Raw genomic sequence first — 55,904 nt, 5'->3', positions numbered from 1 at the left:
ACCCGGCGCTCAAGACTTGCGATCTCCCCGTCATGCCGAGTCTGCATCTCCACCCGGTCTTCGGTGCGGGCCTTACGTTCCGCATCCAATTCGGTGCGAGCGTTGTCCAGTTTCGTTTGCAGCGAGGCGATATCGTCGAGCTTCACTTTCGAGCGTGTCGACAGAAACCCAGTCGCGACGACGCCCGTAGCTGTGATCACGCCGCCGATCGCGGCGAGAAGGTTAGGATCCATCACCGCATCCCCCGTTCGGCGCAACCTCGCGCTATCGCCAGATTGACCAAAGCTGTGAATGATGCGATCGCACCGGCCACCACAGGCACCGGTGGTTGAGTGAGGAACGCTGAGAACAGGATCGCTGCACCGTAGAACGCCCACACGAATGTCGCGCCGAGGTGTGCGGCGACGAACCCTTTTCGGCGTGAGTTCGCCAGCATCAATACGAGGCCAGTAATGATGAACATGACGGACCACAAAGGCCCGATGTTCTCGATGTAGACGACGGCGGATACCTGACCAGGCTGCAGCGGCCGGCGGACGAGTTCCTCGGGCATGGACGGGAGGTAGAGGACGCCGACTGTGACGTTCATGATCCCCATCGTCGCGGCGGTCAGCCGCGCACCGAGCATTAGCGATACTCGCCGAAAGCCTGCTCCGCCTGCCTACGGAGATCAGCAACCGTATTCGCGGCGTGCGTCTGAACTTCCCGCACGGTCACGTTCGCCCGCTCCTGCAGCGACGACACCACCTGCTCAGCGATCGCAGGGGTATCCACCACCGGTGCGGACGTCTTCACGTTCACCAGCGCCAACAGTGTTCCGAGAGCGCCGAGTCCTGATGCCAGATACCCGAGGTAGGCGGACGATTCCGCTTCGGTCACTGCGCCGAACGCGACTGCAGCCGCCAACACGGCGGTGATGATTGCGTAGATCGCGACACGGATCTGCGGGTAGAACTGTGCGATCTTCGACATCACTTGCCTCCCAGTTTCTTGACGAGGTCCGCGACCTGCTCACTGAGGGCCTCGACCTTCTGCTCTGTGCGGTACGTCGCGGCGTCGATGAACTTGATGAACGTCGGCAGGTCGAAGCTGACCTTGCCGTTCTCGTCGATCAGCGATTCGAAGGGAACGACCAGCGCGTCCCGGATGTCAGAGAGGCCGTCTACGATCGACTGGTCACCGAGCTGTTTCCAGCCGCGCTTGCCGTCCTCTTTCACTGGACCCATCAACTGGTCGAACACTTCATCGGCTTTTGCCATGTCATCCTCCTGAGGTAGAAGTGCGTCACCGAGAGCCAGTGCGCGGTAATAGAATTTGCGGCGGTCATCGATGCCGTTCAGACCGCCGTTCACGGCGCGAGTCGCGTCGACAAGCAGTTGCCGGTCACCGAGGTCGTTCAACTGCGGACGTGCGACGGTCCAGTACCAAACGGCGCCGAGGAATCCGAACTCCGGACGCGAAAGCAGGCCCGGGTCGTCGACGAACTTCGACGGGGAATCAACGATTCCTTTGCTGTGCGCCCATTCGGACAGGCGCGCGTAGTTGTTGCGGCCGGTGACTTGGATCGGGCCGCGGCCTTTAAACCGGCGCCCGTCCCCCTGCTGCGTGTTCCCGAGATCGCGTCGGCCCTCGTATGCCGAGCCGTCCGCGATCTCCTCCATCCACTTCAGCCCACCGGACTCGTGCCCGATCTGACTGCACCACATCGTCACCCGCAGCACCGTCGTACATCCTGCCTGGATAAGTGCGCGGTTGAAGTGCGGTGCGAGTTCTTCGTAGCGGGCCATCGGGACGCGGTTGTCCATCGCCGTCGCGAGTGTCTGTGCGTCCATCACCGGCGCCCCACGAACTGGTCGTAGATTGCGTCCCACGTCGCACCATCGTCAGGCTCGCCGGGAGGCGGAGGAGGCGGTGTCTCGCCAGGCCATAGGGCGCCGTTGAGCCAGGGCGCGGGGTCGAGACGGTTCGCTCCCGGCTGCGACCACACCGCGCGATGCACTTCGAAATGCAGGTGCGGTGCCACTCCCCCGTTACTGCGCGAATCAGGGTTGATGAACCCGATTCGCTGCCCGGCCTCGACGCGCTGGCCGAGGCGCACCTCCGGGATGATGTGCCCGTACACTGTGGTGCCGCTACCGTCTGCGGTCGGATGGTCCAGGACGATCCACTGCCCGAACCCGGATGCCGGGCCGACCATGACGACGGTGCCGCCTTGTGCTGCGTAGATCGGCTGTCCGCCTGATCCGCCGTCGCGGCCGTAGTCGATACCCCAATGTGTCGTTCCCCAGCGGGAACCGAATACGGACGTGACGTAGAAGCCGCGCGGGACGGGTATGAATCGTGGCGCCATCACGCCTCCTCTTGGAACACTCGGAGGATGGTTTCCGCGGTCGTGAAATCCACCGTCGTCGATGCTGTAGCACCAGGTTTCGATCGTGCAGCCATCACCGCCACCACCTCTGGAACCGTGCGCCCGCATATCTCGGCGACCTTCGTCACCGTCTGGGTCGCTTTGAACGGGGAAGCAGATTCCTTCGTGCGAATGAAACTCACGACGCCTCCGGAGTGGGCTCGATCTTCTCGTCCGGATCACCGGGTGGCGCTTCCACAACGGGTGGCGGCTCGACTGCTTCGTAGCCGATCGACGCCAACGCCTCTTCGTGCGAGCACAACTCCAACGGGATGGACAACGCCAACGTGTTGTCCACGTTGGTCTGCGCGATCACCCGTCCGTCGAACAACTGTCCGGGCAGTATTCGGGTTTCTCGCAATCCGAACGCCGCCATATCGATTCGCGACACGATCAGGTAGTCGACACCGTTGTACGGCTCGGACAGCTCGTATCCGTAGGCTTCGCCGGCCTTCCCGGGGATTCGATCGGTGATGCGTGTTGCTGTGGGCATGTGTCAGTCCTCGAGTTTCGTGTATTCGATGACGGTGACGCGGCCGTCCGCACCCAAGCCGCCTGCGCCGTCCGATGATCCGATGCCGTGGCCGCGGGCTCCGCCGCCGCCTCCTGGGCCCGATGGATAACCGCCATCGCCGCCTTTTCCGCCTACTGTTCCGGCGAGCTGCGTGCCGCCACCACCACCGCCGCCTCCGCCATTACCGCGGGCGACAGGGCTGAGTACTGCATCTTGGCCGTTGGATCCAGCGCGGGTGCCTCCCGTCGAACCACCTGCGCCCCCAGCTGCGAACGCGGAACTTCCGCCCTGGTCGCCACCCTCGGGAGGCTCTCCCGTATTGGGGTCCGAACCTTTGCCGCCATTGCCGCCCCGCTCGGTCGCAGAGTTCGACACCACCGCGCCCTCGACCGAGAGAACAGCGCCGACACCAGGTACCGACTGCACGTGATTACCGAACCGTGACACGCCACCCAACTGCGATGGAACCTCACCGCCCCCACCGATCACCACTTCCTCGGTGGCTCCGATGTCGTGTTCGATCGCCGCGAGCTCGAACCATTGGAAGCGGTAACCGCCACCCAACCCGCCGAGGCCACCGATACGAGGGGTGATCGTCGACCCCGACCTACCCGCATGCCCGCCGCCTTCGACAGCGACGCCCAATCGAATCAGTCCCGGTGGTTTCGTCCAGATACTGTTGAACGCGTACGTCCGGACAGTGACCGCGCCGCCCTCCAGTAGTTCGACACGGTTCGTGAGGTCCGTCAAATCCTCGGTGATTTCACCGGCCTGCGTGACCTGCTCGTCCAACACCGCGTTGAAGTTCGCGATCCACTCCGCGATACCGGCGAACAGTGACCCGAACCCGCCCTGCGCGACACCGAAACCGCTGATGGCTTTCGTCCGAATGCCGTCACGGATCGTCTCTTCGGACTGGGTTTGCGCATCGCGGACGGTGCCTTCGACGTAGGCGTTCGACGGCTTCGGTCCGACAGGGAACGTCATGTCAGCCCCATCCAGTCGGGATACTCGAGCACCTTCTTGCTCTTCCGCCCGCCCCGAAGTTCCGCTGCCAGAACGCGCTTCCGCTCGGCGTCATCCTGGCCAAGAAGGTACCCGATAACCACTGCGGGACCATGAGCAGCGGGATCGAATTCCTTACCCACGACGCGAGCAACTGACGGACCCGGCTCCTGTACGTCAGGGATTACCCCCGGCACACCCATGTTTCGCAGTTGCTCGACATGCTTGATGTTCTGCTCCACAGTGAACTGCGACATGTCCGCCACCGTTATCGGACCGGGGTCTGGGGTGTCCATGTCCACCCACTGTGAGGTGTTGTTGAGGGTGTGCGCCTGCCCCGCCGGGGGTGGTTGCAGCTTTTTGACCTGACGCCGTACCTCTGCGAGCGACACCATGCCCGCATCGTCCGCAAGCTCTTCTAGTTCCGAGATGTGCGAATACCCGGCCTCCTGCACTCGGGTGGACAGATACGCGAGCGTGTCACCGTCTGGCGTCCAGTACGTGTCTCGACCGAACGGCATCGAAGCCACGAACATCCACTGGTGCCGCTTCTCCGGGTCCTCTTGCTCGAAGCACCATTGTTGTGTCGGTATCTGTGGCATCAGCCGAACCCCAAATCCTTTACGAGACTCATGATTTCCTGCACTCGTTCCCACATGTCAGCCACTGGGTCTATGCCCTGCCGCTGCCCGATCGTGATAGCCCATGACGCGGGCTTGTCCCGGTCGAACGACAGCGTCAGTTCCGACACTTGCTCGACGTAGACGACACCGGTGGGCATGCCGATGATGTTGAATCCGACTCGGTCGCCGAGGAAAAAATCACCGAGGCCGCGATCGCCGATCTTCCAAGGCGCTCCGTCCGTTACTTGCAATGTCGCGGAACGCACTTCGCGGGTTTTCCACATCTGCGCCCGCTGCGCCAACAGATAGCCGAGGGTGTACGCCTTGTCGGCGCCCTCGGCAAACTGTTCGTGGTAGTGCGCGCCACCCAATTCCCGTGCGCGGGCCGAGTTCTTGATCTTGCCGAACGCCAGGAACACATTCTCGTACAGCGGCCTGAGCAACGCGTCCGCAATTCCACCCAATGGCGGGACGAACGGAATCATCGCCGTCAGATCGCCGATCATCTGCACGGTCGCCGAGATAAGCTCGTTCACACCCGGCATCGAGGAACCACCGGCCACCGACCCGACTGCGGACGCCGGCTTCCACGTGTACTCGGACGATTCGATGCCGGACATCTCCGACTCCCAGAACACGCACCCCGGCATCGACGGGATGGTCCCTTGGAACTCCGGCACCAGGTATTGACCGGGGACGTTCGGGTCGTCGACCTGCTCCACCGTCTGAGTGATGCCGTTGCCGTGAATGTTCAGGAACTCGCGAATGAATCCCGACCACACGTTGCCCCGGAAGGCCGTGCCGTCCGCGAAGGACGATTTATCCACCAAGTCCCACACCAGCGCGCCAGGGCGAACGTCCGCACCCTCCCATGGGGGCGGGTCACCCAAGTGGGGGTAGTAGCGGCGGCACGTCCACATGAGTTGCGCATCCGCGACGATCTTCTTGGAGCAATCGTGGATAGTCTTGAACCGCGAGAACGCAATACAAGGAAGGGATGTGTCCTCACCAGAATTCGGAGCGACGACATTCCACCACGTCGACTGGTTCAGGTTGTTCCACTGTGACTTGTCCAGCGGATCATCCGGCAACACCCAGAGCGACGACTCCAGGCGCATGATGTTGACGAACAGCGTCGTCTTCAGCGCCCACTGCGACCGGCCGTAGAGAACCCACACCTTGGGGAACTGGACCTCCGGCGGAAGGAACGGGTTCGCGTAGGCGAGCATGTTTTTCAACTGCTCGTAGTCGTGCTTGAACTCCATACGAACAACACGCTGGTCCGCCGACTTGACGATCTTCAGTTGGTCGAGCTTGCCGGTCCACCGAGCGCCGTCCTTCTCGATGCGGACGTGGATGTCTTTCGTGTCACGAGCATCGGCGTTCATCGCCCACTCGGACAGGTAATAATCGATCGGCATTTCGATCGTCGCCATGCCGGTCTCGTTCATCACATGCTGGGCGGAGCACGAGATGACCTGGCCGACAATGCCGACCGAGTTCTGATCCCCGTCGAACAGTTCGACTTCGGGCGGATAGATACGCCGTTCCGCCTCCTCCGCGAGCATCTTTTCGATGTCGCGGTGGAATGCGTCGTAGTCGACGAGGCTTGGCAAGGCAGCGGGCGCAGTCATGTCGTTCCCCTCACTGAAGACCCATCGGGCCCGACCAGGCGCGCTTCAAACGCAATTCCAACTTGACACCCGCTGGCGCAGACTTGATTGCGATCGGGAGAAGCGTGGGCTCGGTGTATCTCGGTATCGAATAGAGGAAGCGAATGCCGTTCATGCGCTTGCCGAAACTTTTATCCTTCGACTGGTAGCCGCCCATCATGGCGTCCGGCTGCGTGTCAATTCGCACGGGATAGCCAGGCAACGTCTCGGGCAGGACAATTCGCCGGTTTGCATCGACAGTGGCCGCGTCATAGGTGGCGCTGTTGAAACGTCGCGACCCCCAGGAGACATCGGGTAGTCGAGCGATCACAGAGTCAGGAACGATCCACATCGGCCATGCGGGCAGATCTGTGGGATTCGACACTTCGATCGTGCCTGTTTCCCATGACCCGTCCAGTGTGCTTTTAGTAGACGTCCACGACGCGATGAAATCTTCTTCCACCCAATCTGGATCGCCTGCCGTCGCGGTGACGACCAGGAGTCCGTACGACGCGAGGTTCGGGTCTCGCGTCGGTGTGAACGACGGTTGCTCCGACAGTCGAAACTTGAGGCTGCGCCTGGAGTTGTCGGTCTGCACCCACAGCGTTGCCTCATCATCGAACGAACCCAAGGCCTTACGGAACTCGGAGTGATTCTCTTCCCAGGACATGTCCGGCGTATTCTTGATGTGCACGCCGAACACGACGTCGCGTTGCAATTCGCGTTTGCCGGCATAGGTGGAACCACGCTGAAATGCGTGCGAGTTCCACAAGGTCTTTACCGGGGCGTCGAACAGTCCCGACATTTCCGGTGCCAGCCATACACCCCGGTCGCCTTTGCCTACGCCGCTGAGGGTGAACCATTCCCCGTTGACGCCTTCGAGCTCAATCAGAGTCGGCGAGGGCACGATTACCTACCTCCGAACGCCAGCGCGTTCTTCTTCTGCTCCAAAGTCCATTTACGGAAGGCCTCTTCGAGATTTGTCACGTGGAAATGCACCTCTCGCGGTTGGCCTGCACCGCCCTGATCGCTGGTTGGCGCCGTTGGAATGGCCGGCTGTTGCGACGGCGAGTTCGACCGGGCGTTATTGAAAGCAGCAGCCACGTCCTGACCTGCCTTGATGTAGCGGTTGTTCGTCAGGTCAAGCGGAGTCCCGGAGATGCCGAGGATTTCCGGCACTGCAGCCTTGGCGATCCCCGCAACATCGGAGCCGTATCTGGCCAGTCTGTTACGCAGGTATTCGTTGGGGTCGACGACACCGCCGTTCGCGAAACCCTGAATCATCGCCTGCTTGACGCCGTTGATGCCGCCCTTCTTCGCGACGGCGTTCATACCGTGGACGTAGTTGGAGCCGACGGCACGCGTCCACTCCGGTCGCATGATTGCTTCTCCGCCGCCAACGGCGATGACACCGGTATCCCGACCTGGCGTGTAGCCGGGATAGATTCCGCCGCCTGCGTAGCCATGGCCGTGGCCGATAACGTCGAGCAGGCTCGGCCCGAACTTCTGCTCGCCGTAGCGGACCATTGCGTTCGTCATCGCCCATGGATCGCGGCGATTGTCAGGCAACCGAGGATCGCGGTACGCCTGCCACGTCGTCGGAATCATCTGGCCGAGACCGACACCGGCAGCTTCACCGGTGCCGTTGACGTCGACGATCTGCTGCGCGATGTTCGGGTCGCCACCGGACTCGGTATCGATCTGTCGAACCCAGGCGTCGATCTTCGCGGGCATCGGTTCGTAGCCCTGGTTGATGTAGGCGTCGACCATCATCTGGCGCCACTGCTCAGCGCCGGCACCCGCCACGAACGACGAGGCTGGCGTCTTCGCGTCCTTCTCGTCGGCCTTGCCGCGGACGAACGCGATCGCCGAATCAGCCATGCGGTCGTAGATTCCGCGTGCAGTCTGCCCCCACGGCGCCCCACCGAAGTCGGGGATGTTGTTCCCGATCGCCCGCACTGGCTTCTCGAACAGATCCGCAACCTTGTCTCGGGCGAAGCTGACGACGCTGCTGATCGCGCCGCCGATCACGGACATGATCGACCCGCCGGACGGTTCACCGAGTGCTTGCTTGACTGCCCAGTGCACGTGGTTCCGGTGCTCGGACATCGTGCCGCCGCCGTAGAATCCCATGCCGTCGCCGACGAACCCGCCGCCGCCGATGTTGCGGTCGAACGGTGAGTGGATCAGCTCGATCGTGTCGGGTGCATAGTTGTCCGCGATGAACCCGGCGAGGGCCTTCATCTCCGGCGTGCCTGCGTCGCCGCCGTTGCTGAAGTCGGCAGCCATCCCCTTGGAGTGGTAGCCGTTGTCGGTGTAGCGCAGACCCGACGTCAGTTGCATGCCAGGGAATTTCGAGTCCACGATGCGCTTCATCGAGTCGACGATTCCGCCGTCGGCGTAGTAGCCGAGGAACTTCTTCACGCCACCGACGCCACCACTACGCGCGGCACCGTTCGCGGCATCGACGTAATTCGAACCGACCGCACGCGTCCACTCGGGACGCATGATCGCTTCCCCGCCGCCGACCGCGATCACACCGGTGTCGCGACCCGGGGTGTAACCCGGATAGATGCCGCCGGTTGCGAATCCCTCGATGGGCGAAAGCTTCTTATCGTCGAGTCCGATGAACCCGGCGATAGCGTTCCACGCGGGAACGATGCCGCTGTTGTAGATCGTGTTCACCATGAACTCGATCGGCTTGCGGACGATGTCGCGGATGCGGTCCCACGTGATCTGGATGGCGTCGACGATCTGCCCGAAGAAGTCACCGACTCCTTGCAGCCCTGACTTCAGTGCGTCGAAAGCGGGACGGATGATGTTGTCCCACACCCAGGAGATGCCGTTACCGAGCGCATCCCATGCTGGCTTGATGACGCTGTTCCATACCCAACCGAAGAAGTCACCGATGGCACCGAGGGCGGCCTTCAGTGCGTCGAAGGCGACCATGATGACGTTCTGCCAGTACCAGGCGATGCCGTCGCTGAGCGCCGTCCACGCGGGCTTGATGACCGAATTCCACACCCACGAGAAGAAGTCACCGACTGCGCCGAGAGCTGTTTTCAGAGCCTCGAAAACCGGCTTGATGATCGACTCCCACGCGAAGGAGATCGCAGTCTGGATGCCCTCCCACGCTGCCTGCACGATGTTGCGGAAGGTCTCCGAGTTCTTGTAGGCGAGGATGATTCCGCCGACGAGCAGAGCGATCAGGCCGATGATGATGCCGATCGGGTTGGCGTTGAGCGCTGCATTCAGAAGCCACTGCCCGGCCGCCCACACCTTGGTCGCGGCCGCGAGAGTGGTACCGATGATGTTGTAGGCGGTCATCTGGATCGTGGCGAGCGTCCACGCCGCAGCCTGTCCGGCGAGGGAGATGCCGAGGGTGACGAGGGTCGGAAGCAGCGTCGCGGTGATGACGCCCGCGACGACGGCAAGCACGTCCTTGTGCTCGTTGAAGAACCCGATCAGTCCGTTGATCGCGTCGCCTACGTTGGCGATGATGTCGATTCCGAAGGTGAACGCATCCCAAAGGATCGGCAGGACGACCTGTGCGACGTTCAGTACGACGTCGGCGATGTCCTTCATGACCGGGACAATGGTGCCGATGAAGATGTCGTAGAGGTTGCGGGCGTGGATGCCGACCTGCTCGAAGAAACCAGCGAGACCGGACGACGTGACGTCGTCCCCGCCGTCGCGGAATGCTGCGACGAGCGCTGTGATGCCGCCGCCGATTTCGGTGAAGACGTTGTGCGCGATGATGCCAAGGCCTTCGAGGAACCCGGCGAAGCCTGAGCTCGTGATCTCGTCGCCGCCCTCGGTGAAGGTGGAGACGAATGCACGGATGCCGCCCTGCACCTCGGACAGCACGGGCCCAGCGATGGTGCCGATGGTTCCGAATACTGATTCGAGGGCGGGCAGGATGCCGCCGCCGACGAGGTCGGTCAGTCCGGTCATGATCGAGCGCTTGAAGGTCTCGATTCGCGTGGATGCGTTGTCGGCGAGGGTCGCGCCCATTTGGTCCGCTGCACCTGCGACGTCGCCCATAGCATCCGGCGCGCCCGCGAGGGAGTTGAGGAAGGCGGGGATCTGGTCGACCGACAGGTCTTCGAGCGGGGTGCCGAACAGAGCAATCGCGGTGTTCGCGCGAGTGGCCGGATCCTCGATCCCGAGGAGACCCTGCGCGGTCTTTTGAAGCGCGGCCTGAGCGCCATCGCCACCACCGGCTACGGCTTTCGACATCTCCTCCGCACTCAGGCCGATCGAGGCGTAGGCGTCCGACGATGCTTTCGACATGTCGGAACCACGGATGGTGAATTCCTTCAGCGCGTCGCCGGTCTTGTCCAGGACGAACTTGCCCTGCCCGGCAGCGCCGATAAGGAGATTGAACGCCTCTTCGCCCTCGAATCCGAGTGCGCGGAAGTTGGTTCCGTATTCCGACAAGATCTCCGGGAGCTCGCCGCGCATCGCGGCCGGTACCTTCTGGAACGACCGCGTGAGCATGTCGAAGCCCTGATCGGCAGAGTCCGCGAGACCGTTGCCAACTAGCTGGTTGACCAGCTGCACCTGCTCTGCGACGTCCGTGCCGTACACGGTCGAGAAGTCGAGTGCCTTCTTCGTTAGACGTTCGAGCGATCCGTCGTCGAGCTGCACACCGCCGACACCCTTGAGCGTGGATGCCACCGAATCGATTGCCGTCGTGACCTCGCCGAGGTTCTCGCCGTACGCCTGGGCGTACACCTTGCCCGCGATGGACCCGTAGGCCTTCGCCTGATCCGGCGTAGCACCGAGCCCGGCCGCGAGCTTGTCCGTCGTGACCTCGTTGGCCATGGCGTCCGATAGCGACTTGCCAATCGCGGCGCCCGCAGCGAGGCCGATGCCGGCGGCGCCGAGCAGCATCTTGCTGCCCATTGACGACGACATCGATTCGCCCATGCGGGAACCGGATCGGCCGGCTTCGTCCTCCGCCTCACCCAGACCCCGGCGCGTCACGTCTCCGACGTTGCGGAGTTCCGGGATCAGGGTGAAGTACCCAACTGCGAGCTCGACGGCAGTAGCCACTCTTCACCTCCGGTGGGTCGCTGTTGAGTTGTCAGTTCCAGCCGAGCAACGCGTCCAGCTCTTCCATTTCCATGGCTTCGCCGATGACTTCCTTGGCTTCGACTCCTGGTCGCGGGATTGGTTCGGGTTGATCCCGATGATGCTGCGCTGCTGTCGTTTTCGCCCACCGCAGCCAGCGCAGTGTGTCGACAGTTTCGGCCAACAGTTGCGCGTGCAGATCCCACACGACATCAGGATTGACGAGCGTCTTCAACGGTGAATCGTCAGGCGCGAACTTGAGAATGATCTTCGCCGCGACCCACGGCAGTGCATCTGTGCCGAGTTGCTCCGGGCGCTTGTCGAACCGGAGCAACTCGTAATAGGCAGCCTCCCCGTACTCCTCCGAATCGAGGAATTCGAGAAGGGCGTTCATTCCCCCAGATCGATGCCCGAATGCTTGAACCACCCGCGCTGGAAGTCTTGAAACTCCTCGGTTTCCATGTCATCGACGATGTCCAGAGTCGGATCGTCGTCCAGTTCCTTCTCGACGTCCCGATCGCTGATCTCGACATCTTTCTCGCCGGCTGCCTCGCGGGCTGCGACGAGCTCGGATCGTTTGCTGTCCATCTCGGCCTGGCGACGGTTGTCCAGGACGGTCTCGAGGATGGTGAAGAATTGGTCGGCCTGATCGAGCTTGCGGATCTTGCGCATCACTCCAGGCTTGACCGACTTGAACGGTGGAAGAACAATCTTCGTTCCGTCCTCGGTCGTGAACTCGAAATCTCCGAGAGCTTCCGGAGGGGTGCTCGGGGTGGCCTTCTTACGGGGGGAGCTGGCAGACATTGGGGCCTCTTCCGGTGGGGGTGTTCGGCAGACATTCGTGGAGCCCGGTGAGGTGGGGGTCTGCCGGAAACCCACCCCACCGGGGATCGTGACTAGACGGTGGTGAACTTGCCGTCGTCGTAGTAGCGGTAGACCTTGATGCCTGCCGCATCCTTGTAGCAATCCAGCGTCACAGTGAAGCCTTGGAGGTCGGACGCTACGAACGGCAGTTCCTCGACGGCAGTGAGCTGCCCGTTGGGAACGACGAGGCGCTGCTTCTTCGCGCCGGTGACCATGTCGAAGCCCCACGAGTTGAACGGCAAGTCGCTGCCGTCCTCAGTGACGACGATCTTCGTGCCAGCGGTCGACGTTGCGGGGGTGACCGTGACGTTGTTGGGGCCGAACACCTGGCGAAGGACATCCGGGTCGTAGACGGCGAGCAGGGTGAAGGAGAACTTGCTCGAGTGCCCGGACTGGAGGTTGGCGATGACGTCGCCCGCCCAGTCGCGCTTCTCCTCGTTCGAGCGTTCGCCGCCGGGCTGGACACCGTCTTCGCCGACGTAACCGAGCTTGACGAACGCTGCTGCAAACGTTGCTGCGGTGTCGACCGGGAGGACCGATCCGGTGGGTGCGACGAGGATGCCTCCGGTTGCCTTCGGCTTACCGGATCCGATCGTTGCTACAGAGTTTCCGGCCATGGTCAGTCCGCCTTTCGGGTGCGTGCGGTGGGCTTGTCCGAACCGAGGGGTTCGATGGGTTGGGGTGGGTCGACCGGCGACGCGGTATCAGCGGGCGCGGGGTCGGCTGGTTGTGTGGACGTCTCGGGAGCGGGTTCGCCGGACAGTGACTTCCATCCGGCGTCGACCCACTCGGAGACCTTCTCGGCGGGTGCGTCGAACACGATGCGCTCGACTTCGGGGTGCTGAATCAGGGCCATTACTGTGCCTCGCAGACGGTGAAGAGTTGGAGGGTGAATTGGTATCGGGGTAGGCCGGTGTCGGGATCCGGGAAGTGCACGACTCCGCTGCTGTCGCCGACGTCGTCGACCCACACAGGTTTCGTCCCGATCCATGTCCCGTCGGTGGCGAGCACGATGGCTTCCACGAGACGGCCCAACTCCGATGCCGCGACGGTGTCGAGATCCCAGCATTCGAACAGCAGCACAGGGGAATCCGTGATGAGGTTGCGTCTGGGTCCGCCGACACGCTGCGTTCGTACGAAGCGTGTCGGTCGCGGGTCTTGAATAACTGTCGATGCCGTCGCGGCATCGTTTCGTGCTGCCAGTTGCGCATTCAGGTGGGAGACAATCGCTGCCTCCGCGTCAGGCGCGACGACGAGTTCGGTCATCGAGTCTTGTTCGCTTGCTTGATGATCGTGTTGTTACCGGCGTTGTCGCGGATTGCCTTGGCGTTGGTCGTGATGACCGTCGCGCGTGCGCGGGTGCGGCCCTGAGAAACGCGGGAGACGTAGCCGTCGTCGACGTCGGCGGATGCGTTGCAGTCCTTGGCGATGTCGTCGGTGAGGTGCTTCATGGCGTCGGTCACCTTCGGGGCTTTCCGCGTCGCGCGGTAGCCGGCCATCTTGTAGACGATGCGACCCATCAGGCACTCACCCTCTTCAGGTTCGCCACGAGACCGGGTCGGAATCCGAACGGTCCGTGATTGAAGTCGGCGGGATCGCCCTGCATCTCGTACTTGCGCCCGTCGACTGTGACGCGGTCGTGCGCGGTCGCGGTGAACGACTCCGGCACGAGCAGTTCGAGATCGTGCACCACGCGGTTCGTTTGGCCTGCCGCTGTCGATTCGCTCGACGCCGGCGCGGACCATCCGTAAACAGGCGCGTCGATCGGTGGCGCATAGGTGCGCGTGACGTTGTTGTGCTCGTTCCGCGGCCCGTCGACCGCTTTCTCGACCTGCACCGTGAACAGCAGTGGGATGTCGATCGAGACGTTCACAGCGTGTCCTCGGTGACGATGCCGAGAGGGATCACCACGGCGGTCGGTGCGAGATCGATGCTGTACGCGGCGCGGGTCTTCTTGCCGCACAGCTTCCGCAGCTCGGTCAGCTCCGACGGCCAGAACATGGACTTGCGCGTTTGGCGTGTGTCGTAGGTGACCGACTTGCTGTATGGTCCCGCGCCGACGGACTCCGATACCGCGGCGCCGGAACCGGATTCGTGCCATCGGAGAATCGCTCCCCTGATGATGGCTTTCGCGGCTTCGGTGTGCGGGAAATCGGCAGCTTTGATACAGGGCGCGGTGATCGCGGCCATCGCTATCGCATCGACGATCATGATCTCGGCGAGCTCGTCGCTTATGCCTGGTGCGAACAGTTGCACCTCGGTCGCGGTGAGTTCCACCGGCCCGGACATGTATCAGTCCTCGTTCGGGGCGGTGGTCGTCTTGCGGGTCCGGGTGCGCTTACGCGGGGCGGGAGACTCGTCGGACACCGGAGCGTCGGACGAGTCGGCCCATCCCTGCGCGCGGAACAGGGCCTCGACCGCACCATCGCATTCGATGATCGTCCCGAGGTCGGGGTGCGTCAGTCGTGCCATGGCGAGCCTCCTGCTACGCGGTGTTGTCGGTGTACTTGACGAAGGCCGCGGCGTCGTTGACCAGGAGGCCGTACTCGGCCTCCGCCAAGATGGCAACGAGGTTGTTCTCCCAGAGGGAGGTCAGCGCTCCATTGATGGTGACTGTCGCTTCGGTGGAGACGCGGTAGCTGATGCCGCTCGTTACGCCGTAGACAACCTGGCTCCAGTCGCCGCCGTAGCCGACAACTCCGCCGGTGTTCGGGGTGCCAGTGACGATGGGGGTAGAGAGGTTGTCGCCGATGAATGCTTGGCGGCCAATCAGTCGGCCGGCGGTCGGCGCGTTGATCGGTGCGGTCTCAGTCAGGGGTGTGTCCACGAAGAGCGGACGGCCGTTGTTGTCGACGGCGCTGAGGAACGTGGGCTCGACGACGCGGTCGAACGCGAAACCTGTGAGCTTCTTCTTGTCGGTGGCGAGGAGCTTCAGACCTGCAACGATGTCGCCGTAGACGCCGCCATTGGCCTTCGAGGTAGTGCCGAGCTCAACAGACTTCGTGGTCGCGTCGATGTTCTGTCCGGCGCCGAACGGGCTGTTGGTTCCGTGCAGCGCGGCAGTGTCGAATGCGACCGCGAACGCTTCGGCGATGTCAGCGCGCAACAGCTCCATGTAGTTGCCGGGATTGGCGCGCACGGTCTCTGCCGATACGACGGAAATGGCGGCGAGCTTCTTCGGCTGCATCGTCTTGAATGCGATGGCAGAGCTGGTGGTCGGCTTCTGGCCGCCCTCTGCCACCCACGATGCGGTTGCCTTGGTTGTCGCTACCGGAATCTCGACACCGTTGGCACCGAGCGGGACCTGGCGTGCAAGCTGCATGACGGAGCTGGTCTTGCGGGCGAGCTCGAAGTACGGCTGCGCCTGGTCGGGCTTGATGAACCCGGCAAAATCGGTGGTCTTGGTAGCACTGGTCTGTGCCATCGTTTCCTACTTTCGGTTGTGGTCTGTCACTGAATGCCGAGCTTCGCTTTCAGGGCGTCTTCGAGTGCGTTCGAGTTGAGCGGTGTTGCACCGCTTCCCGTGCCTTCGCCGGGGATGGTGAGGGCGTCTCGGGTCTGCTGGCGCTGCTCCGCCTGCACTCGTCCTGCGAGCCGTTCGGCTTGCTTGGTGAGGGTGTCCTCGTCCGTCGCGGTGAGGAACAGTTCGGCGTCTTCGTCCGAGATGCCATGCTTGCTGGCGATGCGGTAGCGCAGCGATTCTGCGATTGCCTTGTCGGCGTCCTCGCGGGCCTGCTTCGCTTCCGCTTTCGCTCGATCGACGTCCGACAGCGTTGCGTTCTTGAGGTTCTGGAGTTCGGCGTTGGCCGTCTTCAGCGCCTTCTCGGCAGCGTTGCGCGCCTTGCGTTCTGCGTCCAGTGCCTTCTTCCCGCCGTCGCCGAGTTGCTGCTCGTTCGGTGTGGTCTGGGTGGTGGTGTCGGTGTTCTGACTGGACGCGTCGGTCGACGTCGTGTCGGTGGTGCCGGCGTCTGTCGACGTGGTTGCGCTGCTGTCGGTGTCGGACATGGTTCCTCCATCGCGGTGGATAATGGACCCCTGCCGTCGCGACAGAGGTAACCCCGGGAGCCGGGGAAGAATGTGGCTACTGCTGTTCGGCAGCGCGCATCCGGGCGAGGATGGCCTTCGTGCCTCCGCCGCCGCGGGATGCTTCGATGTACTCCTCGTCCCACTGCTGGACGTAGGACGGTGGTTCGTAGTTGGTGCCGGGTCGGACGGCGACGGCGATGCATTTGCAGTTGTCGTGGAATCGATCTCCCGACTTCTGATTGCCGCGTACCCGTACACCACCAGCTTGGCCGCCGCGCTTCCTTCGGCCGTCGGCGCGCATGTTCGTCGAGACATCCTTGCCGCGCCCAGCAACCCGGGTGGCTGCCTCCTTGGACCCGTACACAGCGCCGCGCGTGGCAAGCAGTCGACAGAACTCGCATGCCGTCTTCGAGGCGTAGCGGGCGTACTGCACATCGCCCTCGCGCGCCGCGTTGTCCAGGACCGTCTGCCGAGACGCGTTGAACACTCGACGCTTCGCCATACCGGACAGCAGTGACAGCGGTGACGTGTCGTTGCCTGGCGTGAACAGTGGACTGAGAGCCCATCTCGTCGACGCTGCAACGGCTTCGGTCGCGGACACTTCGGCAGGCTTGGCGATGAACCGTGATCGTGGTGCGAGATCCTCGTACCACGATGCTGTGAGTTCACCGGCCGCCGTCTCGTACGGGATCAGAATGTCCGGTACCGCCTGCAGAAGTGCGTCTCGCAGTTCAATCGGGTCGCCTCCCGCGTCGTACAGCGATCGCCATACGAGCGCGAGATCGTTGACCGTCAGCGTCGTCAGTTCACCGAGCCCCAACTGCAGCGCGCGGGAATCGTCGAGCAACGTCAACGATTGCCCGCTCGGAACGTCGGGGCCACACCGTCACCGGTGCCGGATCGGAAAGTCGTCGGCGCGGTGTCAGTCGGTGGTGTTGCTGGCCTGCCTTGCGCCGCCAGGTCGGCCACCTCGACGTTCGTCCGTGCAGCATCGGCCGCAGACGGCAGCCGGTCGAGGAGACCCGACACCTTATTGCGTCGCTTCTCAGCGAGCAGTCGTTCGATCGTGGTGCGGTCGTATCCGAGGGACTCGAGCGCGACCTCGGTCTCACCGATCCACGGCATCGCTGCGATCTGCTTCGACATCGCATCGGCGGCCTGAGACTTCGACGGCGTGTTCGGGTCACGCCACTTCGCACGCAGTCTGCGCAACTCCGCAGGCACTTCGTCGAGTCCGTCGCGCAGCTGCACCGCGGTGCGCATCGCGCGCGCCCACCCGACGCCGAACACGTTGTCGGCGAACTCCGCTTCGAGAACGATGTCCTTCGTTGCCGCGTCCATCGCATCGGCGCTCGACGGGTTGTCCTGAATAACACCGAGAGATCCGATCGGAATGCTGGTCTCCCCCGCGAACAGTGTTGCCCACATCCGTAGTTGCTCCGAGTGGGGCTGCATGCTGATCTGCGGGAACTGGCCGACCTCAGGCTTGAAGTTCGCGTCCGCGCCTTCGTCCTCGTCCGGTGGATCCAGTGCGAGCATGCGCCCGATCAGGGCTGCCCAGCCGTTCGTGCCGAAAGCTTCCTGCGGAATGTTCAGGGCGTAACGCTGCGGGGCTGTGAAGAACTCCGCGCCGATCTCCGACCGCACGACAGTGCGCAGCGCAGAGTCTGTGTGAGACATGACTGCACGCGAGATCCGCGACGCCCCAAACGGCCTCCCGAGTCGTGGCTGATAGACCAGCGGCTCAACCGGAACTCGCCCCAGGCTGTGCTTACGCGCCTCGGCTTTCCACACTCCACCCGGACTCTTGGTCATTGTGATGACCTTGTCCGGCAGGTACATGATCATGTAGTTCGGATCGGCCGTGTTCTCGTCGACGTCGACGATCGACAAGGCGGAACTCAGTGCGCGGGCCCGCTTGCTGTAGATGCCTGTGCCAGTCATCGCGTCTCGCGCTGTCACAAGCACTTCAGGCTCGCCCGAGGCGACATCACCTAGCGTCGTCGCGATGAACACCACGGAATGGATGAGAGCTGAGGTGTGCGCCTGGTGGCTCTCGATGTCGAGGTAGTTGTCTTCCCACAGTTCGGGAATGCCGAAGTCGGCGACGTCGGACTCGGGCAGCACGAAGTCGTCGAGGTTGCATCGGCGCGCGAGCTGATCGACGGCCTTCGCTGGCCACCCGAGAACAGCCTCGAAGTTCCGCAGGTTCGGCGGTGTCGAGATGCCGAGATCCTTCAACAGGTACTTGCTGTCGTAGTACGTCGCCCGCAGCTTGTTGCGCGGCATCTTCGCGGCGAGTTGGTTCAGCAGTTTGTCGAGGGTGTTCTGGTCGGTGTGGTCGAGACCGGGGATCTGCAGCATCAGTTCATGACCCCCATTCTGCGAACTCGCTTTTCACGTTTCTTGCCGATGCCCTGCGCCACTGCGTCGAGCCGGGCCTTCCATGCCATGACGCCGGCGTAGGCCGCGTCGATCTTGTCCGGTGAATCCGGGTACGCCTTGTGGATCAAGTAGCCCGTGCGCGTCGGGCGTCGGCGCGCATTCAGGATGTGCCGGGTGAGAGCCGCAGATCCGTCGTGTGTGAGCTCGCGGTCAGCGATCGCCTGCCGCATCCGCTCGACGTATTCACCGACCATGGTGGTTTTGCCGCGCGGCCACGCCGAGATCGGATTTGCTTGGCTCGCCTTCACCCTGAGACGTCGGCTGTACTTCGCTTCCCATCGAGCGATGTGCTCAGTCCAACCGGAGGGATCTGCGTAGAACCCGACGACCTTGTACGTCTCGAACGCGCGACGCACATATTCGTTGACCTCGACAGGATTCGGCGCCCAGTTCTTGCCGTCGGCGCCATCGGGCTGCTCCCACACCTTGACCTCGAACATGTGGCCGTCCTCGACGCGGCACCCGATCAACGCTGTCGCGTCGGCCTTGCCGCGCGCGCGGCCCTTCGATCCGTCGAAGCCGAGAACCACGACGTCACCCTCGTCGATGACCTTGTCGAGATCCATGCTTGCGAGCAGTTCAGGCTGTGAGACCCACGAGTCGGACGCGTGTGTGATCTGGTTCAGGAAGTCCGACCGGGACATCTGCACGTCCTGCGCTGGATCCCAGATCGTCGCGATGAGTGGATCGAGGTCGACGTGCCCGGGATCGCACGGCGGATCGTGGATCACGCAGCCGTCGGGGTGCGCCGACGAATCACCGTAGGAGACACGCAGACCGTCGAGCAGTCCGATGTACTCCTCCTCGTCGAGGTCGAAGTGAACGGGCGTCTCGCGCTCTTCCAGGCTGGTTTCCGGTGGTGCCTCGCGGTGGTCGTACAGCAGACCCTCGTCCTTCGCGCGGCCCTCACGGATCGACGCAGCGAACGCAGCCGACGATTCGGCGACCGAGTTCTCACCCGGCGTGTACGCGTTCGGCGACTCCAACGTCCGGCCGCCGATCTTCGCAGCGTTCGACCGCATGACACCGGCGAGCTTCACACCGCCGTTCGACGGCACCCACTCCTCGGTCTGGTCGAGCACCGAGAACACTGGCTTCGCGCCCTTGATCGTCCGAGCCGACGCGGTGCGCTGAAGGATCTGCCCCTTCGGCAAGTTCACCATCGTGTCGAGCGGCTCGATACCCGGATACTCGTCGAGCACCGGACCTTCGCGGAGCATCTCGAGCAACGGATCCCACGTGTTCTTCGTCTGCTCCTCCGACACCGCGGCGATGTGCACGTTCGGGGTCCGCACGTACGACCACGGTTTCCCGACCGGCTGCCCGTCCGCGTCCCACCCATCCGGGTAGATCGGCGCCAGCGCTTCGAGACAGGCGAGCGCTGCGAGGATCGGTGACTTCCCCCAACCACGCGGCCGACCGAGAAGGCCTCTGCGGTAGCAGAACAATCCGGTGCCAGGATCGATGGCGTACCACTTCAGGATGAAATCTTCCTGCTCGCGGTACGGGACGAACGGCTCGTAGTCCCGACGGTCAGGCGCCGCGAGGTACGCAGTGATCCAGTCGATCGCGTCGTACCCCAGCGTCGGAATCTCCCCAGGCTCCGACGGCTTCCACGGCACTAGACAGCTTTCAGCGGACCGCGTCGGGCGCGGCTTGAACCAGCACCGGGTTCCTTAACTCGCTCTTCAGCCTGAGTAGCCATTGCGAACTGAATACGCAGGCGCGCACGGTCTTCGGGGGTCGCTCCAAATTTTGCGACGCGCAACCTGAGCTCCCCCGCCAGCTTGAACTCGCCCGACCAAAAACGAGCATGCAGCAGTGCCGTATCGAGAAGCTCCGACCAATCGGTCGCCGTGAACTCATCGGACAGAGGCGAATCCCGCCACATTCCCCACCATGTCTTGGTGATCTCAGGCCATGCAAATCGGCGCTTCTTCCCATCCTCGTCCGGGAAGTACAGAACCGGGAGGTTCGGCTGGCGAGTCGGCTCGGCGGTTATAACCCGCATCCCGGCGGCGCGCGCCTTTGCCGCGCCATGCCCAGCAAGTTTGGATGCATCCTTAGGTGCAGAACCACGTCCAGCCATCAGGTCACCTCCTCGCGAAGTGATTGCAAGACATCGCGTCTCATTCGATCTGCATGCGGAACTCGAAAACCCCAGAGTCAGGCTGAACCGGAGCGACTATGCCGACCGTAGAAGCTCAGCCCCTGGGGGGAGGGGCATATGCCCAGGTCGGAGTCCTGCGGGCGTTTCCGCTGGTCAGGGCTGCTTGCGGGCGTACTCGTTGAGCCGTTGGTGGTCGATGAGTGCTTGCGCTGTAGCGATAGTCAGGTCGTGACGTTCGAGGTCTCCCTCTGTCACATCGTTGTAGAGCTCGACTTCGTGGTCTCGGAATGCGATGACACCGGCCGCGCCCGATGCTTCCTTGACTGCGTCGGCCATCGAGTCGTCCCACTCTTCGTCGGGTCCGAACCTGTCGAGGATGACGACGAATGGTGTCTTCGCTGTCGGGCCAACGATGACGGTGGGGAGTTCGAGCGTTCGCATGCGCATGGTCGGCAGACCTTTCGCTATCGGAGTCCGGGGTGTTTGTCTCGTGCTGGTTGGTAGCGTCCGCGTGCTCGGTATCGTTGTCGGCCGCGTGCTGCTTCCATCTGTGTCTTGTCGTCGGAGCATGGTTGGCATGCGGCCTGTCCATTGCTCACGTCGTACTGTGCGTCGGGGTGTTCGGCGACGTTGCGTATGTGGTCGGCGATTGTGGCTCTGCCGATGCAGCGTGGCCCTTGGATGCGGCATGTGTAACTGTCCTTAGAGAGAACAGCTCTCGCCCATGCCTTGTGCTCTTTGGTGCTGGTGCGTGTGTGCCCGTTGGCCCATGCCATCAGAACCTCGCGGGTCTGGGTATGCGTTCGAGTAGGTCATTCATGCGGCGCGTGTAGGTCGCTTCGGCTGCCTTCTCGCCGTTGGCTCTGGCGCTGAGCATCAGTCGGTACGTGTTGGTGATCCGCTGCGCGAGGCTTGGTGTGGCCATCAGCGATGTGCCGTGTATCGGAAGATGATGCGGGCGATGTTGTAGATCAGCCAGTCGATCATATTCATGATCATGCGCACCTCTACCCGGACAGCACTGAAGCCCCCCACGTTGGAGGGCTTCAGTGATTGCGATTGGGGGGTGGTCGTGTCGGTGGTTCGTGCTACACACCGATCGCCCACACGCAGTGTATCAGCTGACCTCGGACATGCGTTGTGACCGAGCAGCTTCTCGGGCGCGTCGGATAGCCAATACGTCGCCGAGTCGATACACGTATCCCTTGACGCCAGCGATCTCTTGGAACGCGAGAGCGTTGTCCTTGTAGCGTTTCCGGTCGGTCCATGAGTGGATGGTGTCCGCCTTCAGTGGCTTCTCCCCTAGCTGCGGCATGATGTTCTGCAGTTCGCGTGCGGTGAGGAGCATGTCATAGGACTGGTCGATTGCCTGCTGGTCGGGCTCCTTGCAGATCTCGTCGGGCGGTAGGTCGATGGCGTCGGTGCATGCCTTCAGTGCGTTGCGTAGTTGGGTGGGTGCGTGTTCGCTGTTCTCGGTCATGGCGAATGCGATGAGGTTCTGGTTGAGCCAGCGCGCGAGGGACAGGACGGGTTCTTCGGTCCAGCCTTCCGGGATGCGGCGCTCGTTAGCTTGGAGTGGTCCGATGAAGTGCTGCCAGTGTGTGTATCCGGGTGGGAGTGTGGGGGCGTAGATGAGGCCTCGGTACATGCAGGCGTTGGCGCAGTAGCCGGCGAGGAGTGTGCGGAGTCGGTCGGCTTGCAGCATGGCGTCGACGTTGAGGGGCAGGGGCATCTCGACGCGTTCGACGGATGAGCGCCCGCCTGGCATGGGGCGAGAGATGACGTCGCGGCGAGTGATGGTGACAGCGAGATCGGCGACGATGCGGGGTATTTGGCGGAGCATTCCGATGACGTGCTTCTGGCCTAGGCGGTCGAGGTAGAGGTGATCGGTGTTGGTCATGGGCCCTCCGTGTTCATGCTTGCTCGCTGTGGTTCTCGTAGGAATCCGTCGCGGGATAGGCGGCTGGTGATGACTTCGGCGATGTATCCGTTGCCGAGGTTGGCTCGCGAGTCGACGGTGTAGCTGTCGAGTTCGTTCTCGATGGCGTGTTCCACGGCGTCCAGCAGTTCCCGGTCTGAATCTGTACTCACGGCTTCTCATTGGTGTCGGAGATGGCCTGTCGGCGACGGTCGAGAACTTCGGGGATGTTGCCGTATCCGGTCCACGGCCATCTCGCTTCTTCTTTGGTCAGGCCGATGAATTCGTCGAGGCTTTGTGCGCTGTCGCTTTCATGCCAGCGGTCGATCCAGTCGTCGAGGTCGTTTGCGTCAGCGTCACCGGCGAGGCAGGCATCGATGAATGTCTGCGAGGTTGACGCAGGTTCGGGGCTTTCCGTGCATCGACATGGCCACCAAGGCAGCGCTATTACCGCTGCGGGCGAACCGGAGTACGGCAACGACAGCACGAGAGTGTGACGATCATGTTCGTCGCTGCCGATGTAGATGGGCCGTCGCGGCGTCCAGCTACCTGCTCGGTAGAACCAGATCCACTTCCGCTGCGACGCGAGCCGCTGCAGGGCATCCACCCGGCGTGCTCTCAGCAGCAGGTCGGAGGCGAAGAGGCGCAGCTGATCCGCGTCATGCCATTCACGCTCTCCACCGACGAAGTCCACGCTGAATCCTGTGAACTTGGGTGTCTTCGGGATCTTCACGGACTCGTAGCCCTCCCTGTGGCGGTAGCCGAGGGACATGAGCCAGTGCGCGATGCCGCCCACTGCGACGCAGAGGACGAGGAAAGCAATTCGGTGGATCGGGCTCTGGGCCTGCCAATCGTCAGTCGAGTCCGATGCGATGATTCCGCCGAAGATGATCCAGATCAGTGCCGCCGCTGTGCGATAGCCGAACTGAATCACGGCTTGAGTCAGTGTCATTTCCGCCTCTTTCGTGGTCGTCGTTTGTGTCCGATGTGCCACCCGTTGCAGTTGGTGCAGTGGTAGGCGGTTACGGGGCCGAACCGGTCTCTGAATTCGTTCTTCTTCGCGCCTTTCTCGGTGTCGTAGCGCTTCTTTCCAACGCACCCCCAGGGATTCCCGGGCTTAGTCTTGACTTTCTTGATCGGCATCTCATCCGCCGATACGAGCCTGGTAGCCGCGCCATGGCAGCGTCGCGATGTGCAGCGGCCCTGTGCGGTTCTTTTCGATGCGCATCTCGACGTCACCGGTGATCTGGCGGTCGTCGACGGTCGGGTGGTGCAGCAGGATGACGACGTCGGCGTCCTGTTCGAGCGACCCCGATTCGCGGAGATCCGAGAGTGCGGGTGGGCGCTTGTCCTTGGCGTTGCCGCGGTTGAGCTGGCAGGCAGTAAGGACTGCGACGTCAAGTTCACGCGACATAGTTTTGAGCGCCCAGGAGATCTCGGAGATTTGTTCCTGTCGACTCACTTTCGACGATGTCGCCTTGAGCAGCTGCAGGTAGTCGACGGCGATGAAGTCGAGGCCTCCGGAGCGTTTCATCGCGATCGCGTCGGCGCGGATCTTGTCGACGGTGATCGAGGGCTGATCGGAGATCCACAGCGGCATGTCGACGGCGTCGGAGGCGTACGCGGCGATGCGAGCGCGGTTGAAGTCGTCGAGGCTGCGTCGGGTGATCTGCCCGTACTCTGCTCGAGCACCGGCGGCGAGGATGCGGGACATGACCTCTGTGCGGCCCATCTCGATCGAGAACAGTGCGCCGCGGTATCCCTGCCCGGACGCGTAGAGCGCGAAGTTGGTTAGACCGATGGACTTTCCATGTCCGGGCCTTGCTGCGATCAGGTATGAGCGTTGCGGTTGCAGCCCGCCGGCGAGGGCGTCGTCGATCTCCGGCCACGGCGTCGGCATCGAGCGGACCTTCTCGGCGGGTGCGTCGACCCACTCCCACCAGTCGTCGAGGCCGTCGCCGAACTTCTTCAGGGCGGTGTCGCGCAGTGATGGCGCCGCGACGATGTCGAGTGCCTTGCGGGCGCGGCCGACAATGCTGGCGACGTGGCTGGATTCGGCGGACTCGTCGGCGAGCTGGCGCAGGATGGCGGCGAGCTTGGCGTTGTCGAAGTCGTGGGTCTCACGGAACTCGGCCAAGGTGTGTCCGCGAACGATGTGATCGGTCGCGTCCTTGCCTGCGATGGGTTCGACGACGCGGACGTTGGCGACGGCGCCTAGGAGTTCCATCAGCTTCCGTGCGCGCTTGGCGCCGGGTTCGTCCATGTCGCGCACGATGATGACGGTTTTGCCGTGCAGGGGCGTCATGTCGAACAGGTGGACGCTGCCTGCACCGCCCGCCGTCGTGGTGGCGACGACGCCCTCGGATTCGAGCATGTGGACGTCGCTCTCGCCTTCGCAGAACCACACCGTCGACGATTCCCGTAGTCGGTCGGCGCGGTAAAGCTGGTCGCCTTTCGTGTTGCCGTACTGCGAGAATTTTTTGTCGGTGCTGCGCCGTACGATCCTCCCGTCTGGGTAGGTGTGGGTCGAACCCTTAGGGGAGTCGAATAAATCGCTCTGCGTGAGCCTGAGGGCGTCGAGAACCTGTTCTGTCGGATCGGAGTGGCAGTAGATGATCGTCCGGTCGACTCCGTTGTGCTTGAACGACACCGACCTGTCGGCCGATGAATGACCGGGGGCTTGCGCCGCAGCCTTGCCGTGGCCGAGATCCTGAACGATCAGGCCCTCGTCACGGAAGGCGTCGACGACGCGCTCGAAACTGATCACCTGTCACCAGCCCTCGTGACGAGGTCCGCGGTAGCGGGACTGCCCACTGCGAATCGCGGCGACGAGCTTCTCGCGGTTCTCGTTCACCCAGCCGATAAGCCAGTCTCGGTGCCAGTTGTGTGCGCCCCAGGAATTGGTGCGGAATTCGTCGGGCTCGGGCGGCAGCTTGAACTCGACGCCGGTGGCTTCCATGAGTGCGCGGGCGTACGGGTGCTGCGCCCACGTGTCGAGGAACCAGTCGATGCGTTCCTGTGAGGACTTGGGGCCGAGCTCGATGTCGGCGACGCGAGCGAGTACGTCGCCGGGCATGATCGGGAAAGGGCTCGGCTGCGAGTAGTGATCTCCTACTGCCTTCACGGCTTCGTCGAGCCAAATCGGCTTGTCGGTGAAGCAGTCGGCCCACGCCTGCACGGTGGCTTCGGTGACGGTCAGACGGTGATCGAGGACGGCTGCGCGTTCGAGAGCCGCTGCGGCGGTGTCGAGTGCGGTCATGGTGTGGCTCCTTGTTGGGCTCTGATTTTCTGGGCAATGTCGGCCACGGAGCGGCCACGCTCGGTCGGGTCGGGCCTGGATGCGCCGTGCTGTTGATGTCGGGCGGGTAGCGGGTCGTCGTCCCAGCAGTCGCCGTTGAGCCAGGCTTCACCTTGCTTGGTGAACTGGTCTTCCCGGTTCGGGTCTTCGCGGTAGCGCGTAGCGCCGGCGATAAGGATCTCGTTGTCCCCCGTCCGCCGGACGGCGCGCTTCCATGCGTCGAACGCCTTCCGCTTTGCGGACTTGCGGGGGTAGGCGGTCCAGAACGATTCGAATGCAGCCGAGTACGAGCTCGTCTGCGGAGCAGATGAACGATCTTTAGAGTCTTTAGAAGATAAGTAATTACTAACAGAACCTTTACTACTCACCTTCACCTTCACCGCAGTGATTCGATTGCCATCGGAATGGGATTCGAATGGCATTTCTTGCTGGGATGCCATCTCGATGGGTTCGGAATGGGATTCCGATGGGTTCAGAATCCCATTCGAATGGGATTCTGAAGGGTTCTCGATGGGTTCGAAATCGGCAAGTGCAGCCTCCATTTTCGTGGCCGTCTCCCCCGCGTCGTCGCGACCCAGACGGCGGAGTTCTCGAGCAAGTACTCGCCGTAGTAACGCACTCTCGATCGCCTCTGCACACCCGAGGGCGTTCTTCATGATGTAACGGTGTTTCATGCCACCGTCGTTGCGGATGAACGACCGAATAAGCAGCTCTTCGGTGTCTGTGTCCGTCACGATGTAGCCATGCTCTTCCAATTCGGTGAGGGACTTGCGGACATCGTCCTCGTCGCCGGTCGGACCCTTTCGGGCCCACTTGCCGACGAGCAGTGGCTGGACTCCCGCGTTGTTGACCGTTGGTTGCGACAGCAGCAACATGTACATCCGTTGAGCAGACTCGGAGCGTGCCAAGAACTTCGGGTCGGTCCAGATACGGCACAGCACGCGGCCGTGGTCACGTGGCATAGGTGGGGCACCTCCGCTCGGTTGGGTGGAACGGGTGTCCGTGGCAGTCATTGCCACGGACACCCGGGGTGGTCAGTGAGTGGCGCACAGCTCCGCCTCGATCTCGACGTCGTTCAATCCGTACTTCCTTGCCAGAGCAACGAAGTACTCGCGGTGTCGCGGATCCCGGGCCGCGCACGAACGCAGCAGCTCCCGTGCGTAAGGCCGCAGATCCTCAGTGGACATCGACGCTGTCAGCCTTCTTCGCACCGTCGGCGTGGGCAGTCAGTGAATCCGCCAACGCGATGGCTTCCCCGGGATCGAGGTACACGGTGCGCCGCGTGACACTGTCGCCGATGTCGAGGGCGATCTTCTCGGGCCCGAACTCGCCGGTGAACTCCCCCAGCCCCACGTTCGCAACCATGTTCTCCACCGCAGCGACAGGTTCGGCGTAGTAGACGAACGAGGACTTGAACAGCTCCGCTTCGACGGTCTGCGCGGCCGGATCCACGTGCAGGTCGTAGCTGCCCGCGTACTGGCCGGGATCGGCGCCGAGCCTGCCGCCTCGAATCTTGTACGGCTCCTGCGGCCCCTTCTCGGGGTCGTAATGCCAGGGATGCACGTAGACGCAGCCCTGCTCGACCCACACCGACGTCGAGACACGTCGGCCATCCGAGAAGAGACCGGTGCTGGCTTTGAACTCGGGTTCGATCTCGAGCACCGCAGCGAGGAGGTTTTCAGCGAACTCGTTGATCGTGTCGAGTGGACTCTCCAGTACGTCTTCGACCCGGCTGGCGTCCTTGTCGGCCAGTTCATGATAGACATTGCCGCTGATGAAGTCGGTGGCCCATTCGATCTGCGACTTGGCGCGCACGGCGTAGTACTTCAGAACGTCGAGTGCTGTGTAGGTCATTTCAAACTCCCTGTGTTGTATCGGATTTGGTGCAAAATGCGCGGAAGTCCGCGGCGAGGTAGGCGAGGCTGCCCGCGATGAGCGCGACGCCGACGACAGTCATGACAGCGCACCCGGGTCGAGCTTCTGGTATGCCTCGAAGATCTGGGCCATCAAAAGTCTCAGGTCAGCGACCTGGTTGGCCTTGGCGCCGAGATCGTGGTCCGGGAATGTCTCCGGGAACTCGAAGTTGTCGACGACGATTTGCATGCCCGATGACTCGTGATCGCCGGCGTCGGTGACCCAATCGGTCCGCTTGATCGACGCGGTGAACGGTCCGACGTGTACGAGCGCGAGTCGCGTCCACCGGCTTTCTCCTGGCTGCAGCGTTGCCCAAACCTCGTCGCAGGTGGGCGCGCCGTCGGTGATCCGCGCGCTCACTGGAAGACCTCAGCGGGACTGAGGTCATCGACCTCGGTCATTTGCTTTTCGATCCGCTGAACGTGCATGTCCTGAACCGACCTCGCCTCTGCAATCGCATGGGCGACGTGGTCGTTGTCCGGGTGGACGGGCACCGAGACATAGGTTCGCCAGAAGTTGAAGTTCTTTCGGCGCTTGAAACTCCACCCGGTTGCCTTCGTCGGTTTTGTTCTGAACGCGAGCTCGGCGGTACCAATGAGCATTTCGATCTCGCGGGGAGTCAACCCGTCCATCGGCCAGGCGCTGATTTTGCCGGACGATGGGTAGACGTCCACGACTCCAATCTCCTTGAACACTCGCTTCTTGTGCTCGTCGAAGTAGTAGCTCGACCGGCCGAACGCCTTGCGCAACACGACCCCAAAAGCAGACGCATCCTCTATCCGTGTACGCGGCGCTTTGTAGTAGTAGGTGGGCATCATGCGACCTCGCCTTCTGCGATGAGGTCGACGGCTGCGAGGAGGGTATGCGCAAGCTGAGTTGCTTCCGCAGCTGTCATCTCGAAGTCCCAGTCCGTTATCCGCTGAACTCCTGCCACCTCGTTGACGGCGCCAAACCTGTCGAGCTTGACGACTGCAACCGCACCGGACAGCGCCCGGGCAACATGGGCCTGGATGTGGGCCGGCTCCCACACCCCGCTCTTCGTTCGCGCACCGTGCTCACCCGACAATGGGGTAGCGACAATGCTGCTGCTGCGGAACATGGACCAGTGCGAAATCGTGCTGAGCACGTCGTTGTCGGGGTCCGCCCATTTGGGGCGCGGGAAAGGACTGAGATTGTCGAGAGAGGATCTACCGTCCTTGAAGTTCCTCGGCACTCGAATGACGTTCTGCTCGGTGCCACGACGCTTCCATGCACCGGCAGCATCCGGTGAGTACTCGACCTTCGGTTTCGGCTGCTGACTGACGATCTGTTCGTGGATTGCGGCATCCTGCTCGGCCTTGGTCCGATACTCCTCGTTCGAAGCCGTGCACCAGACGTCGTAGAGATCCATTCCGACGGGGGCCTCGCCGTATACCTTCTTCAGGTGCGCGGCCATCTGCTTCTCGTTGGCATACTTGACCGGTGGATCGACCACGAAGGGCTCGATCTGGTTGTTGTCGGACGGTTGCGCTACAGTGCTCACTACTGGTTCCTTTTCTGGTGATTTGGTTCCATCAGCACCACCGCGCACAACTGGGACTGCCATCCCGTGAGCGGTGGTGTTTTTCGTCGTATGCGCGGCTTTCATGACGCGGCGCCTGGAAGTTGCCTCACGCTGCGGACTCCTGCTCGGCGACCCACGCGAGGACGACACTCTTGCGCCACACTCGGCGACGACCCAGGGAAAAATTGGCCGGGCCGCGTCCGATGTGGGCCCAGTAGCGCCACGTTCCCTCGGGGATGCCCGTGAACCTCGCGCAGTCCTTGGCCTGCCAGAACTCTTCCGTCTGGTCGGGGGGTGGGGAAACTGTGGTGTCACGCATGATCATCTCCTAATCAATGTGTTCGACGGTTCGCGCTTTCCGGCACGGTCTATGTGGTCGCTTTGATGGCGTTTTGCGCATCTACGTTCGTGACTTGGGCTGCCGATCGGGGTTCGTAAACGGTTGAGATTGATCCCGAGGGAATGTCGTAGGCCTTCTCGAGCGCGTCGAGTAGTTGAGCCGAGACGCCCCTGTGTCCGTTCTCGATAGCCGATAGCGCGCCTTTTGTCGGACGGTCGCCCGTAATCTCCTCAACCCGATCCGCAACGTCCTCAAGCGTGAGCTTGAGCGCCTTGCGGAAGACCCCGATGGACAAGTGCGGCGGAGTCCTACTGGGACGCTGGGTGGCGTACCGACGATGCGCGGTCTGGCTTGGCATAATCCGAACTCTATCCCAACTCTAGGCGTTGGCATACCTCGAACGGTAAAATTGGCACCGGCGGGCAAACCGAGCTGACCAGCCCCAACGGCACCCACAACGCCGAACACGCAGGAAATGACACCCGTGTCGTTTGCCGAGCCCGAGGAAGGTTTGCCGAACAAATCTGGGAGACTGCGGACATGCCGATGAACACCCCAAGCTTCGCCCAGACCATCCGAGCACGTCGGAACAAACTCGGATTAACACAGGAGGAGGTGTCAGCCAAGGGTGGACCGTCGGACACAACTCAGCGGCGTGTTGAGGGCGGAGAAATTTTCAACATCACTCAGTCAACGTTGAAGAAGTACGAGGCGGGTCTCGATTGGCGACCGGGTGTAGTCGCGGAGCTACTGTCCCGAGACACCGAAGTCGACATCGACAAAGCTGAACTCGAAGCTGCAGAGGAATCCGGGGACATCAGTGGGTATAGGCGCCGACGAGCGGAGCGCACCCAAAAGCCGCGGCCATTTCAATTCGCGACGAGTGAGGGGCCGCAGATTCAGATCAGCGCTCTTGAGATGGTGTCGCTGTACGTCTCGATCAAGCGGATCGGCGAGTACGCGGATGCTTTCGGTGGCGGGCAGCTTCCCAAGGGGCTGCTTGATCTGATTGACGTCGCGGCCGAGCAGGCGCAGCAACTGGCGTTCCCCGGAACAAGGCTCTCACAGGCTGAAGCAGGCCATCCAGATCTCTTCACCGAAGTGATGAAATCGCAAGGATTCGGACAGTTGGCCACAAATAGATCCGCAAATGATGATGAGAGGAAAGGCAATGCCAGGGATGACTAGAAGCGGGCAGAGGCGCAACCGACGCGCCGGCGTCGAGGATCTTTGGCGTGACCTGAAGAAGCCGCGACCAGTCTTGGACGACAGCGGCGCCCCTGTGCTTGAGCCCGACGGCACACCAACGACCACACTGCGGCCGAAGCTGTACGGCACGGGGAAACGCTGGCGAGGACGATACGTCGACGCCAAGGGCAGGGAGCACACGAAGCGCTTCGACCGGAAGACCGACGCGCAGGCGTGGATCGACAACGTCGTCGTCGAGCACGCCATCGGCACCTACGTCGATCCGAAGGCGAAGTCGGCGCTGTTCTCGACGCTCGCTGAACGGTGGTTCGACACCAAGTCCGGCAAGGCAGCCAAGACCGTCGCGGGCTACCGGTCGCTGCTCGACACCCTCGTCCTCCCCCACTGGCAGCACATGCAGGTTGGCGACATCGACTACGAAGACGTCCAGTCATGGGTGCTCGGCCTGCAGCGGCCCGGCGGGAGCTACAAGAACCCAGAAAAGGGACTCTCACCGTCGAGGGTCGTCGCCGCATATCAGGTCGTCGACCAAGTACTCGCGTACGCAATCCGCGCCAAGCACCTGGCGCACAACCCCGCCGACGAGGTCGAGCTGCCGCGCATCGAAAACCCGGAGAAGACGTACCTCACCCATGACGAGGTGGCCGCACTCGCCGCGCATTGCGGCCGGTTCGAAAATGTCGCGCTGACACTCGCTTACTGCGGCCCACGGTTCGGTGAGCTCGCCGCCATCCGCGTCCGTGACTTCGATCCCGTCCGGTCCCGGATCCGCATTTCTCGATCGGCCACGCATGTAGCCAAGCGAGGCATCGTAGAAGGGTCGACGAAGAACCACGCCGCCCGATCGGTGCCGGTCCCGAGGTTCCTGCGCGACCGGCTCGTGGAAGCCATCGCGGGCAGGTCCTCCGACGAGTACCTCTTCCCGAGTCGCCACGGCACCGTGTTACCGCTGGGCGAGTTCCGGTGGGCCTTCGACAAGGCCGTTGCCGCAGCGGGTCTGGGAGACCTCACGCCGCACGAATTGCGGCACACTGCAGCATCACTCGCGATCGCAGCGGGCGCAGACGTAAAGGTCGTTCAGCGCATGCTCGGGCACAAGACTGCGACGCTGACATTGGATCTGTACGGACATCTGATGGACGACAACCTCGACACCGTCTCGAACGCGATGGACGCCGGGTACGCCACCGCGCAGGAATCTGCTGCGTACTCTCTGCGTACCGGGAAGACGTCGCACCTCCGTGCAGTGCCCTGACCTGCACTGGAATGGTGCCCCCAGTCGGACTCGAACCGACACTGTGCGGATTTTAAGTCCGGAAAAGTGGATATAACAGGACTTGGGTGGATCCAATGTTTATTGCGCAACAGAGCTTTTCGTACATTCACGTCCAGGCCGATCCACCCCCGTGTGTACCCAGTTGTGTCACTCTCGTGTCATCGAGACCCACGGCAAAGAACATGCTGAATCCATCTGCATGTAGACGGACTGCAGTGGACAGACCACCGGAATGGCGCAACTCCTTCATTTCAGCTCACGGTCTGCGAACCCCGCATTCTGTGTCAACGAACGACCAATCGACCGGAAGCCCACGGCCCCACCTACGCGGCGCGCCTGCGCTCGAACCATTTACGCCGATGCGATGCTGACACCCTGCTCCGAACCACGTTTGTTCGAGTCGAATTTGAAAAATGCGCGTCGCCCCCGGGGCTTCTCGTGACAATCGCCACCGGTCGCTTCATAACCAGGGAGGGCAATAATCACACAGTTCGAAGCCTGAGATACGACCATCGGCGACATCAGCATGAATGGTCGGCCGGATCGGGTCCTGCGGTGTTCCCGCTTCACGGCCCTTCACGCACCCGCACGACCTGGTACCGGGTCGCGCCGTGGTTGTCGACACCGGATTCCAGTATTCCGCTCAAATTGGCTGCTTCTACCGATGACGTGTACGGCTAAAACGTTGCATCGCTGATGGCGCACCCGCATGACGGCGTCTGGGATATCGCCTCGGACGGTCTGATGGGTGATCGTGACGCCGAAGCGTCTACGACCCCGCAACGGCCACGCAGTGACTACATGTCTCCCCCCTGTCAGACGTGGCTCGCACCCAGACAGGGACAAGATCCTCGCGATCCCCACCGAGGGTCTCGGTTATTGTGGGGGCTAGTCACTCGCAGCTCGGCCAACTACTGCGCTGAGCTTGCTCGCATAGTCGCGTTGGACGTTTGTGTCCGTATCGCCGCGCCGCGCTCCAGGTGCATCGTGCCAGAATGTGCCATGAGGATCACGCGGGTCGAGACGGCGAACATCGCCGGCCTTGTCGATGGAGCTACAAATCTTCCGGACTCGCAAGTCGCGGCACTTGCCGGTCCTAACGGCACCGGAAAATCAAAACTGCTCGCGTGCATGCTGATTCCCTGGACGCACTCTATGCCGGAGCCTCGCAACGACCAGGTAGAGGCAGTCGTTCACGTCACTGTCAAATTCTCCAACGCCGAACGAGAAATTCTTGAGCAATATCGGATTGCGTCCGGGTGGACACACGAGAGTTCTGTTCCAACTGAAACTGTGTTTACGGCTCGCGCCACACCCCTCGCTGGTGTAAGAGTTACTACGGACGTCAGCCCCATCACGCTGACGAACATGGCAGGCAACAGCGACTTGCTGAAACGCCAACCGAGCCTTGACTTAGTCTTTCTCCCTGCTGAACGACGACTCACAGCACCGATTTCAGCTGGTGTCGATCTCACTCAACTCAGCGAAGAAGTCGCTATCGCAAAACTCGCTGAGGCACGCAACACGGTCCACACAAACTCGGGCCGGCTGGACGACTCGGAGTTCGAGTCGTACGCGACGGCGCTCTGCTTTCAAGGCGCGCTGGCCAGCACCGGCCCAGGTGTCACCGCGGCCACTCAACCGCGCTGGGTCGCTTTCAAAGCTGCTGTGGATGAACTTCTCCACCCCAAACAGCTGTTGCCACTCACGGTCGAGCACAGCTCAGGTCTGCGAATCGGACTCGCAGACGGCTCGGCACACCCAGTCGCCGCCCTGTCGAGCGGCGAACGCCAGGCTCTCATCATCATCAGTCGCGTCTTCCGCGCGGGCGAGGGACACAGTTTCGTTGTCATCGATGAGCCGGACGCGTATCTGCACCCTACCCTTAGCACCCGACTTTTGAAGGCGTTGCGTCCAGGCCTAGGCGACCAGGGTCGCATGCTCGTCGCCACACACAGCCCGGCAATCCTCGACGCAATCCCGCCCTCGGCGATCGTCCGGCTCAGTCACCTTGAGCCCCCTCAACTGGTCGAGACCGAGTCCGAACGGCTAGAGCTATACCGGGAAGCGGGGTTTCGTGCCAGCACTCTCACACAATCGGAAGTTCTCGTACTTACCGAAGGAACCTTCGATGCAAGCGTCATCCCCCTGCTCGTTCCGTCCGTCTCGTCCAGTGCAATCAAAGATGCTGGGGGGCGGCAGCAGGTGCTAAGCCAAGTGCAATCGCTGTCCGTCTACGACTTGCCAATCGTCGGAGTAGTGGACGCCGACGTACGTGCGCCCGCTCCACCTGCTGCCGTTGCACAGCACGTGCACGTGTGGCCTGCAGCGGATATCGAAGGTGTCCTGCTGCAAGATGATTCGTTCATAACCAAAGCCATCGAGGGAAAGCTACTCAAACCCTCGACCTGCTCAACTCTTCCAAACGCCCGGCAAGTGCTACTGGATCTACTCCTTGCGCAGAGGGACAATGCGATTGCGGAGTATGCGCAGCGCCTTCTTCGGGAGCAGGTGTCGATTAAATGGCCAAGCCCGAAGGGGGAAGACGCACTTCAAAGGCTCCGCGATCTCGCTGCCCAACCCCAAACTAGACCGGACACAACGACAATCGAGTCGGCTATTGGGCAGGCCGAAGAGGCTTGGGCTGAAGCACTTCCCGCGCCCTGGACTATGGTCCGGGGAAAATACATTATCGGAGAATTTGTCTCGAAGCACGCCGTCGTCAGTAATGCAGGTGAGTTCGTCGCCGCTGTGCTCGCACACAGCCCGAAGGTAGCCGCGATGGATGAGCTGGGAGAGCTTGTTGCCAAGGCTGTGTCGAACTAGCTGAGGCTGTCAGGTAGCGCGGGGGCGGGCATAGAACCTGATACGCGACGGGCGTGATGTCCTTGTGTCTAGGCATCGCCTAATATGCACATGAAATTCAATACTGACAAGCGAAGCTATTGTGACCGGGGCCGGATCCAGACCGGGTGGTAGAAGGCGTCGACAGACTCGACCGGGACTTTCATCACGGCCGATCCGGACCGACAGCGGTGTGTGCATCTGTGCGCGGACATTTCGCCTTCCGGAGTCCCGCTCCCCACGGTTGAGGACGGACCGAGGCGACAGTTGCTTCGGATGTGACGGCGAGGCGGAAATTCCTCCAGGCTCCCACACCGTCATTAGAGCGAATACCGCCAACGAGCCCTTCATTCGGTTGTCGATCGCACAGCCGACGATCCTGTAGACGACACGTCCGAGCTCGCACTCAGGTACAGCTTGTCTTTATACGTACCGTGTCCGGTGATGTGGTCAGCCATAGCTCATCAGCAATCCTGGTCGCAATCGCCAATCGCAACCCTGACAGAGATCAGACCGGTGGTAGCTTGCCCAGTAATTATCGTGATCCAGCGGAGGCGTTGCGGCAAACCTGAAGAAGAAAATGCGGAATTGCCTCCCGGCTCCCTACTGCTACGGGCACAAGGTTTCGCAACTTCAACTGCTCCGCTTCCTCTTCATCAAATGTCGAATTTACCACGAACCCCATTGGTTCGTCGTCAAATTTGCCCTCTCCCGCAGCTTCAAGATGGACATCAAGGTCTATGTCCGACATACTAGTTCCCACCGCGAGGAGCCTTTTCGTCGCAAATAAGTTTGTCAGAAAACGAGCCCAGGCTCGACCATCAGTGCCAGCTATCCTCTTGATGAATTGCTTACGTGTCAATATCATCCAGTCCGTCGGAATTCCGCTTTTGGTCAAAGGAATATATCCGTGTGGATGAAAAATTGTCACGTCAGCATCTGAGCTGACTACCTGCGGAAGCTCGGTAATTGGTTGGGTCGTGAAACCATGAATCCCCAGATACCATTCCAGAAGATCGTCGAAATTAAGGGTTAGCACTTCACGAACAGACCCACGCGACGATGGCATGATTAGTGCACCGACTGCGATAAGCATCATGTTTTGCAGCAGGTTATCTGGATACGATTCGCCATCCAGGTATTCGTCAGGGTAAAGATTTCGGCGCACAAGTTCACGAAAATCTACTTCAGATCGATCGGGACTCAAAAACTCGCTACGCACCTTATCCATAGCAGACATCAACTTCTCGCTGCTGCGTGCCCCAGCCGGCCTGCTCAACCCCAATTCATCCTCGCATCCTTCTACTAACGTTTGCCAAGATGGAAGACCTGAACCACGGCTCACACCTGCCCCGAGTAAAAGCGACAGCTCACCATGAAGCAGACTCTCGCCGAGATAATGGGCCGCGTAGCTGGGATTGGTCAGCTCATGTACCGACATTCCGCGATAAGACGACCCGTTCATCAGTCCTCCAACGAACTTATTGCTTTTTGCGCTTCCTCGCTTAATGGATATCTGCGGTCCTGGTGCAACAGATCAGCGTTGGAAAGCATGGACACGAGCGACAACGCACATCCTAATGTTTTAACCTCCGACTGGAACCAATGGATAAGACCGGTGCGGTTTACTGTGACCCGTGCACGTTGATCTTCGAATTCAACTACTGCGCCAACCCCGTACGGCAGAGTCGATTGACTGAGACCTCTGTGAATATCCGAGTGCAACGGCATCTTACCCGTCAGTGAAACCAGCTCTACATTCTCTTCAGAGATAATTCTAAGAATAACCCTCTTGACCGCGATGGAGTCAGCCCCCTGCGCTAGCAGGGCAAACACACCCTTCATATTTGCACTGGTGTATTGCAAGGCAGGTTCTATCAACCGCTTCGACGCTTCTGAGTGGATCTCGTCAAGGAGCCTGATGTACGGCGAGGCCACCCACATCACAGACCCCAGAGAACCGTAATCAAACAGTGAAATAAATATATCGTGCGCGTACCGACCACTCTTCCGCATCCGCGATCGAGCGTCGACGAGATCAGCGGGATACAAACTCGTGATCCGTTCATATTCACAGTGAAAGGTGTGCCAGCCATCAGGCCCCACATCTATCTTTCGCACTTGTCCAAGGCTCGGACCGAGGGCATCCCGGATCGACTTCACGTCAGGCCTTAGCGAAGGATGCATAAAACCAATCGCCGTGAACCGTCGCGCCTCGGTAGTACTGACATCACCAGACATATGCTTCTCCTACGCAAGTTGCAGCATTTGCCAGAGGCCCACGAACTCTGCGCTCGCATGGCCCGCCTGATCTTCGTAGCCCGGAAACCGATCTAATAGAAAACCAACCGGACTCTCCGGTCGTTGTCCAATGTACTCGCCTGGCTCGATTCCATACGTGAAACGCAACCCGTCTGTGGTAGCCGTATCGTCACGTAGTAGATCATTATTTATACGTGAATCGTAAAAAAAGTAGTTCGTCAACTGCACTGCATACTGCAACCCCACGAACTGAATCGCGAGCCGTTGCGACTCATCCTCCGACCGAAGTACGTCGATCGCGGCTGAGATCGCGGGTCGCTGACGCCGACGGGGGCGGCCGTTCATCTCATCCAGGATCGTCAGCATGAGGTTTTGGGCGTTCTGAAATCTTTTCGAATAGTCTACGTCCGGATCGCCCACCGACAATGCGCATAGCGTTCGTAACACATAATAATCAATTTTATCGACAACGCTGGGCACGAGCGACCACGAACTCCACACAGAGTCGACGTACTCTTTCGGCCTTGAAGCGTACACATACTGAAAATCGAGTACGTGTACCGCTACCTCTTGTATTAACTCCGAGTGACTTCTGAAAGATTCTTTAAGCTCGTTCACTGTTATACGATAAGGGACCTTAAAATTTGCCTTCCTGTCAACTGCGTCGCCGTCAATTATCTTTGCAAAATTTGACATACTCCTGGCGACCACTAATGTTTCTACGTACGCCGCTTGAATTGATTGCAAGGCGGAGCTACCTTGATCCCGCGAGTTATACCGATTCACGATCGTTTCCGCAAGATCGGGATCCGATTCCGGATTTAAGATCTGAGCGAAAATCGCGCGGACTTGAGAATGCAAAAATTCGTGCGTTAAAGTTAGCAGGTTCCATTCCTTGGTTCCGGAAGCAGTAATCGATTGCCAACTTAGGCTTATTGAATGCAGCGACTCATGATACCCCCAGCGTGAGCTGAAATGTGGAATATGCAATCTAGGCGCAGAGTCGGGTTCTGATTCGATGGCACGCAGAATCTCGTGAGGGTTTTGCCAGGATGAATAATCTCGACGAGATGACGCAGCCCCCTTCCAGTTGAATGAACCCATCGTGGGCAGATTTTTACTCAAACGGCCGACGTGATTGTTTTGTGCAAAAATTTGACTTAGATGGTAGTAGAATTCCCACGCAGCTTTCACAGGTACACCTATACCAAGCAAGGAATACTCGCCAACCGGAAAGCGCGAACGCCCGAGCGGCAAAGTTCCAGATCCAAGTTGCGAACAATAGAGAGTCGTAACCGCGTTTGTTTCGACAAGTACGCTTTCGAACACAACGCACTGCCGGATGGTGACGGCGTCTGTTTTGTCGGTCAAACCAACAAGTTGATCGATAATTTCTCCGACTCGAACGTGCAGATTGGTTATCAGAGGCCAAACTGATGGCGCATAGTGTCTGACAGTCCTGCCAAGCACAGCCAGGTTCGCGTTGAACTGCCGGACCTGTGCAGCAGCCTCAAAGCTGAGGCCCGCTACCGGGAGGTCGGTCGGCTGCGCAACCTCGATCTGATCAGGGGGCCGATTGAGCTCGATAACGGTGGCAACGGGCTCAAAGTCCCCATCGATTGACCAAATCTCTAGTCCCGCAAGGAATGTTCGGACGCGGGGCTCTACTAGTGCCCAACTTGACTTCGACGCGAGAAGTAGGACAACTGAGGCATGTCCGTAGCTCAAAAAGGTGCTTGATGCAACCGTAGCGTCGAAATCGTTTAGAAGAGCCGCGAGTAGCTTCGGCGTGTCCGAAGGCAGAAGAAAGACAGCCGTCGACACACCCACAAGTGAGGGACGAGCAGCATCTGGTCGGGCAGGCATTAAGACGCTGGCACGGCCCTGTCTGCGGCTCAAGTACACCGATGGAGTCTCAGTGAGAGCTGCGTGCGTCTGAGAATCCTCGTCAGACCAAACACACAGGAAGTCGCGGCTCACGCCTCGTCTAGCTCGATAGCCAATATTCCGCCGGATACAGTCAACCGCATCTCGCGGTCCGACTCGTCTACATCTCGTTCCATGTCGGGCACGGTAGCTGTCCTCAGAGTCGGCATGGCGCTAAAGTTAGTACCGGTATCGAACACTTTTGGCGAGCCAAGTTGCCCGCCGAACCAGTAAAACTCCGAGGCCAAGATGGCCCGCTGTTGCTCAGATCCAGACATTGCCGTCGCATTCAGAGATGGTCAACCCGAGGTCAGCCGCGTCTGCGGTTGACTGATCCACGATACACACTGGCCTGACGGAGCGTGAACAGCACCCCATATATGGCGCTTGGCCGGCGCGTGGTTTCCCTAGACTGACGCCAGGCGAGTTATGTGCTCGTGGCCCGCTGAGTGATGCGACTGAGGTCCGGTGCAATTGGTTGATCTCCGCGATCCAGGTACCAAAGGTGGCGACTGCTCACCCCCGCTCCCGTGTTTCGGTCCGGAGGTCGTCGGCGTCGACGATTAAGGCGGCGATCCTGACCGGGTGCGCTGGAAGCGTCCCGCAACCTTCGTCTCGCGCCATTCGGTGTAGCGTCTCGACGCGCCACCTAGGGCTTACGTGTCCTGTTCGGAACGGGCCTTTCGTGTTCGTTCGAAGGATTGGCCGGCACTCGCGATTCACTCCGCGACAGCGGAGCGGATCCTTTGGCTCAAGCCACCGACCGGGCACCGCCAGAAGGGCCCATGCCGCTGGTCACCGCAGGTGCTCGGGCTAGTCGAACCCCGTAGTAATAGCCTCACGCAGGTCGCCGTCACGTTCCCTGACCAAAACTAATCTGTCGCCATACAAGGAGTCCTATGAATCCAAATCCTCATGCATCACAACAGCTTTCGTCCATGGGTACACACCAGTCCAGCCCGATCCGTACCGATTTGTGTAACTCTAGTGTCAACGAGAACAAACGATGGGACGCACCCGGATCAGCATCATCCGTCCCGTATCTACGTGGACCCGGTGTCCGATCTGGAGAACACCTCAATCTTCTGCGCCCGTCCGATAAGGCCAACATCTGTATCAACGAACTCCGCCGCCTGTCCTCGGATATGGCAGGGACTCGAAGGCGACTTCTAAAACTCGCGTGACACTGAACGAGGCACACCTTGTCGGTCTCAGGCGAGCCTGAACGAATGTGGACTGCCTTGGTGTGTGGTGGACCAACAAATGACTGGCCGTGGATGTTTCTGTACTCACGAAGGATCTGGCTCTCGATGGAGGCGCAACCGCAGCCCAGCGAGGCAGCGGCCTGGCCATTTCCCACCCACCGTTGCCCCATCGTCGCGTCAGTCCCCGAGTGGTCCTGACTTTTCGCCGTTGTCTGGTAGCGCGGCGTACACCTCATCGGTCACAGGTTCGAGCCACTCATTGCTGACGTTCTCGCCAGGCGTTATGAAGGCGAGGTGGGAGAACCACGAGCCTGCCTTTGCGCCGTGCCAGTGCTTCGTGCCTGCCGGCACCCGGATCACCGATCCGGGCACCAAGCTGACTGGATCTTGGTGCTCGGCTTGGTACCAGCCACTGCCTGCCGTACACAGCAGAATCTGGTCGCCTCCGCCCGCAGATCCGTGGTGTATGTGCCAATTGTTGCGGCAACCAGGCTCGAAACTGACGTTGCTGACGGGGACGCTGCCATCGGACAACGGAGCTAGGTAGCTCTGGCCGGAGAAATACTGCGCATAGGCCTCGTTGGGCTCCCCGAGCGGGAAAATTTGATCGAATTCGCTAGCGGTCATGTCGTCTCTTTCAGCTCGTTCTCAACAGACTGTGGGCCGGCTCGATTTTGATCGCGTTTGTCTGACGCATCGCCAGTCGACTACGAAGCCCTCGACCCGAATGGCGTGTCGATCGAGGCTCACCTGCGCCGGTCGATAGTAGTTACACCTAGCCGTTGACCAAGGCAATGTGCTCGGCGTCGTACCGGTCCCCGCGCACTCCAACGGACTTTGCCAGCAGGTTCAGGCCGTTCAGCTCGTCAGCGGACAACCCGACCTCGGCGGCCGCCGCGTTCTCGCGGATACGTGCGGTGTGGCGGGTCCCCGGGATCGGAACGATCCATGGTTGCTGCGCCAGCAGCCAGGCCAGGGCAATCTGACCTGGTGAAACGCGCTTTGCATCGGCAAGGCCTCGCACGTGGTCGACGAGCGACTGGTTGGCAGCAAGGTTCTCCGCCTCGAACCGCGGGACGCGGTGGCGGATGTCGCCGTCGGCGAAACTTGTGGACGCATCGACAGCGCCGGTCAGGAATCCCTTGCCGAGCGGACTGAAGGGGACGAAACCGATTCCGAGCTCGGCCAGCGTGGGTAGCACCTGCGGTTCGGGGTCCCGAGTCCATAGCGAATACTCGCTCTGAACCGCGGTAACCGGATGAACCTTGTGCGCGCGGCGGATCGTCGTAGCCGAAGCCTCGGAGAGCCCGAAGTGCCGGACCTTGCCCTCGCGGACCAATTCACCGACGGTGCCGGCGACATCCTCGATCGGGACATTCGGATCTACACGGTGCTGATACAGCAGGTCGATGACGTCCGTACGAAGCCGCGTCAGTGACGCCTCGGCCACACGACGGATCTGCTCGGGACGACTGTTCAAGCCGGCGACCCGGCCGTTCTCGATATCCCAGCCGAACTTCGTTGCTATCACCACCTGCTCGCGGATAGGTTTGAGAGCCTCGCCGACGAGCTCCTCGTTGACGTAAGGGCCGTAGACCTCGGCGCTGTCGAAGAACGTCACTCCTTCGTCGGCTGCCGAACGCAACACTGCGATCATGTCGTCGCGGCTGCCGGGATTCGGGCCGTAGCTCTGCGACATGCCCATCGCCCCGAATCCGATCGCGGATACCTCGAGATCACGCCCAAGTGTTCTGGTGTGCATCCTCATCCTTTCGTTTCAGTGGTGCCGTCGAGTCTGGATGCGGAAACCTCTCGGCGCACCTAATCCCCGATCATCCATCGCCCACCTTCTACTTGCTCGGCTTGATCGGTCACGCCAGATTTCCTCTTCCGGAGAAGTTAATCGGGTCAGCCCTTCCGAGGGAGTCACTACTGTTGAGCGCACCAGCAGGGCACCACTCGGTGCCGAATCTTCCGCGGCCTGATGTCAGAGCGCTGCGTACAGCGCCTTCTCGAAGTCGCCGTACATTTTCCACGCATCGTCGCGTGCGATGAACGGCAGTGAATTGGTGTAGATAGAGGCACAGATTCCGGTGGTGCGGTCGATGAAGAAGTGCGTGTTGAACAAGCCTGCCCATGCTCCGGTTCCTGCGCGGCGACCGCCGGGCACGTCGTGAGTGTTCAGCATCAAACCGTAGCCCCACTTGTTTCCGGGACCGGCGTACATCGTGTCTGTCGTCGCTGGGTCTGCGGTCGGGATTTCGGCGGGAAAGTCTAGTTCGCCGATCTGATTGCGGAACGCCGCATCGACCGTTTCGGGTGCCAAGATCCGGACGCCGTCGAGTTCACCGCCGCGCAGCAGTGCCCGTTCGAACCGGATGTAGTCCTGCGGTGTCGAATACAAGCCATGCCCGCCCGCGTACCAGTCGGGTTCCTGGTTGAGAATCTCACCCGCCGACGTCCACGCTCCGTCCTCACCCTTCACGTGAACGGTCACTGCATTAGCCGTTCTCTCGGAGTCCAGAACGAACATGGTGTCGTCCATACCCAGAGGTCCCGTGACACCGTCCTTGATCACGCTGTCGAGGCCCGTGCCTGCCACCGACTCCACCACTCTGCCGAGCCAATCGGTGTTGATGCCGTAGACGAACTCGGTGCCCGGATCGGTTACAAGAGGTGCCTGAAAAGCCTCCGCTTTCCCTGGAACGACGTTCGGTACGCCCGTAACTGCCTCGAACCTGACCAGTTGGTCGTTCCAGAACCAGTAGCCGAGGCCGGATGTGTGCGTCACGAGCTGCTTCACCGTTGCCTTGCTCGCCGGCTCGCGCAGGATCGGGTTGTCGCCGTCGAACCCGTCGAGAACCTTGACGTCCGCGAACTCGGGCACGTAGTCCTACACCGGTGCATCGAGGTCGAGATCGCCGCGTTCGACTTGTTGCAGCGCGACGGTGGTCGCCACCATCTTGGTCATCGACATGATCCGAAATTGCGTCCGCGTCGTCACGGGATCGGTCGACTCCCCCGCTATTCGCGTGCCTGCGGCGCCTTCGTAGAACACCCCGTCGGCATCGGCGGCAATCGCGACGACATGGGGTACCGCTTGTCGACCGACGGACTCGCTCAATACCCGGTCGATTCCGGTGCCGTCGAAGCTTCTGGTCATGTCAATGGTCCTTTCGGAAAGGCCTTGTAGCCGTTCGGTATGTCTCACATCACACTCGTCCGTGAAGAGTCTCGAGAGAACCGACAACGCGACGCAATTCGGCCTGCGTCACCCGCCGAACGGCGGGTCGCCTGAGTCGAACACGCCAATCGGCCGCACCGCCCGACGATCGTGCGTACCGTTACGGGTCGGTGTTGCGATGGGAGGTCCAGGTGCAGAACGCATCCCGAGTCGTGCGTCCACCGTTCGACGCTGAGCTGAAGGCGGGTCTGGCCGTGGTCGGCGGAATGTTCCCACCAACCATCACCCCCGACCTCATCGACTTCATGAGAACGTCCTACGCCTCGCCCCCATTAGGAGAGTTGTTGGGCGACAGAGGAATTGACGTTTTCGACGTCGCGGTACCGGGGTACCGTGGTGATCCGATCACCGTGTCGGTACTGCGCCACGACCCGCCGGATCGACCGGCCCCTGTGGTCCTCTACGCGCATTCGGGCGGACTGATGTTCGGCGACCGCTTCAGCGGGATCGACCTCGTGCTCGACTGGGTGGACCGACTCGGAGTCACACTGGTGACCGTCGACTACCGGCTGGCACCGGAGTTTCCCGACCCGTACGGCCGAGAGGACATGTACGCAGCACTCGAATGGGTCGCTCAAAACGCGACGTTGTTGAATCTCAGACCTGATCGCATCATGGTCGCCGGAGCAAGCGCCGGTGGCGGGCTTGCAGCGGGCTTGGCTTTGGCAGCGCGTGATCGAGGAGGTCCGCCTCTCTGTGGCCAGGTTTTGGACTACCCGATGCTCGACGACCGGTGCCATACCCCCTCTACCGGCCAGTTCGACGGGGTAGGCGTCTGGGACCGGATCAGCAACGTCACCGGATGGGATGCCCTGCTCGGAAGCGCTCGGGGTACCGACGACGTCAGCATCTACGCCTCACCCGCGCGTGCCATCGACCTCGGCGGCTTGCCACCTACATTTATCGACGTCGGTGCCGCAGAGATTTTTCGCGACGAGGCAATCGCCTATGCCAGTGACATATGGAAGGCCGGAGGCGACGCCGAACTTCACGTCTGGGGCGGCGCGTTCCACGCATGCGACATATTCGCCCCCCCACACCACCGTCGGGCGGAGCATGATCCAGACTCGCAACGCCTGGGTGGAGAAGATTCTTGCCGACTGACCACGAGTGGAGCACACCGTCGGCTCATACGACAGGGGTGACCTGATGCAGGAATTGTTGGGTCGCATCGCGCGACTGGACCCCACAGCGAGCTTGGGACTCCGAATCATCGCCTGCTTCGACGAACTCGTCGTCGGCAACGTCAATACACGCGCTTTGCTCGCGTCGGCCGCATCGCTGTCCGGATGCGTTGTCGGATTAGGTCGGACGGAACCGGACCGGATTGAACGGATAGCACCCGACGGTAACAATGCCCCGGGCCCGGCACCGGAACGGCGGACGGATCTGACGACGGTCGTCATCGACGATCTGTGCGTGTGGCTCGAACGCGAGGGTCCCCATCGGCCGAACGACGCCATTGTTCTCGAACGCCTGGCTCTCGCGGTCAAAATTCGACACGGTCACGGGCGTCGCGAACTCGACAACCGACGTCACTTCGGATTGCTGGTCGATCAGACGGTGAGCGAGGAACAGCGACGCCTGTCGTCCGCGGCCCTCGGCCTGTCAACCGACTGTGGGTATCGCGTAGTGACAGCTCCTTTGTTCGCTGTGTGGAAGGTGCGTCCATCGGGCCCCGAGGACGTCGTGCCAACCCAGTTCGGGCCACTCCACGCCATCATCGCTCCCGAGCGCGTCACGGCCATCGACGCGAGCCCATGCGGCACCGGCGTCGCGACTACACCTAAGGATCTGCATCATTCGTTCCGCACTTCCATTGTCGCTCTGAGACTCTGCGACGATCCTCAGGCCGGACCGGTCGACGCAGCCGACTTCGGCGGACTCGCCGATCTGCTGGCCGACACCCCCGGTACAACTCGACAACCGGACGTCGAGAAACTGGCAACAGTTCTGCACCATACGTGGGGATCGACGACGGTCCGCGCGATCGTGCAGTCAGGATCGCTCCGCGAGGCGGCGCGTGAGGCGGGTGTGCACCACAGCACGATGCAGACGAGGGTCCTGACCATAACGGAGCTTCTGGGCTTCGACCCGTTCGTCGGATTCGGTCGTACGCGGCTGGGTACGGCGTACCTGGTGTGGCGACTGAACAATTCGCGAGTACTCGAGATGCCACCGCCGTGAGGTGGCGTCAATCGAGCAGTCGAGCCGTCGCGTCCAGCTTTCGTGAAGGTCTACGATTCAGGAGATCCACTAAGCCAGAACGGCGATGGAGTCGGGCCGTTCCAGGCTGATGAAGTGTCCTGCTGCAGGAACGTTCACGAACTCAGCACTGGGCAGCAGTGCCTGGTTGGCGCGTCGATCGGAGGGGCGGGACCAGTCATCTTTGCCGTAGACGATGTGCACGTCGGCCTTCACCTCGATATAGCATGACCGAGCGGCAATCAAGCTCGGGAGATTGGCGTACACCCCGCGTGCAACTGTCGAGTAGTGCGGGCGACGCCCCACGGCGAGTAATTCTTCGAGGTACTCATCCGTGAGTGCGGACTTGTCGACCAGGCCGCCGTGCAAAATTGCCCGCATCACCGGCTTGGGCTCGACTCCGGCAAGTAGGGGGCCGACACCCGGCATCAGGACTCCGCCGAGGACGAATCGTGCAAGGAGGCTGGACCTGGCCAGTCCACCGGCGAAATCGTAGGGGTTGACTGCAATCACCTTGCGAGCCCGTCCAGGCTGGTTCGCCGCTGTTGTCAGCGCAAGAACTGCGCCCATCGATTCGCCGATGATCGTGACGTCTCGTAGATCCATCTCGGTGAGGAAGTTCTCGACCCCGCGTCGCATCTGGGGTTCGTCGTAGGACGCACCGGGGACGATATCCGAATAGCCCATCCCTGGCAGGTCCAACGCGTAGATCGTATGGTGCGGAAGAAGTAGTGGAATCAGTCGATGAAAATGTTCGGCCTGCGTTCTCACCGTGTGCAGTAACAGGATCGGCGACCCGGAACCACCCGTGATGTACCGCAGCTTGCCGACCGGTGCATCGAGAGCGGCCGGGGTGTGAAAATGGCTCATAGTACCGTCGATTTTCATGCTGAATCCTTCGCTCGAACTGCGGAAGTGGTCGGCGTCGATTGTTCTCGGGGCCTGGCAGGGAGGAACAGGAAAGCGATGGCGGCACCGATGAGAGTGACCCCTGCTGCGACGTACGCTCCCACTGAGAGACCGTCGAGGAAGGCGGTGGCCGCGGCATCGGACACCGCCTGCGCACCAGCCGAATTGCCTCCCGCCGCTAGTCGCTCACTCGCAATATCGGCTGCTCCTACGGACTCTTCCACCAGAGACCTCACGTTCTCAGGTAACTGTTGCGTCGCGGCAGAGTCGGCCATGGTGGATGCATAGAGGGAGGCATACACGCTGCCGATGACGGCCACTCCGAGGGTGCCGCCGATTTCACGTGTTGCATCGTTCATGGCCGATCCGATACCCGCTTTGTTCAGCGGTACCGCGCCCATGATGGCTTCGGTCGCGGGCGCTGACGTGAGGCCGAGCCCCAGGCCGAGCGGAATCATCTGGCCGGCGATCTCGAGGTAACTCGTCGACGTGCTCAACGTCGCGATCCACACGAAAGCTGTGGTGAACAACAACAGACCGGTCGTCACGACCAACTTGTTCCCGATTCGTACTGCCAGGAGCGTGCCGACCACCGAACCGATTGCGATGGCTGTTGCGACGGGAATGAACTTGAGGCCGGTTTCCAAAGGACCGTAGTCACGTACGAGTTGAAAGTACTGGGTGATGAGAAAGATGAAGCCGAAGAGAGCGAAGTAAGCGAACGTCACCGAGACGCTGGCGGCGGTGAACCGCATATTGGTGAATAGTGTGACGTCGATCATCGGTTCGTCGCGGCCCCGCTCCCACAACACCAGTGTGCCGAAAAGGATTGCTGCCAGCCCGAATCCGATGATCGTCGTCCAGCTGCCCCAACCGTGTTCAGGTGCCTCGATGACCGTGTAGACAAGGCTGCCGACCGCGAGCACGGACAGGGCGAGTCCGCCGAAGTCGATCCGTGGCGTTGCTGGATCCTTCGAGGTCTCGACGAGGGCGAGCGTTGCGGCGATAGAAATCGCGGCGGCAGCCGACAGGGCCAGGAATACGCTTCCCCACCAGTATGATTCGAGCAGGAGGCCACCCAGAATGGGACCGCACGCAACTCCTACGCCGGTAGTAGCGCCCCACACGCCGATTGCTTTCGCCTTTGCCGCGCGATCGGTGAAGACATTGGACAAGATCGACAGCGTCGTCGGATAGACGAATGCGGCACCGAGCCCCATGACTGCTTGCCACGACACCAGCTGCCCGGTACTGCTCGCAAACGAGGCACCCACTGCACCGCCGGCGAATACGGCCAGACCCAGAAGAAGCGCGCCCTTACGTCCGTAGCGATCACTGAGGCTGCCGAAGGCCAGCACGAAAGTAGCGAACAGCAGGTTGTACGCATCGACGATCCATTGCAGGTCCCGATTGCTGGCCTCGAGTTCGACGGCAAGCGTCGGCAACGTCACGTTGATCGCGGTGGTGGCGAGGCTGATGGACAACGTGGCCAAGCACAGAGCGGCCAGGATCAGAACGGGCGACTTCTGTGGTCGCATCTCAGGTGAGGTCACCACTTTATTATTTCCAGTTGATGCTCTGTTTTGTCAAGCGTAGAGTTTCGAGCATGAAGACTTACGGGGAGTTCTGCGCGTTGTCACGTGCGTTGGACGTGGTCGGCGATCGCTGGACTATGCTGATCATTCGCCAGCTTCTGATTACGCCGAGCAGATACAACGACATTCAGAAATCGCTGCCGGGCATAGCAACGAACCTCCTCGCGCAACGGCTGCGGACCCTGGAGGAACAAGGCGTCGTCACTTCGACCGAACGACCCGCGCCCATCTCGGCACGGGTGTACGAGCTCACCGAATGGGGTCACGGCTTGCAGACTGCACTGGTGGGCCTCGCGCGCTGGGGCGCGCCGTTGCTCGCCTCAGGCATCGACGGCGACCACAGTCAGGGTCGATGGTTGGTGTTCGCGATCATGGCTCTGTATCCCGATCGAACCGAAAAAGATCTTGCCGGGCTCCCCAGCCTGACTGCAGCGATTGTCGCCGACGGAGATGTCCTGTTGCTCTCGTCCGGAACGGATGGTGTTACAACAACGTTGGCGAACACGACCGATACAGCAGAGGTGACAATCGAGGGAACCGCCGATGAAGTCCTGCGCACCCTCTCCGGCGAGTTGACCGACAAGCCGAAGGCATCGATCGACGGGAGTGAAGGTGCGTTGCAACGACTCTCGCAAGTAGTCCGCCACGCCAACACGTACGGCCTCGACCTCGAATCCCTGAAAGGACACAGCATGGCGTCAAACTCAGGGTAAGGCACGTTCACCGCTGGAGCCAACGGGCTGTCGGGCTGCCTACTGAGCGGTATATCCAGCATCGACGGGAAGGGCCACTCCGGTGACGTAACTGGATGCGTCACTGCTGAGCCACAAGACAGCCGCCGCGATTTCCTCGGGTCGCCCCAATCGCCCCAACGGCACTCCTGCTGCCGCAGCGTCGGGATCCAACTCCCTACCCGCGATCATTTTCTCGACCATCGGCGTGCTGATCGTGCCTGGACACACCGCATTGACTCGCACTCCATGACGTCCATATTGCAGCGCAACGCTTTTGGTGGCACCGATCACGCCGTGCTTGGTTGCGTGATAGGTGGCCCGCCCCTCTCCGCCGACCAGACCACCCAACGACGAACAGTTCACGATGACACCAGACCCCTGTGTTCGCATCTGCACCAGCTCGTGTTTCATCGTTGCCCAGACGCCACGCAAGTTGACGGAGACGATCTTGTCGAAAGCCTCTGCCGTCTCATCGGCGGAATCGATCGGAGGCAACATGATTCCGGCATTGTTGAACGCCATATCCAGGCTGCCGAATTTCTCGACGGTTGCACGGACTGCAGCCTCGACCTGATCCTCGTCGGACACGTCGCACCGCACCGCCAATGCTTCGAATCCTCGAGACGTGAGATCGTCCGAGAGTTGCCGGGCGGCGTCCCCGTCGAGGTCGACAACGGCGACACGGGCACCGGCTTCGGCGAAGGCGCGGACGGTGGCCGCGCCCATGCCTGCACTGCCACCGGTGACGAAGGCAGTCTTACCGGTAAAATCGTAGGTAACGGTCATGAGAATGTGCTCCAATCTTGCTTGTAGCGACGTCGAATCAGTTGCTCGACAGCTGAATTCTGGTGTGCTGCGCCAGAGCGGCGAGTAGGTCGGTCTGAAACTGCTCGTCGTGCACTGCTCGGTGGGGCACCGCGGTGCGCTGATGGTGCCAGTACTTACCCGAATCGAACGCCCGCGAATCGTCTGTGGTTGCGAGCCATGACTGAGTGACATGGCTCAGAGCAAGGTCGTCAGTGGCACCAGTGCCGCCCATCTTGGTCGGCACCCAACCAGGATCGACCGCGTGCGAGATCGACTCGGGGCGAAACCTGGCCACCGCAGCCATGAGCGCCGTTACGAACAGCTTGCTATCCGAGTACGAGACGGTCTTTCGAGACCCGGACCAGTCTGCGCCAGTGAGGTCTGTGTGCCCGCCGCGGTGCATGCTGCTACTGAGATAGATCAGCCGCCCCGGACCCTGGATTGCAGCAGTAAGTACGTATGGCGCAACAACATTGACTGGTAGTAACGAAGGCCCGTCTATGATTCCGGCATTGTGGACTACCGCGTCGATAGCCCCTATTCCATTGGCCTGCTCGGCAATCTGCTCCACCTCCTCAGGAAGCGCAAGGTCGCCGACAACGCTCGACGCGCCACGGGAAATCAAGTCCTCGACGGCAGTGAGACGCTGCTGCGTGCGAGCATGCACGACGACCTCGTGACCGTCGTCGAGCAACGACACGGCGGTGGCGCGGCCGATGCCGTCGGTCGACCCGGTGATCAACACTCGCGACACAGTTCCCTCCAGATGATTGTCACAACGAGACCGACCATCGCGCGGCCTATGTCATGGACGGTAGCGGGTCCAGGACGCCCGAGGGAGGCCCTGCGAGTACGTCCACCAGCTTTGCGTCCGACCCGCGCGGAAGTCGTGATGTCGCTGCGCACAGGCCGGGTGGCCACGACAACGAGAACAGGGACAGCTACCGGAGCAGTGACGATAGTCGGCTAGCCAAGTCGGCGGGCCGAGCTGGCGGAGTTATCGTGCTTCCCAGCGCAGCCAGTCTAAGGGTGTCCGGACGGTGCGAGCAGTTCGAGAACCCTCTGCTGCTCCGGTTCGAATCCACCTTTCCCTTAGCAGCCCATCCTGAAATTCTCCCGACTGCAACACTTTCGATCGAGACAAGCAATAACCGTTTTAGGAGTCCCCTATCGAGCTGCCAGACTGCCCGGAATGGTGGCATGTAAATTGGCGACTAACACCACCATTGAGCCGGAACCAGACGCAGGGTGCGGCTGCATCTCATCTACGAGATGGTGCCGTGCCAAGAAGACCTTCGGATTGTTCGTGGGTCGCGCATTTTCCAGACTCCCGTGGAGGGAGACCGAGCGAAAAACGAGCCATCATTACGATGGTCTCGCACCAACCAGGAAGTAGAAAAAGAGATAACGGACATGAGCACATCGAAGAATCGACGGATCGTCGTAGGCACAGATCCCCAGGGTCGGTCGGTGGTCCTTTCGGACGCGCGAGACATGGCCGAATCCCATCCAGGGAAGGTGGCGATCGAAGAGGTCTGGTGGCAGCCACAGATTCCATTTCGTCCAGAGCAAGGACTGGCAAGCCGCGCAGGCGAAGTGGAAATTGAACCACCTTCGAGCGGAGCAGTAGTCCGCCTACTGTCTGTTCCGCCTCTGTCCGACGGCCAGGAGTGGGTACTCGATCTTCACTTCGACGATGCCCTTCACGTGATCACGCTGACCTCCGGGGCGCTCGACATAGTCCTCGAAACTGAAGAAGTGAGCCTTGAAGTGGGTGACAGCATCGTGCTACCTGGCAGTATGCACGATCTGCGCAACCTCGGACAGGTCCCAGCAACCTTCGTCTACACATCCTTCCCACTCTCTCGCTGAGAGTTCCTGCAACTCATCAGCCCGCCCTCACCAGACTCTAAGAGCCGTCCGGCGAGGGCGGGATCGAGGCAAAGATGCACCCTGTTCGTCTTAAGCAGCGGGGCGCTGTTTTTAGTTGAACACCTCGAAGCGCGCCTGGTGCCGTTGCGTCTAACTGCTGTTTGTGTCCACAGTGGATCGATCGGACGAAGAGATCCTCCCGGTTAATCCAGTCGACTGCACAGATGTTCGTAAGTCGGTGTTCTTGGTTTCCGGCGTCATGGCTATGCCGGCTGCACCGAGGGTGAGAATCAACAACATCGCGTAGAACGCAGGGGCAACTGGACTGTCGAAAGAGCCGACGAGGGCGGTGGCGACGAGCGGTGTGGTCCCTCCGAAAATGGCCGCGGAAAGGTTGAACGAGAACCCATGACCGGTGCCGCGCACTGCAGTCGGGAATAGTTCTACGGCCGTGACAAAGTAACCGGCGGCGAAGATGGCGACTCCGATCGCAAGAAGGCACTGTCCGACGAGTGCACCCAACAGCGTTCCGGACGCGGCGAGCGAGAACGCCGGGTACGCGGTCACCGCCAACCACGACGCGCCACCGATGAGCAGTGGCTTTCGACCGATACGGTCACCCAGCGAGCCGAAGAACACTGCGATTACTGCCAAGACCAGGATGGCCGCGGCATTGGAGAACAAAGCCGGCTTTTCACCGAGACCGCCTGTCTTCACGACGAACGTAAACATGTACCCGACCAGAAGATAGGCTCCTACGGCCTGTGGAACTTGCAGAAGTATCACTCGCAGCATCGACTTTCTCGAAGCAGCTACCTCCCGGATCGTGCTCCGCGCGTCACCTTGATTGGCAACTGCGGCAGTATATTCCTCCGGATCGTCGAGCGTTCGGCGTATCCAGAACCCTGCCACTGCGATGAGCCCACCGAAAATGAACGGCACTCTCCAGCCCCAATCCAAATAGGCCTCGCTGCCCAGGGCTGCTTGGACGCCAAGGACGAACACTGCGGCGAGCGAAGTCGGGACGTAGATGAAGCACACGGCGAAACCGATCCAACGTCCGCGTTTGCCGTCCGGTGCGGATTCCACGATGAAACTGTAGCCGCCTGACGATTCGCCTCCCATCGAAAGTCCTTGCAGGAGCCTGCACAGAACGAGGAGCACGGGCGCAGCGATGCCGATTGTCTCGTACGTGGGAAGCAACCCCGTGACGACCGTTCCTCCGCCCATCAGCAGAATCGTCAACGACAATATTTTGAGGCGGCCGACCCTGTCCGCCATGAAGCCGAACAAAACGCCGCCGACGGGTCGCGCGAAGAAGGCCAATGCATAGATTGCAAAGGTTCCGAGCAAGGCGGCGGTAGGATTCTCCCGCGAGAAGAAGTGCAGCGCGAGCGCCGGTGCGGCAAGAGCATAGATCGAGTAGTCGAAGACCTCGCAGACATTGCCGATGCATCCTCCGATGAGGCGGCGACGTGGATTTACTGTGTTCATTATCGGCCCTCTTGCGGGATAGCGGATTCGGCACCGACTCGTTCGACATCTGAATCCAGCGGGTCGAACACGAACACACCCTTCCCGGCGTTCTGCTTGTCGAATTCTTCGTAGGCTTGGGCGGCCTCACTCAGATGCCAGCGGTGACTGAACAATTCGTCAATCGGCACTTTCTCGCGCGCAATGAATTCGGCGCACTGTCGCTGTTGAACGATGGACATCGTCCACGACGTCATGACTGTAACCTGTGTTCGATAGAAATCGGTCACCCGGAATCGTGCCTCACCCGCACCCAAACCGATCAGACAAATCTTTCCCCACGGACGCAGAGAATTCAATCCAGCGGAGATTGCAGAGGAGTTTCCGGAGGTTTCCAGTACGAGCGGCGCTCCCGCACCGTCGGTCAAGTTCCGAATCATGTCCGACGCACTGCTCGTTGTCGGATCGACGGTGGCCACGGCGCCGAACCGCTCGGCATGAACCCGGCGGGCCGGTTCTGGGTCGACGGCGATGACACGAGCACCCCTCGCTGTCGCAAGCATCGTCGCTGACAACCCCACTGGACCTTGTCCGAAGACCACCAAGGTCGATCCCCCAACGTCGCCGAGGCGCTCCAGGCCGCCCCATGCCGTGCCGGTGCCACATCCGATGGCCGCCCCCGCCTCGAAGCTCAATGAGTCGTCGAGAGGCACCAAGGTCGCTGCCGGAACTACGATGTATGGAGCGTGCCCACCGTGCTCCTGAGTTCCGAACGCCCTGAACGGAGCTTGCGTGCACATCTGCGGCCACCCGGATCTGCAGCTGTCGCACGTCGTGCACCCGATGTAGTGGTGCACCATGACGCGGTCGCCCGGCGCAGCAAGCCGGTCTTCTACTCCGGTCCCGACACTGTGGACGACACCGGCAGGCTCATGGCCCGCAATCGCTTGTCCGTCCGTGTCGTCCCCGTCTGGCGAGGCGCGGTATACGTGAAGATCGCTTCCGCACATTCCGGACGCTCGTACGGCGACGACTACTTCGCCCGGTCCGGGCTCCGGAACGGGAAAGTCGCGAATTTCCACCCTGCGGTTGCCTGTAAAAATGACGCCTCTCATGGCTTTCTTCCTTCTGTCGTTTCGGCAGCACAGGCATTCGGCGACTCGGATTGCGTTCCGGCGCAGATGCTTTCGATCCCTACTGGTCTGCGTCGAGTCGACGGCAACCGTAGCTCCGATATCGAAAGTGTGCTCTACGACACTAAGACGGTTCAGGTGAATAAGTCAACGATTGACTAAAAGATTCTCTAACTTCGAGCGGGAATCGACGTCGATTTGCCGCAGGCTATATCCGTTATTCAATTTCTCGTCGTATGCGAATCCGGGGACGGTTCGAGATGGAAGCCAACGACTGGAGAACGAATCGCCGGCACGCTCTGGCAGGTCACCACAGACTGTGGCGTTCGGATTCGTGTCGGCCTCGTTTCGTCCGCCGGCAGATGTAGCGGACAATACGAGTCCATGACAGGCTCTCCCGCTCTCTCCTCCGATGTCGGCCGACACAACATGTCTCTGGTGATGGCCGCCGCCGCCGAGAACGCACCGTGTGCGCGTATGGAATTGCGTGAGCGGACCGGCTTGGTCAGCGGGACTGTAACCACCATGGTGGAGGACTTGATTGCGCGGGGATTGCTGGTCGAGTCCGGCAACGTCCAAGGACGACGAGGGCGACCGCGAAGGCTGTTGACGCTCGCACCGGATCGTGTGCGCACGGTTGCAGTGCAGCTCTTTCCCGAATCAGTGTCCGGCGAGGTCCGCGACATGGCGGGTCAAGTTCTGTGGTCCGGACGCAGAGCCCATACCATCGAGCCAGGCGATGCAACTGGTTTCGTTACCGCGCTTGCGGACATGTTCGATTCCGCGATCGAACGTGCGAACCATGCCACCAACGCGTGGATCGCGAACCCCGTTGCTGTTCTGCCGGCGATCGTTGCACACGACTCGAACATCGTGGCCGCCCTTCCATTGGGCCTACGCGCACTCGACATTCGATCACCTCTCGAAAAGGCGCTTGCGCAACCTCGGACCGTCGAAGTCATCAACGAGGGGCGGCTGAGCGCACTGGCCGAATACACCGCGAGCCAGAGTGATGCGCGGCCTCATGCGATGGCGTACGTCAGCGCACAGCGCGAGGGCGTAGGCGGTGCCTTGGTCATCGAAGGCGACATTTTCGGTGGGTCGCATGGACTAGCAGGACTCGTCGGACATGTGGGCGTCGATATGGCAGGCCCGCAGTGCAGTTGCGGGGCAAGAGGATGCCTCGGGTTGTATCTCAGCCTGAACGCGCTTCTGGAACACGCAGGCCTCGACAGTTCGCGATCTGTCACCGACCTGATCGAACTACTGAAAGCCGACAATGCCGATGCGCATGCGGCATTGGACCGTGGAGGCAAGGCGCTCGCATCTGCCGTCGGAACAATGAGCAACTACACCGATGTCGACGTCATAGTACTCGGCGGCGTACTCCCCGCCTTGCTCCCATGGCTGGAGCCGTACGTCAACGACCTCATCCGCTCACGATCCGAAAGGGTGCCACACTTCAACCCCCA

The 55,904-nt window shown here is 61.2% G+C and carries 60 protein-coding genes and 1 pseudogene (2 of these 61 only partly in view); 8 read left to right on the top strand and 53 right to left on the bottom strand.

Features of this window, described 5'->3' with window-relative positions:
- The 41 genes from BH95_RS20525 to BH95_RS20320 all read right to left on the bottom strand — a co-directional run.
- Window positions 1-233, bottom strand: the 5' portion of a protein-coding gene (locus tag BH95_RS20525; protein ID WP_037183848.1) for a hypothetical protein. The gene continues 157 nt to the left of window position 1, outside the view; the window shows 233 of its 390 coding nt (coding positions 1-233); the start codon lies at window positions 231-233; its stop codon lies beyond the left edge, outside the window.
- Window positions 233-589: a hypothetical protein gene (locus BH95_RS20520; protein WP_244165067.1), complete on the bottom strand. Its 357-nt coding sequence runs from the start codon at window positions 587-589 to the stop codon at window positions 233-235. Before BH95_RS20520 ends, BH95_RS20525 begins: the two co-directional genes overlap by 1 nt.
- A 38-nt stretch (window positions 590-627) precedes the next feature.
- The gene (locus BH95_RS20515; protein WP_037183845.1) at window positions 628-972 is read right to left on the bottom strand and encodes a hypothetical protein; all 345 of its coding nucleotides are present in this window, start codon (window positions 970-972) and stop codon (window positions 628-630) included.
- Complete coding sequence (locus BH95_RS20510; RefSeq protein ID WP_052060119.1) at window positions 972-1,832, bottom strand: glycoside hydrolase family 19 protein; 861 nt, start codon at window positions 1,830-1,832, stop codon at window positions 972-974. The genes BH95_RS20515 and BH95_RS20510 overlap by 1 nt, the downstream gene beginning before the upstream one ends.
- Entirely contained in the window at window positions 1,832-2,350 is a 519-nt protein-coding gene (locus tag BH95_RS20505) for a M23 family metallopeptidase (protein ID WP_080738063.1), read from the bottom strand. Before BH95_RS20505 ends, BH95_RS20510 begins: the two co-directional genes overlap by 1 nt.
- Window positions 2,351-2,549: 199 nt before the next feature.
- Entirely contained in the window at window positions 2,550-2,903 is a 354-nt protein-coding gene (locus tag BH95_RS20495; RefSeq protein WP_037183843.1) for a hypothetical protein, read from the bottom strand.
- A gap of 3 nt (window positions 2,904-2,906) precedes the next feature.
- Window positions 2,907-3,911 carry a glycine-rich domain-containing protein gene (locus BH95_RS20490; RefSeq protein ID WP_037183842.1) on the bottom strand — a complete coding sequence of 335 codons (1,005 nt, stop codon included), beginning with the start codon at window positions 3,909-3,911 and terminating at the stop codon, window positions 2,907-2,909.
- On the bottom strand, window positions 3,908-4,531 hold the full coding sequence (locus tag BH95_RS27870; RefSeq protein ID WP_052060118.1) for a phage gene 29 protein family protein: 624 nt from the start codon (window positions 4,529-4,531) through the stop codon (window positions 3,908-3,910). The genes BH95_RS20490 and BH95_RS27870 overlap by 4 nt, the downstream gene beginning before the upstream one ends.
- On the bottom strand, window positions 4,531-6,186 hold the full coding sequence (locus tag BH95_RS20480; protein WP_037183841.1) for a Gp37-like protein: 1,656 nt from the start codon (window positions 6,184-6,186) through the stop codon (window positions 4,531-4,533). Before BH95_RS20480 ends, BH95_RS27870 begins: the two co-directional genes overlap by 1 nt.
- A gap of 10 nt (window positions 6,187-6,196) precedes the next feature.
- Entirely contained in the window at window positions 6,197-7,111 is a 915-nt protein-coding gene (locus BH95_RS20475; RefSeq protein WP_037183838.1) for a hypothetical protein, read from the bottom strand.
- Between the two features lie 2 nt (window positions 7,112-7,113).
- Window positions 7,114-11,262 (bottom strand): hypothetical protein, encoded by a 4,149-nt coding sequence (locus BH95_RS27865; protein ID WP_052060117.1) that lies wholly within the window; start codon window positions 11,260-11,262, stop codon window positions 7,114-7,116.
- A gap of 31 nt (window positions 11,263-11,293) precedes the next feature.
- A complete protein-coding gene (locus BH95_RS20465; RefSeq protein WP_037183836.1) occupies window positions 11,294-11,674 on the bottom strand; it encodes a DUF5361 domain-containing protein in 381 nt (126 codons plus the stop codon).
- Window positions 11,671-12,084, bottom strand: a complete 414-nt coding sequence (locus tag BH95_RS20460; RefSeq protein ID WP_037183833.1) for a hypothetical protein — start codon at window positions 12,082-12,084, stop codon at window positions 11,671-11,673. Before BH95_RS20460 ends, BH95_RS20465 begins: the two co-directional genes overlap by 4 nt.
- Before the next feature lie 92 nt (window positions 12,085-12,176).
- Complete coding sequence (locus BH95_RS20455) at window positions 12,177-12,761, bottom strand: phage tail tube protein (RefSeq protein ID WP_037183831.1); 585 nt, start codon at window positions 12,759-12,761, stop codon at window positions 12,177-12,179.
- A 2-nt stretch (window positions 12,762-12,763) separates the two neighbouring features.
- The gene (locus BH95_RS20450) at window positions 12,764-13,000 is read right to left on the bottom strand and encodes a hypothetical protein (RefSeq protein ID WP_037183830.1); all 237 of its coding nucleotides are present in this window, start codon (window positions 12,998-13,000) and stop codon (window positions 12,764-12,766) included.
- Entirely contained in the window at window positions 13,000-13,410 is a 411-nt protein-coding gene (locus BH95_RS27860; RefSeq protein ID WP_052060116.1) for a hypothetical protein, read from the bottom strand. Before BH95_RS27860 ends, BH95_RS20450 begins: the two co-directional genes overlap by 1 nt.
- Entirely contained in the window at window positions 13,407-13,664 is a 258-nt protein-coding gene (locus BH95_RS20440; protein WP_037183829.1) for a hypothetical protein, read from the bottom strand. Before BH95_RS20440 ends, BH95_RS27860 begins: the two co-directional genes overlap by 4 nt.
- Window positions 13,664-14,017 (bottom strand): hypothetical protein, encoded by a 354-nt coding sequence (locus tag BH95_RS20435; RefSeq protein WP_037183828.1) that lies wholly within the window; start codon window positions 14,015-14,017, stop codon window positions 13,664-13,666. The genes BH95_RS20440 and BH95_RS20435 overlap by 1 nt, the downstream gene beginning before the upstream one ends.
- Window positions 14,014-14,433, bottom strand: coding sequence for a hypothetical protein (locus BH95_RS20430; protein ID WP_157773123.1), 420 nt, complete (start codon window positions 14,431-14,433; stop codon window positions 14,014-14,016). The genes BH95_RS20435 and BH95_RS20430 overlap by 4 nt, the downstream gene beginning before the upstream one ends.
- A gap of 3 nt (window positions 14,434-14,436) precedes the next feature.
- Window positions 14,437-14,616 carry a hypothetical protein gene (locus BH95_RS20425; RefSeq protein ID WP_037183826.1) on the bottom strand — a complete coding sequence of 60 codons (180 nt, stop codon included), beginning with the start codon at window positions 14,614-14,616 and terminating at the stop codon, window positions 14,437-14,439.
- A 13-nt stretch (window positions 14,617-14,629) separates the two neighbouring features.
- Window positions 14,630-15,568, bottom strand: a complete 939-nt coding sequence (locus BH95_RS20420; protein ID WP_037183823.1) for a phage major capsid protein — start codon at window positions 15,566-15,568, stop codon at window positions 14,630-14,632.
- Between the two features lie 26 nt (window positions 15,569-15,594).
- Window positions 15,595-16,149 carry a hypothetical protein gene (locus BH95_RS20415; protein ID WP_037183822.1) on the bottom strand — a complete coding sequence of 185 codons (555 nt, stop codon included), beginning with the start codon at window positions 16,147-16,149 and terminating at the stop codon, window positions 15,595-15,597.
- Window positions 16,150-16,225: 76 nt separating this feature from the next.
- Window positions 16,226-17,023, bottom strand: a complete 798-nt coding sequence (locus tag BH95_RS20410; RefSeq protein WP_157773121.1) for a VG15 protein — start codon at window positions 17,021-17,023, stop codon at window positions 16,226-16,228.
- Window positions 17,020-18,534, bottom strand: coding sequence for a phage portal protein (locus BH95_RS20405; RefSeq protein WP_052060113.1), 1,515 nt, complete (start codon window positions 18,532-18,534; stop codon window positions 17,020-17,022). The genes BH95_RS20410 and BH95_RS20405 overlap by 4 nt, the downstream gene beginning before the upstream one ends.
- Window positions 18,534-20,237 (bottom strand): hypothetical protein, encoded by a 1,704-nt coding sequence (locus BH95_RS20400; protein ID WP_037183818.1) that lies wholly within the window; start codon window positions 20,235-20,237, stop codon window positions 18,534-18,536. The genes BH95_RS20405 and BH95_RS20400 overlap by 1 nt, the downstream gene beginning before the upstream one ends.
- The gene (locus BH95_RS29110) at window positions 20,237-20,704 is read right to left on the bottom strand and encodes a phage terminase small subunit (RefSeq protein WP_037183815.1); all 468 of its coding nucleotides are present in this window, start codon (window positions 20,702-20,704) and stop codon (window positions 20,237-20,239) included. Before BH95_RS29110 ends, BH95_RS20400 begins: the two co-directional genes overlap by 1 nt.
- Before the next feature lie 174 nt (window positions 20,705-20,878).
- Window positions 20,879-21,172 (bottom strand): hypothetical protein, encoded by a 294-nt coding sequence (locus tag BH95_RS20390; protein ID WP_157773119.1) that lies wholly within the window; start codon window positions 21,170-21,172, stop codon window positions 20,879-20,881.
- 328 nt (window positions 21,173-21,500) lie between these two features.
- Entirely contained in the window at window positions 21,501-21,650 is a 150-nt protein-coding gene (locus tag BH95_RS28795; RefSeq protein ID WP_157773117.1) for a hypothetical protein, read from the bottom strand.
- A 192-nt stretch (window positions 21,651-21,842) separates the two neighbouring features.
- On the bottom strand, window positions 21,843-22,625 hold the full coding sequence (locus BH95_RS20375) for a hypothetical protein (protein ID WP_037183804.1): 783 nt from the start codon (window positions 22,623-22,625) through the stop codon (window positions 21,843-21,845).
- Entirely contained in the window at window positions 22,622-22,816 is a 195-nt protein-coding gene (locus BH95_RS20370) for a hypothetical protein (protein ID WP_037183803.1), read from the bottom strand. The genes BH95_RS20375 and BH95_RS20370 overlap by 4 nt, the downstream gene beginning before the upstream one ends.
- A complete protein-coding gene (locus tag BH95_RS20365; protein WP_037183801.1) occupies window positions 22,813-23,595 on the bottom strand; it encodes a hypothetical protein in 783 nt (260 codons plus the stop codon). The genes BH95_RS20370 and BH95_RS20365 overlap by 4 nt, the downstream gene beginning before the upstream one ends.
- Before the next feature lie 192 nt (window positions 23,596-23,787).
- Window positions 23,788-25,410 carry a DnaB-like helicase C-terminal domain-containing protein gene (locus tag BH95_RS27855; RefSeq protein WP_052060112.1) on the bottom strand — a complete coding sequence of 541 codons (1,623 nt, stop codon included), beginning with the start codon at window positions 25,408-25,410 and terminating at the stop codon, window positions 23,788-23,790.
- A 3-nt stretch (window positions 25,411-25,413) separates the two neighbouring features.
- The gene (locus BH95_RS20355; RefSeq protein ID WP_037183798.1) at window positions 25,414-25,902 is read right to left on the bottom strand and encodes a hypothetical protein; all 489 of its coding nucleotides are present in this window, start codon (window positions 25,900-25,902) and stop codon (window positions 25,414-25,416) included.
- Window positions 25,899-26,903, bottom strand: a complete 1,005-nt coding sequence (locus BH95_RS20350; RefSeq protein WP_037183795.1) for a hypothetical protein — start codon at window positions 26,901-26,903, stop codon at window positions 25,899-25,901. Before BH95_RS20350 ends, BH95_RS20355 begins: the two co-directional genes overlap by 4 nt.
- Window positions 26,904-26,975: 72 nt before the next feature.
- A complete protein-coding gene (locus tag BH95_RS28790; protein ID WP_157773115.1) occupies window positions 26,976-27,128 on the bottom strand; it encodes a hypothetical protein in 153 nt (50 codons plus the stop codon).
- Window positions 27,118-27,795 (bottom strand): hypothetical protein, encoded by a 678-nt coding sequence (locus tag BH95_RS20345; RefSeq protein WP_037183794.1) that lies wholly within the window; start codon window positions 27,793-27,795, stop codon window positions 27,118-27,120. The genes BH95_RS28790 and BH95_RS20345 overlap by 11 nt, the downstream gene beginning before the upstream one ends.
- Window positions 27,796-27,894: 99 nt before the next feature.
- The gene (locus tag BH95_RS20340; RefSeq protein WP_037183793.1) at window positions 27,895-28,215 is read right to left on the bottom strand and encodes a hypothetical protein; all 321 of its coding nucleotides are present in this window, start codon (window positions 28,213-28,215) and stop codon (window positions 27,895-27,897) included.
- Complete coding sequence (locus BH95_RS20335) at window positions 28,212-28,673, bottom strand: hypothetical protein (RefSeq protein ID WP_037183792.1); 462 nt, start codon at window positions 28,671-28,673, stop codon at window positions 28,212-28,214. Before BH95_RS20335 ends, BH95_RS20340 begins: the two co-directional genes overlap by 4 nt.
- On the bottom strand, window positions 28,670-29,377 hold the full coding sequence (locus BH95_RS20330; protein WP_037183790.1) for a hypothetical protein: 708 nt from the start codon (window positions 29,375-29,377) through the stop codon (window positions 28,670-28,672). The genes BH95_RS20335 and BH95_RS20330 overlap by 4 nt, the downstream gene beginning before the upstream one ends.
- A gap of 127 nt (window positions 29,378-29,504) precedes the next feature.
- Window positions 29,505-29,717, bottom strand: coding sequence for a helix-turn-helix transcriptional regulator (locus BH95_RS20325; protein WP_037185335.1), 213 nt, complete (start codon window positions 29,715-29,717; stop codon window positions 29,505-29,507).
- 49 nt (window positions 29,718-29,766) lie between these two features.
- The gene (locus BH95_RS20320) at window positions 29,767-30,096 is read right to left on the bottom strand and encodes a helix-turn-helix domain-containing protein (protein WP_157773113.1); all 330 of its coding nucleotides are present in this window, start codon (window positions 30,094-30,096) and stop codon (window positions 29,767-29,769) included.
- A 182-nt stretch (window positions 30,097-30,278) separates the two neighbouring features.
- On the opposite strand from BH95_RS20320, the gene BH95_RS20315 reads away from it, so the two are divergent.
- The 3 genes from BH95_RS20315 to BH95_RS20305 all read left to right on the top strand — a co-directional run bounded on the left by BH95_RS20315 (window position 30,279) and on the right by BH95_RS20305 (window position 35,049).
- Window positions 30,279-30,926, top strand: coding sequence for a helix-turn-helix domain-containing protein (locus BH95_RS20315; protein WP_037183788.1), 648 nt, complete (start codon window positions 30,279-30,281; stop codon window positions 30,924-30,926).
- A complete protein-coding gene (locus BH95_RS20310; RefSeq protein WP_244165066.1) occupies window positions 30,910-32,202 on the top strand; it encodes a tyrosine-type recombinase/integrase in 1,293 nt (430 codons plus the stop codon). Before BH95_RS20315 ends, BH95_RS20310 begins: the two co-directional genes overlap by 17 nt.
- Window positions 32,203-33,225: 1,023 nt before the next feature.
- The gene (locus BH95_RS20305; RefSeq protein WP_037183785.1) at window positions 33,226-35,049 is read left to right on the top strand and encodes an AAA family ATPase; all 1,824 of its coding nucleotides are present in this window, start codon (window positions 33,226-33,228) and stop codon (window positions 35,047-35,049) included.
- A 553-nt stretch (window positions 35,050-35,602) separates the two neighbouring features.
- Here the strand turns inward: BH95_RS20305 and BH95_RS28350 are convergent.
- The 6 genes and pseudogenes from BH95_RS28350 to BH95_RS20270 all read right to left on the bottom strand — a co-directional run bounded on the left by BH95_RS28350 (window position 35,603) and on the right by BH95_RS20270 (window position 43,623).
- On the bottom strand, window positions 35,603-36,532 hold the full coding sequence (locus BH95_RS28350) for an SIR2 family protein (RefSeq protein WP_080738060.1): 930 nt from the start codon (window positions 36,530-36,532) through the stop codon (window positions 35,603-35,605).
- A complete protein-coding gene (locus BH95_RS20295) occupies window positions 36,532-37,308 on the bottom strand; it encodes a hypothetical protein (RefSeq protein ID WP_141215387.1) in 777 nt (258 codons plus the stop codon). Before BH95_RS20295 ends, BH95_RS28350 begins: the two co-directional genes overlap by 1 nt.
- Before the next feature lie 9 nt (window positions 37,309-37,317).
- Window positions 37,318-39,153 (bottom strand): hypothetical protein, encoded by a 1,836-nt coding sequence (locus BH95_RS28785; RefSeq protein WP_141215388.1) that lies wholly within the window; start codon window positions 39,151-39,153, stop codon window positions 37,318-37,320.
- 1,484 nt (window positions 39,154-40,637) lie between these two features.
- Window positions 40,638-41,087, bottom strand: a complete 450-nt coding sequence (locus BH95_RS20280; protein WP_037183777.1) for a cupin domain-containing protein — start codon at window positions 41,085-41,087, stop codon at window positions 40,638-40,640.
- 148 nt (window positions 41,088-41,235) lie between these two features.
- Window positions 41,236-42,222, bottom strand: coding sequence for an aldo/keto reductase (locus tag BH95_RS20275; protein ID WP_037183775.1), 987 nt, complete (start codon window positions 42,220-42,222; stop codon window positions 41,236-41,238).
- Between the two features lie 225 nt (window positions 42,223-42,447).
- Window positions 42,448-43,623: pseudogene (locus BH95_RS20270) on the bottom strand (serine hydrolase domain-containing protein).
- Window positions 43,624-43,835: 212 nt separating this feature from the next.
- On the opposite strand from BH95_RS20270, the gene BH95_RS20265 reads away from it, so the two are divergent.
- Window positions 43,836-44,849 carry an alpha/beta hydrolase gene (locus BH95_RS20265; RefSeq protein ID WP_244165065.1) on the top strand — a complete coding sequence of 338 codons (1,014 nt, stop codon included), beginning with the start codon at window positions 43,836-43,838 and terminating at the stop codon, window positions 44,847-44,849.
- Window positions 44,850-44,853: 4 nt separating this feature from the next.
- Window positions 44,854-45,891: a helix-turn-helix domain-containing protein gene (locus tag BH95_RS20260; RefSeq protein ID WP_037185327.1), complete on the top strand. Its 1,038-nt coding sequence runs from the start codon at window positions 44,854-44,856 to the stop codon at window positions 45,889-45,891.
- Between the two features lie 69 nt (window positions 45,892-45,960).
- Here the strand turns inward: BH95_RS20260 and BH95_RS20255 are convergent, their stop codons facing one another.
- Complete coding sequence (locus tag BH95_RS20255) at window positions 45,961-46,797, bottom strand: alpha/beta fold hydrolase (protein WP_037183774.1); 837 nt, start codon at window positions 46,795-46,797, stop codon at window positions 45,961-45,963.
- Window positions 46,794-48,371 carry an MFS transporter gene (locus BH95_RS20250; protein WP_244165064.1) on the bottom strand — a complete coding sequence of 526 codons (1,578 nt, stop codon included), beginning with the start codon at window positions 48,369-48,371 and terminating at the stop codon, window positions 46,794-46,796. Before BH95_RS20250 ends, BH95_RS20255 begins: the two co-directional genes overlap by 4 nt.
- 53 nt (window positions 48,372-48,424) lie before the next feature.
- On the opposite strand from BH95_RS20250, the gene BH95_RS20245 reads away from it, so the two are divergent.
- Complete coding sequence (locus tag BH95_RS20245; RefSeq protein ID WP_080738059.1) at window positions 48,425-49,126, top strand: winged helix-turn-helix transcriptional regulator; 702 nt, start codon at window positions 48,425-48,427, stop codon at window positions 49,124-49,126.
- 39 nt (window positions 49,127-49,165) lie between these two features.
- On the opposite strand, the gene BH95_RS20240 is transcribed toward BH95_RS20245, so the two are convergent.
- Both BH95_RS20240 and BH95_RS20235 read right to left on the bottom strand, forming a co-directional pair.
- On the bottom strand, window positions 49,166-49,933 hold the full coding sequence (locus BH95_RS20240) for an SDR family NAD(P)-dependent oxidoreductase (RefSeq protein ID WP_037183773.1): 768 nt from the start codon (window positions 49,931-49,933) through the stop codon (window positions 49,166-49,168).
- Window positions 49,934-49,970: 37 nt separating this feature from the next.
- Window positions 49,971-50,708: an SDR family NAD(P)-dependent oxidoreductase gene (locus BH95_RS20235; RefSeq protein ID WP_037183772.1), complete on the bottom strand. Its 738-nt coding sequence runs from the start codon at window positions 50,706-50,708 to the stop codon at window positions 49,971-49,973.
- 659 nt (window positions 50,709-51,367) lie between these two features.
- Between BH95_RS20235 and BH95_RS20230 the strand changes: the two genes are divergently transcribed.
- A complete protein-coding gene (locus BH95_RS20230; protein ID WP_037183770.1) occupies window positions 51,368-51,826 on the top strand; it encodes a cupin domain-containing protein in 459 nt (152 codons plus the stop codon).
- Between the two features lie 150 nt (window positions 51,827-51,976).
- On the opposite strand, the gene BH95_RS20225 is transcribed toward BH95_RS20230, so the two are convergent.
- Both BH95_RS20225 and BH95_RS20220 read right to left on the bottom strand, forming a co-directional pair.
- Complete coding sequence (locus BH95_RS20225; protein ID WP_037183769.1) at window positions 51,977-53,320, bottom strand: MFS transporter; 1,344 nt, start codon at window positions 53,318-53,320, stop codon at window positions 51,977-51,979.
- Window positions 53,320-54,414, bottom strand: a complete 1,095-nt coding sequence (locus BH95_RS20220) for a zinc-dependent alcohol dehydrogenase family protein (RefSeq protein ID WP_080738058.1) — start codon at window positions 54,412-54,414, stop codon at window positions 53,320-53,322. Before BH95_RS20220 ends, BH95_RS20225 begins: the two co-directional genes overlap by 1 nt.
- Before the next feature lie 402 nt (window positions 54,415-54,816).
- On the opposite strand from BH95_RS20220, the gene BH95_RS20215 reads away from it, so the two are divergent.
- A protein-coding gene (locus tag BH95_RS20215) for an ROK family protein (protein WP_080738057.1) crosses the window boundary here: on the top strand, window positions 54,817-55,904 show its 5' portion. It continues 106 nt past the right edge of the window; only the first 1,088 of its 1,194 coding nucleotides appear in the window; its start codon is at window positions 54,817-54,819; its stop codon lies beyond the right edge, outside the window.

This window comes from Rhodococcoides fascians A44A (assembly GCF_000760735.1).
Lineage (GTDB): Bacteria > Actinomycetota > Actinomycetes > Mycobacteriales > Mycobacteriaceae > Rhodococcoides > Rhodococcoides fascians_E.
This window is presented reverse-complemented; position numbering and strand designations above follow the sequence as displayed.

Bases quoted from the DNA above. Each gene is read 5' to 3' on its own strand.
- BH95_RS20275 (WP_037183775.1), bottom strand. From the start codon at position 42,222: ATGCACACCAGAACACTTGGGCGTGATCTCGAGGTATCCGCGATCGGA.
- BH95_RS20305 (WP_037183785.1), top strand. From the start codon at position 33,226: ATGAGGATCACGCGGGTCGAGACGGCGAACATCGCCGGCCTTGTCGAT.
- BH95_RS20495 (WP_037183843.1), bottom strand. From the start codon at position 2,903: ATGCCCACAGCAACACGCATCACCGATCGAATCCCCGGGAAGGCCGGC.
- BH95_RS20365 (WP_037183801.1), bottom strand. From the start codon at position 23,595: ATGACACTGACTCAAGCCGTGATTCAGTTCGGCTATCGCACAGCGGCG.
- BH95_RS20375 (WP_037183804.1), bottom strand. From the start codon at position 22,625: ATGACCAACACCGATCACCTCTACCTCGACCGCCTAGGCCAGAAGCAC.
- BH95_RS29110 (WP_037183815.1), bottom strand. From the start codon at position 20,704: ATGGCTGGACGTGGTTCTGCACCTAAGGATGCATCCAAACTTGCTGGG.
- BH95_RS20430 (WP_157773123.1), bottom strand. From the start codon at position 14,433: ATGTCCGGGCCGGTGGAACTCACCGCGACCGAGGTGCAACTGTTCGCA.
- BH95_RS20325 (WP_037185335.1), bottom strand. From the start codon at position 29,717: ATGCGTGACACCACAGTTTCCCCACCCCCCGACCAGACGGAAGAGTTC.
- BH95_RS20450 (WP_037183830.1), bottom strand. From the start codon at position 13,000: ATGGCCCTGATTCAGCACCCCGAAGTCGAGCGCATCGTGTTCGACGCA.
- BH95_RS20405 (WP_052060113.1), bottom strand. From the start codon at position 18,534: ATGCTGCAGATCCCCGGTCTCGACCACACCGACCAGAACACCCTCGAC.
- BH95_RS20460 (WP_037183833.1), bottom strand. From the start codon at position 12,084: ATGTCTGCCAGCTCCCCCCGTAAGAAGGCCACCCCGAGCACCCCTCCG.
- BH95_RS20425 (WP_037183826.1), bottom strand. From the start codon at position 14,616: ATGGCACGACTGACGCACCCCGACCTCGGGACGATCATCGAATGCGAT.
- BH95_RS20230 (WP_037183770.1), top strand. From the start codon at position 51,368: ATGAGCACATCGAAGAATCGACGGATCGTCGTAGGCACAGATCCCCAG.
- BH95_RS20310 (WP_244165066.1), top strand. From the start codon at position 30,910: ATGCCAGGGATGACTAGAAGCGGGCAGAGGCGCAACCGACGCGCCGGC.
- BH95_RS28795 (WP_157773117.1), bottom strand. From the start codon at position 21,650: ATGGCCACACCAAGCCTCGCGCAGCGGATCACCAACACGTACCGACTG.
- BH95_RS20505 (WP_080738063.1), bottom strand. From the start codon at position 2,350: ATGGCGCCACGATTCATACCCGTCCCGCGCGGCTTCTACGTCACGTCC.
- BH95_RS20320 (WP_157773113.1), bottom strand. From the start codon at position 30,096: ATGCCAAGCCAGACCGCGCATCGTCGGTACGCCACCCAGCGTCCCAGT.
- BH95_RS20510 (WP_052060119.1), bottom strand. From the start codon at position 1,832: ATGGACGCACAGACACTCGCGACGGCGATGGACAACCGCGTCCCGATG.
- BH95_RS20295 (WP_141215387.1), bottom strand. From the start codon at position 37,308: ATGTCTGGTGATGTCAGTACTACCGAGGCGCGACGGTTCACGGCGATT.
- BH95_RS20515 (WP_037183845.1), bottom strand. From the start codon at position 972: ATGTCGAAGATCGCACAGTTCTACCCGCAGATCCGTGTCGCGATCTAC.
- BH95_RS20490 (WP_037183842.1), bottom strand. From the start codon at position 3,911: ATGACGTTCCCTGTCGGACCGAAGCCGTCGAACGCCTACGTCGAAGGC.
- BH95_RS20390 (WP_157773119.1), bottom strand. From the start codon at position 21,172: ATGCGCATGCGAACGCTCGAACTCCCCACCGTCATCGTTGGCCCGACA.
- BH95_RS20245 (WP_080738059.1), top strand. From the start codon at position 48,425: ATGAAGACTTACGGGGAGTTCTGCGCGTTGTCACGTGCGTTGGACGTG.
- BH95_RS20440 (WP_037183829.1), bottom strand. From the start codon at position 13,664: ATGGGTCGCATCGTCTACAAGATGGCCGGCTACCGCGCGACGCGGAAA.
- BH95_RS20350 (WP_037183795.1), bottom strand. From the start codon at position 26,903: ATGCCACGTGACCACGGCCGCGTGCTGTGCCGTATCTGGACCGACCCG.
- BH95_RS20255 (WP_037183774.1), bottom strand. From the start codon at position 46,797: ATGAAAATCGACGGTACTATGAGCCATTTTCACACCCCGGCCGCTCTC.
- BH95_RS20335 (WP_037183792.1), bottom strand. From the start codon at position 28,673: ATGATGCCCACCTACTACTACAAAGCGCCGCGTACACGGATAGAGGAT.
- BH95_RS20240 (WP_037183773.1), bottom strand. From the start codon at position 49,933: ATGACCGTTACCTACGATTTTACCGGTAAGACTGCCTTCGTCACCGGT.
- BH95_RS20420 (WP_037183823.1), bottom strand. From the start codon at position 15,568: ATGGCACAGACCAGTGCTACCAAGACCACCGATTTTGCCGGGTTCATC.
- BH95_RS27860 (WP_052060116.1), bottom strand. From the start codon at position 13,410: ATGACCGAACTCGTCGTCGCGCCTGACGCGGAGGCAGCGATTGTCTCC.
- BH95_RS28790 (WP_157773115.1), bottom strand. From the start codon at position 27,128: ATGTCCACTGAGGATCTGCGGCCTTACGCACGGGAGCTGCTGCGTTCG.
- BH95_RS20465 (WP_037183836.1), bottom strand. From the start codon at position 11,674: ATGAACGCCCTTCTCGAATTCCTCGATTCGGAGGAGTACGGGGAGGCT.
- BH95_RS20355 (WP_037183798.1), bottom strand. From the start codon at position 25,902: ATGACCGCACTCGACACCGCCGCAGCGGCTCTCGAACGCGCAGCCGTC.
- BH95_RS20220 (WP_080738058.1), bottom strand. From the start codon at position 54,414: ATGAGAGGCGTCATTTTTACAGGCAACCGCAGGGTGGAAATTCGCGAC.
- BH95_RS20260 (WP_037185327.1), top strand. From the start codon at position 44,854: ATGCAGGAATTGTTGGGTCGCATCGCGCGACTGGACCCCACAGCGAGC.
- BH95_RS20520 (WP_244165067.1), bottom strand. From the start codon at position 589: ATGAACGTCACAGTCGGCGTCCTCTACCTCCCGTCCATGCCCGAGGAA.
- BH95_RS28350 (WP_080738060.1), bottom strand. From the start codon at position 36,532: ATGAACGGGTCGTCTTATCGCGGAATGTCGGTACATGAGCTGACCAAT.
- BH95_RS20315 (WP_037183788.1), top strand. From the start codon at position 30,279: ATGCCGATGAACACCCCAAGCTTCGCCCAGACCATCCGAGCACGTCGG.
- BH95_RS20415 (WP_037183822.1), bottom strand. From the start codon at position 16,149: ATGTCCGACACCGACAGCAGCGCAACCACGTCGACAGACGCCGGCACC.
- BH95_RS27870 (WP_052060118.1), bottom strand. From the start codon at position 4,531: ATGCCACAGATACCGACACAACAATGGTGCTTCGAGCAAGAGGACCCG.
- BH95_RS20345 (WP_037183794.1), bottom strand. From the start codon at position 27,795: ATGACCTACACAGCACTCGACGTTCTGAAGTACTACGCCGTGCGCGCC.
- BH95_RS20280 (WP_037183777.1), bottom strand. From the start codon at position 41,087: ATGACCGCTAGCGAATTCGATCAAATTTTCCCGCTCGGGGAGCCCAAC.
- BH95_RS20480 (WP_037183841.1), bottom strand. From the start codon at position 6,186: ATGACTGCGCCCGCTGCCTTGCCAAGCCTCGTCGACTACGACGCATTC.
- BH95_RS20455 (WP_037183831.1), bottom strand. From the start codon at position 12,761: ATGGCCGGAAACTCTGTAGCAACGATCGGATCCGGTAAGCCGAAGGCA.
- BH95_RS20225 (WP_037183769.1), bottom strand. From the start codon at position 53,320: ATGAACACAGTAAATCCACGTCGCCGCCTCATCGGAGGATGCATCGGC.